The 56043-nt window shown below is 65.0% G+C and carries 53 protein-coding genes and 7 tRNA genes (1 of these 60 only partly in view); 50 read left to right on the top strand and 10 right to left on the bottom strand.

Annotation, left to right across the window (positions count from 1 at the left end):
• Nucleotides 1-69 precede the first annotated feature (69 nt).
• The 6 genes from fabF to AC25M7_RS07505 are packed head-to-tail and all read left to right on the top strand — an operon-like array spanning nt 70 to nt 5732.
• A complete protein-coding gene (gene fabF, locus AC25M7_RS07480; RefSeq protein WP_028690991.1) occupies nt 70-1314 on the top strand; it encodes a beta-ketoacyl-ACP synthase II in 1245 nt (414 codons plus the stop codon).
• Complete coding sequence (gene pabC, locus AC25M7_RS07485; protein WP_307944714.1) at nt 1314-2129, top strand: aminodeoxychorismate lyase; 816 nt, start codon at nt 1314-1316, stop codon at nt 2127-2129. Before fabF ends, pabC begins: the two co-directional genes overlap by 1 nt.
• Nucleotides 2130-2132: 3 nt before the next feature.
• A complete protein-coding gene (mltG, locus tag AC25M7_RS07490) occupies nt 2133-3308 on the top strand; it encodes an endolytic transglycosylase MltG (protein WP_486970905.1) in 1176 nt (391 codons plus the stop codon).
• Complete coding sequence (gene tmk, locus AC25M7_RS07495) at nt 3305-3937, top strand: dTMP kinase (protein WP_486970906.1); 633 nt, start codon at nt 3305-3307, stop codon at nt 3935-3937. Before mltG ends, tmk begins: the two co-directional genes overlap by 4 nt.
• A complete protein-coding gene (locus AC25M7_RS07500; RefSeq protein ID WP_197866724.1) occupies nt 3930-4916 on the top strand; it encodes a DNA polymerase III subunit delta' in 987 nt (328 codons plus the stop codon). The genes tmk and AC25M7_RS07500 overlap by 8 nt, the downstream gene beginning before the upstream one ends.
• Nucleotides 4917-4949: 33 nt before the next feature.
• Nucleotides 4950-5732 carry a TatD family hydrolase gene (locus AC25M7_RS07505; protein WP_186597294.1) on the top strand — a complete coding sequence of 261 codons (783 nt, stop codon included), beginning with the start codon at nt 4950-4952 and terminating at the stop codon, nt 5730-5732.
• Between the two features lie 241 nt (nt 5733-5973).
• On the opposite strand, the gene AC25M7_RS07510 is transcribed toward AC25M7_RS07505, so the two are convergent.
• Nucleotides 5974-7107 carry an aminotransferase class V-fold PLP-dependent enzyme gene (locus AC25M7_RS07510; RefSeq protein WP_486970907.1) on the bottom strand — a complete coding sequence of 378 codons (1134 nt, stop codon included), beginning with the start codon at nt 7105-7107 and terminating at the stop codon, nt 5974-5976.
• 74 nt (nt 7108-7181) lie between these two features.
• Here AC25M7_RS07510 and AC25M7_RS07515 point away from each other — a divergent pair, with 74 nt between their 5' ends.
• The 18 genes from AC25M7_RS07515 to AC25M7_RS07600 all read left to right on the top strand — a co-directional run bounded on the left by AC25M7_RS07515 (nt 7182) and on the right by AC25M7_RS07600 (nt 24705).
• Entirely contained in the window at nt 7182-7817 is a 636-nt protein-coding gene (locus AC25M7_RS07515) for a TetR/AcrR family transcriptional regulator (RefSeq protein WP_028690998.1), read from the top strand.
• Nucleotides 7818-7946: 129 nt separating this feature from the next.
• Nucleotides 7947-8915 carry a GTP 3',8-cyclase MoaA gene (locus AC25M7_RS07520; RefSeq protein WP_069017528.1) on the top strand — a complete coding sequence of 323 codons (969 nt, stop codon included), beginning with the start codon at nt 7947-7949 and terminating at the stop codon, nt 8913-8915.
• 66 nt (nt 8916-8981) lie between these two features.
• Complete coding sequence (locus AC25M7_RS07525; RefSeq protein ID WP_028691000.1) at nt 8982-9587, top strand: DUF4823 domain-containing protein; 606 nt, start codon at nt 8982-8984, stop codon at nt 9585-9587.
• Nucleotides 9588-9598: 11 nt separating this feature from the next.
• Nucleotides 9599-10159 (top strand): DUF1285 domain-containing protein, encoded by a 561-nt coding sequence (locus AC25M7_RS07530; RefSeq protein WP_069017529.1) that lies wholly within the window; start codon nt 9599-9601, stop codon nt 10157-10159.
• 389 nt (nt 10160-10548) lie between these two features.
• The gene (gene flhA / locus AC25M7_RS07535) at nt 10549-12678 is read left to right on the top strand and encodes a flagellar biosynthesis protein FlhA (protein WP_028691002.1); all 2130 of its coding nucleotides are present in this window, start codon (nt 10549-10551) and stop codon (nt 12676-12678) included.
• Between the two features lie 11 nt (nt 12679-12689).
• Nucleotides 12690-14003, top strand: coding sequence for a flagellar biosynthesis GTPase FlhF (gene flhF, locus AC25M7_RS07540; RefSeq protein WP_028691003.1), 1314 nt, complete (start codon nt 12690-12692; stop codon nt 14001-14003).
• 114 nt (nt 14004-14117) lie between these two features.
• The gene (gene fleN / locus AC25M7_RS07545; protein ID WP_016393812.1) at nt 14118-14951 is read left to right on the top strand and encodes a flagellar synthesis regulator FleN; all 834 of its coding nucleotides are present in this window, start codon (nt 14118-14120) and stop codon (nt 14949-14951) included.
• Nucleotides 14948-15688, top strand: a complete 741-nt coding sequence (gene fliA / locus AC25M7_RS07550) for an RNA polymerase sigma factor FliA (protein WP_028691004.1) — start codon at nt 14948-14950, stop codon at nt 15686-15688. The genes fleN and fliA overlap by 4 nt, the downstream gene beginning before the upstream one ends.
• Nucleotides 15689-15791: 103 nt before the next feature.
• Nucleotides 15792-16166: a chemotaxis response regulator CheY gene (locus AC25M7_RS07555; RefSeq protein WP_172402424.1), complete on the top strand. Its 375-nt coding sequence runs from the start codon at nt 15792-15794 to the stop codon at nt 16164-16166.
• A gap of 19 nt (nt 16167-16185) precedes the next feature.
• Nucleotides 16186-16974, top strand: a complete 789-nt coding sequence (locus tag AC25M7_RS07560; RefSeq protein ID WP_280093486.1) for a protein phosphatase CheZ — start codon at nt 16186-16188, stop codon at nt 16972-16974.
• A 12-nt stretch (nt 16975-16986) separates the two neighbouring features.
• A complete protein-coding gene (locus AC25M7_RS07565; protein ID WP_028691007.1) occupies nt 16987-19203 on the top strand; it encodes a chemotaxis protein CheA in 2217 nt (738 codons plus the stop codon).
• A gap of 45 nt (nt 19204-19248) precedes the next feature.
• The gene (locus AC25M7_RS07570) at nt 19249-20373 is read left to right on the top strand and encodes a protein-glutamate methylesterase/protein-glutamine glutaminase (RefSeq protein ID WP_069017532.1); all 1125 of its coding nucleotides are present in this window, start codon (nt 19249-19251) and stop codon (nt 20371-20373) included.
• Nucleotides 20373-21113, top strand: a complete 741-nt coding sequence (locus tag AC25M7_RS07575) for a flagellar motor protein (RefSeq protein WP_028691009.1) — start codon at nt 20373-20375, stop codon at nt 21111-21113. The genes AC25M7_RS07570 and AC25M7_RS07575 overlap by 1 nt, the downstream gene beginning before the upstream one ends.
• 3 nt (nt 21114-21116) lie before the next feature.
• Entirely contained in the window at nt 21117-21974 is an 858-nt protein-coding gene (motD, locus tag AC25M7_RS07580; RefSeq protein WP_028691010.1) for a flagellar motor protein MotD, read from the top strand.
• Between the two features lie 78 nt (nt 21975-22052).
• Nucleotides 22053-22841, top strand: coding sequence for a ParA family protein (locus tag AC25M7_RS07585; protein WP_028691011.1), 789 nt, complete (start codon nt 22053-22055; stop codon nt 22839-22841).
• Nucleotides 22841-23761 (top strand): CheW domain-containing protein, encoded by a 921-nt coding sequence (locus AC25M7_RS07590; protein ID WP_062361704.1) that lies wholly within the window; start codon nt 22841-22843, stop codon nt 23759-23761. Before AC25M7_RS07585 ends, AC25M7_RS07590 begins: the two co-directional genes overlap by 1 nt.
• A 67-nt stretch (nt 23762-23828) precedes the next feature.
• Nucleotides 23829-24308 carry a chemotaxis protein CheW gene (locus tag AC25M7_RS07595; protein ID WP_003254393.1) on the top strand — a complete coding sequence of 160 codons (480 nt, stop codon included), beginning with the start codon at nt 23829-23831 and terminating at the stop codon, nt 24306-24308.
• A gap of 1 nt (nt 24309) precedes the next feature.
• A complete protein-coding gene (locus tag AC25M7_RS07600; protein ID WP_028691013.1) occupies nt 24310-24705 on the top strand; it encodes a DUF2802 domain-containing protein in 396 nt (131 codons plus the stop codon).
• A gap of 63 nt (nt 24706-24768) precedes the next feature.
• Here the strand turns inward: AC25M7_RS07600 and AC25M7_RS07605 are convergent, their stop codons facing one another.
• The 3 genes from AC25M7_RS07605 to fliK all read right to left on the bottom strand — a co-directional run bounded on the left by AC25M7_RS07605 (nt 24769) and on the right by fliK (nt 29504).
• Nucleotides 24769-27528, bottom strand: coding sequence for a dermonecrotic toxin domain-containing protein (locus tag AC25M7_RS07605; RefSeq protein ID WP_486970908.1), 2760 nt, complete (start codon nt 27526-27528; stop codon nt 24769-24771).
• A gap of 81 nt (nt 27529-27609) precedes the next feature.
• Nucleotides 27610-27945 (bottom strand): EscU/YscU/HrcU family type III secretion system export apparatus switch protein, encoded by a 336-nt coding sequence (locus AC25M7_RS07610; RefSeq protein ID WP_028691015.1) that lies wholly within the window; start codon nt 27943-27945, stop codon nt 27610-27612.
• Nucleotides 27942-29504 (bottom strand): flagellar hook-length control protein FliK, encoded by a 1563-nt coding sequence (gene fliK / locus AC25M7_RS07615; protein WP_486970909.1) that lies wholly within the window; start codon nt 29502-29504, stop codon nt 27942-27944. The genes AC25M7_RS07610 and fliK overlap by 4 nt, the downstream gene beginning before the upstream one ends.
• A 169-nt stretch (nt 29505-29673) precedes the next feature.
• Here fliK and ccmA point away from each other — a divergent pair, with 169 nt between their 5' ends.
• The 13 genes from ccmA (at nt 29674) to AC25M7_RS07680 (ending at nt 39435) form a co-directional block, all read left to right on the top strand.
• Nucleotides 29674-30306, top strand: a complete 633-nt coding sequence (gene ccmA, locus AC25M7_RS07620) for a cytochrome c biogenesis heme-transporting ATPase CcmA (RefSeq protein ID WP_028691017.1) — start codon at nt 29674-29676, stop codon at nt 30304-30306.
• Complete coding sequence (gene ccmB / locus AC25M7_RS07625; RefSeq protein WP_028691018.1) at nt 30303-30971, top strand: heme exporter protein CcmB; 669 nt, start codon at nt 30303-30305, stop codon at nt 30969-30971. The genes ccmA and ccmB overlap by 4 nt, the downstream gene beginning before the upstream one ends.
• Nucleotides 30972-31017: 46 nt before the next feature.
• On the top strand, nt 31018-31785 hold the full coding sequence (locus AC25M7_RS07630; RefSeq protein ID WP_062361715.1) for a heme ABC transporter permease: 768 nt from the start codon (nt 31018-31020) through the stop codon (nt 31783-31785).
• Nucleotides 31782-31958: a heme exporter protein CcmD gene (ccmD, locus tag AC25M7_RS07635; RefSeq protein WP_011534872.1), complete on the top strand. Its 177-nt coding sequence runs from the start codon at nt 31782-31784 to the stop codon at nt 31956-31958. The genes AC25M7_RS07630 and ccmD overlap by 4 nt, the downstream gene beginning before the upstream one ends.
• The gene (ccmE, locus tag AC25M7_RS07640; RefSeq protein ID WP_028691020.1) at nt 31955-32410 is read left to right on the top strand and encodes a cytochrome c maturation protein CcmE; all 456 of its coding nucleotides are present in this window, start codon (nt 31955-31957) and stop codon (nt 32408-32410) included. The genes ccmD and ccmE overlap by 4 nt, the downstream gene beginning before the upstream one ends.
• Before the next feature lie 11 nt (nt 32411-32421).
• Nucleotides 32422-34395 (top strand): heme lyase CcmF/NrfE family subunit, encoded by a 1974-nt coding sequence (locus AC25M7_RS07645; protein WP_280063606.1) that lies wholly within the window; start codon nt 32422-32424, stop codon nt 34393-34395.
• Nucleotides 34392-34928 carry a DsbE family thiol:disulfide interchange protein gene (locus AC25M7_RS07650; protein ID WP_028691022.1) on the top strand — a complete coding sequence of 179 codons (537 nt, stop codon included), beginning with the start codon at nt 34392-34394 and terminating at the stop codon, nt 34926-34928. The genes AC25M7_RS07645 and AC25M7_RS07650 overlap by 4 nt, the downstream gene beginning before the upstream one ends.
• A complete protein-coding gene (locus tag AC25M7_RS07655; protein WP_028691023.1) occupies nt 34925-35401 on the top strand; it encodes a cytochrome c-type biogenesis protein in 477 nt (158 codons plus the stop codon). The genes AC25M7_RS07650 and AC25M7_RS07655 overlap by 4 nt, the downstream gene beginning before the upstream one ends.
• Nucleotides 35394-36581, top strand: a complete 1188-nt coding sequence (ccmI, locus tag AC25M7_RS07660; protein ID WP_236248775.1) for a c-type cytochrome biogenesis protein CcmI — start codon at nt 35394-35396, stop codon at nt 36579-36581. The genes AC25M7_RS07655 and ccmI overlap by 8 nt, the downstream gene beginning before the upstream one ends.
• Before the next feature lie 12 nt (nt 36582-36593).
• Entirely contained in the window at nt 36594-37016 is a 423-nt protein-coding gene (locus AC25M7_RS07665; protein ID WP_028691025.1) for a hypothetical protein, read from the top strand.
• Between the two features lie 68 nt (nt 37017-37084).
• Nucleotides 37085-38023: a 2-hydroxyacid dehydrogenase gene (locus AC25M7_RS07670; protein ID WP_486970910.1), complete on the top strand. Its 939-nt coding sequence runs from the start codon at nt 37085-37087 to the stop codon at nt 38021-38023.
• Between the two features lie 50 nt (nt 38024-38073).
• Nucleotides 38074-38862, top strand: coding sequence for a PhzF family phenazine biosynthesis protein (locus AC25M7_RS07675; RefSeq protein WP_028691027.1), 789 nt, complete (start codon nt 38074-38076; stop codon nt 38860-38862).
• Nucleotides 38863-39018: 156 nt separating this feature from the next.
• Nucleotides 39019-39435 (top strand): cupin domain-containing protein, encoded by a 417-nt coding sequence (locus AC25M7_RS07680; RefSeq protein ID WP_028690418.1) that lies wholly within the window; start codon nt 39019-39021, stop codon nt 39433-39435.
• A gap of 54 nt (nt 39436-39489) precedes the next feature.
• On the opposite strand, the gene AC25M7_RS07685 is transcribed toward AC25M7_RS07680, so the two are convergent.
• Nucleotides 39490-39565 (bottom strand) — tRNA-Asn (locus tag AC25M7_RS07685).
• 62 nt (nt 39566-39627) lie between these two features.
• A complete protein-coding gene (locus AC25M7_RS07690) occupies nt 39628-40824 on the bottom strand; it encodes an amino acid aminotransferase (RefSeq protein ID WP_028690419.1) in 1197 nt (398 codons plus the stop codon).
• A 289-nt stretch (nt 40825-41113) separates the two neighbouring features.
• Between AC25M7_RS07690 and uvrB the strand changes: the two genes are divergently transcribed.
• Entirely contained in the window at nt 41114-43129 is a 2016-nt protein-coding gene (gene uvrB, locus AC25M7_RS07695; RefSeq protein WP_486970911.1) for an excinuclease ABC subunit UvrB, read from the top strand.
• A gap of 119 nt (nt 43130-43248) precedes the next feature.
• Here uvrB and AC25M7_RS07700 read toward each other — a convergent pair whose 3' ends face one another.
• Nucleotides 43249-44799: an MDR family MFS transporter gene (locus AC25M7_RS07700; protein ID WP_069017539.1), complete on the bottom strand. Its 1551-nt coding sequence runs from the start codon at nt 44797-44799 to the stop codon at nt 43249-43251.
• Nucleotides 44789-45838, bottom strand: coding sequence for an HlyD family secretion protein (locus tag AC25M7_RS07705; protein WP_028690422.1), 1050 nt, complete (start codon nt 45836-45838; stop codon nt 44789-44791). Before AC25M7_RS07705 ends, AC25M7_RS07700 begins: the two co-directional genes overlap by 11 nt.
• A 142-nt stretch (nt 45839-45980) precedes the next feature.
• Between AC25M7_RS07705 and gltX the strand changes: the two genes are divergently transcribed.
• The 12 genes from gltX (at nt 45981) to AC25M7_RS07765 (ending at nt 52222) form a co-directional block, all read left to right on the top strand.
• On the top strand, nt 45981-47462 hold the full coding sequence (gene gltX / locus AC25M7_RS07710) for a glutamate--tRNA ligase (RefSeq protein WP_028690423.1): 1482 nt from the start codon (nt 45981-45983) through the stop codon (nt 47460-47462).
• A 346-nt stretch (nt 47463-47808) separates the two neighbouring features.
• Nucleotides 47809-47884: transfer RNA gene (locus tag AC25M7_RS07715), tRNA-Ala, on the top strand.
• A gap of 72 nt (nt 47885-47956) precedes the next feature.
• Nucleotides 47957-48032 (top strand) — tRNA-Glu (locus tag AC25M7_RS07720).
• Between the two features lie 52 nt (nt 48033-48084).
• Nucleotides 48085-48160: transfer RNA gene (locus AC25M7_RS07725), tRNA-Ala, on the top strand.
• Nucleotides 48161-48203: 43 nt separating this feature from the next.
• A tRNA-Glu gene (locus tag AC25M7_RS07730) sits at nt 48204-48279 on the top strand.
• Between the two features lie 66 nt (nt 48280-48345).
• Nucleotides 48346-48421, top strand: a tRNA-Ala gene (locus tag AC25M7_RS07735).
• A 42-nt stretch (nt 48422-48463) separates the two neighbouring features.
• Nucleotides 48464-48539, top strand: a tRNA-Glu gene (locus tag AC25M7_RS07740).
• Between the two features lie 171 nt (nt 48540-48710).
• Nucleotides 48711-49250 carry a TetR/AcrR family transcriptional regulator gene (locus AC25M7_RS07745; RefSeq protein WP_028690424.1) on the top strand — a complete coding sequence of 180 codons (540 nt, stop codon included), beginning with the start codon at nt 48711-48713 and terminating at the stop codon, nt 49248-49250.
• 24 nt (nt 49251-49274) lie between these two features.
• Nucleotides 49275-50108, top strand: coding sequence for an alpha/beta fold hydrolase (locus AC25M7_RS07750; protein WP_088852341.1), 834 nt, complete (start codon nt 49275-49277; stop codon nt 50106-50108).
• Between the two features lie 44 nt (nt 50109-50152).
• The gene (locus tag AC25M7_RS07755) at nt 50153-50587 is read left to right on the top strand and encodes an acyl-CoA thioesterase (protein WP_028690426.1); all 435 of its coding nucleotides are present in this window, start codon (nt 50153-50155) and stop codon (nt 50585-50587) included.
• A gap of 52 nt (nt 50588-50639) precedes the next feature.
• Nucleotides 50640-51611 carry a tRNA dihydrouridine synthase gene (locus AC25M7_RS07760; RefSeq protein ID WP_028690427.1) on the top strand — a complete coding sequence of 324 codons (972 nt, stop codon included), beginning with the start codon at nt 50640-50642 and terminating at the stop codon, nt 51609-51611.
• A gap of 167 nt (nt 51612-51778) precedes the next feature.
• Nucleotides 51779-52222 carry an Hsp20 family protein gene (locus AC25M7_RS07765; protein WP_028690428.1) on the top strand — a complete coding sequence of 148 codons (444 nt, stop codon included), beginning with the start codon at nt 51779-51781 and terminating at the stop codon, nt 52220-52222.
• A 177-nt stretch (nt 52223-52399) separates the two neighbouring features.
• Here AC25M7_RS07765 and AC25M7_RS07770 read toward each other — a convergent pair whose 3' ends face one another.
• Nucleotides 52400-55696: a PAS domain S-box protein gene (locus AC25M7_RS07770; RefSeq protein ID WP_028690429.1), complete on the bottom strand. Its 3297-nt coding sequence runs from the start codon at nt 55694-55696 to the stop codon at nt 52400-52402.
• Nucleotides 55697-55757: 61 nt separating this feature from the next.
• Nucleotides 55758-56043 carry the 3' portion of a LysR family transcriptional regulator gene (locus AC25M7_RS07775; RefSeq protein ID WP_028690430.1) on the bottom strand. 593 nt of this gene lie beyond the right edge of the window, so only the last 286 of its 879 coding nucleotides appear in the window; its start codon lies off the right edge, out of view; the stop codon is at nt 55758-55760.

A 56043-nucleotide genomic window follows, 5' to 3' on the forward strand; every position in this document is an offset into this window, starting at 1 on the left:
GTTGCCAGGCCATTGGCCGCGCCAGTGCACTGGCAAGAGACTCTGTAATTTGGAAATGAGGAGAGTACTGTGTCGCGTAGACGCGTCGTGGTCACTGGTATGGGTATGCTGTCGCCACTGGGTACCGATGTACCGAGCACCTGGCAGGGCATTCTGGCTGGCCGCAGTGGCATCGGTCCGATCGAACATACGGATCTGTCTGCCTACTCCACCCGTTTTGGCGGCTCGGTAAAGGGCTTCGAAGTCGAGCAGTACCTGTCGGCCAAGGAGGCCCGCAAGCTCGACCTGTTCATCCAGTACGGCCTGGCGGCCGGCTTCCAGGCGGTGCGCAACGCCGGCCTGGAAATCACCGATGCCAACCGCGAGCGCATCGGCGTGGCCATGGGCTCGGGCATCGGCGGCCTGACCAACATCGAAGAGACCAGCAAGACCCTGCACGAGCAGGGGCCGCGCCGGATCTCGCCGTTCTTCGTGCCGGGCTCGATCATCAACATGATCTCCGGCTTCCTGTCGATCCACCTGGGTCTGCAAGGGCCGAACTACGCGATCGCCACCGCCTGCACCACCGGCACCCACTGCATCGGCATGGCCGCGCGCAACATCGCCTACGGCGAAGCCGACGTGATGATCGCCGGTGGCGCCGAAATGGCCGCCTGCGGGCTGGGCATGGGCGGCTTCGGCGCGTCCCGCGCGCTGTCGACCCGCAACGACGAGCCGGCCCGTGCCAGCCGTCCGTGGGACAAGGGCCGTGACGGCTTCGTGCTGTCCGACGGTGCTGGCGCCCTGGTGCTCGAAGAACTGGAGCACGCCAAGGCCCGTGGCGCCACCATCTACGCCGAGCTGGTCGGCTTCGGCATGAGCGGCGACGCCTATCACATGACCTCGCCGCCCGACTCCGGCGAAGGTGCTGCCCGCTGCATGGCCAATGCCCTGCGTGATGCCGGCATCCAGCCTGAGGACGTCAGCTACATCAACGCCCACGGCACCTCGACGCCGGCCGGCGACGTGGCCGAAGTGGCCGCGATCAAGCGCGTGTTCGGTGAGCATGCCTACAAGCTGGCGGTCAGCTCGACCAAGTCGATGACCGGCCACCTGCTCGGCGCCGCCGGCGCGGTGGAGGCGATCTTCAGCGTCCTGGCGATCAACAGCCAGATGGCGCCGCCGACCATCAACCTGGACGAGCCCGATGAAGGCTGCGACCTGGACTTCGTGCCTCACCAGGCGCGCAGCATGCCGATCGACGTGGTGCTGTCCAACTCGTTCGGCTTCGGTGGCACCAACGGTTCGCTGGTATTCCGTCGGTTCGCCGACTGATGCACAGCTGGATCGATGGCCAGGACGCGGCTGCGGTCAATCTGCAGAACCGCGGCCTGGCCTACGGCGATGGCCTGTTCGAGACCATTGCCGTGCGCGGCGGCAGGCCCAGCCTGCTGGCCCTGCACATCGACCGCCTGGCGCTGGGTTGCCAGCGGCTGGCGATCGAGGCCGACCTGGCGCTGGTTCGCAATGAACTGTTGCAATTCGCCCAGCTGCTGGGCGAGGGCGTCGCCAAGCTGATCCTGACCCGCGGCGACAGTCAGCGTGGCTATGCCCCGGTGGCCGGCGCCCAGGCGCGGCGCATCCTTCAGGGCAGCCCCTTGCCGGCCTATCCTCGCGAACATGCCGAACAGGGCGTGCGCCTGTACGCCTGTCAGACGCGGTTGGCGGAACAACCGCTGCTGGCCGGGCTCAAACACCTCAACCGCCTCGAGCAGGTGCTGGCCCGTGCCGAATGGCAGGATCCGGCGTTTGCCGAGGGCTTGATGCGTGACGCTCAAGGGCGGGTGATCGAAGGGGTGTACAGCAACCTGTTCCTGGTGCGTGACGGCGTGCTGCTGACTGCCGAGCTGAGCCGTTGTGGCGTGGCCGGGGTGATGCGCGCGGCATTGCTGGAGCAGGCGCGGTTGCTGGCTATTCCCACCCAGGTACGGGACTTGCCGCTGGAGGCGTTGGAGCAGGCCGACGAAGTGTTCGTCTGCAACAGTGTCTACGGCATCTGGCCCGTGCGTGAATTCGCCGCGCTGAACTGGCCGGCCGGGCCGCTCACCCGTAAACTGCAGGCCGTTGCCCGTACGTTACTGGATACCTGATTCGTGAGACGCAAATTCCTGCTGCTGCTGGAAATGAGCTTGATCCTCGCCGGCCTGGCACTGGGCTGGGCCGCCTGGAAGGTCAACTCGGTCCTGGAGCAGCCCCTGCAAGTGGCGCAGGAGCGCCTGCTCGACGTGCCCGGCGGCACGACGCCCAACCGTATGTTCTATCGCATGCAAAGCGAAGGCCTGCTCGACGATCCGCTGTGGCTGCGTCTTTACTGGCGCTTCAACATGGCAGGCACGCCGCTGCATACCGGTGAGTACCGGGTGACCCCGGGCATGACCGTGGGGCAGTTGTTCGACGCTTGGAAGCGCGGTGACGTGGTGCAGTACAACCTCACCCTGGTCGAGGGCTGGACCTTCCGCCAGGTGCGTGCCGCGGTGGCCAAGCATGAAAAGCTCAAGCACACCCTCGAAGGCTTGTCCGATTCCGAAGTGATGGACAAGCTCGGCCACACCGGTGTGTTCCCTGAGGGCCGCTTCTTCCCCGACACCTATCGCTTCGTGCGCGGCATGAGCGACGTCGAGCTGCTGCAGCAGGCCTACATGCGTCTGGACGAAGTGCTGGCCAAGGAGTGGGCCGAACGCAGCGCCGACTTGCCGTATCGCGATCCGTACCAGGCGCTGATCATGGCCTCGCTGGTGGAAAAGGAAACCGGCATTCCCCAGGAGCGTGGGCAGATCGCCGGCGTGTTCGTGCGGCGCATGCGCTTGGGCATGATGCTGCAGACCGACCCGACCGTGATCTACGGCATGGGCGAGCGCTACAACGGCAAGATTACCCGCGCCGACCTGCGCGAGCCGACCCCTTACAACACCTACACCATGACCGGCTTGCCGCCGACGCCGATCGCCATGGTCGGACGCGAGGCGATTCACGCCGCGCTAAACCCCAGCGACGGTTCGAGCCTGTACTTCGTTGCCCGGGGTGATGGCAGCCATGTGTTCTCCGACGACCTGGATGATCACAACAGCGCGGTGCGCGAGTTCCAGCTCAAGCGTCGGGCAGACTATCGTTCCAGCCCTGCGCCGCAGGCCGAGCCGGCGACGTCAGCGCCGCAGGCGACCCCGGACGCGGCGCCTGTTCCCGCACCGCAAAGCGATGCGCCGGCCCCCACCGATGAATCCGCGCCGGCCGACACGTCGGTGCCAGCAGACACTAAGGAACACTTGTGAGCGGTTTGTTTATCACCCTGGAAGGCCCTGAAGGCGCCGGCAAGAGCACCAACCGCGATTACCTGGCGGCACGTTTGCGCGAGCAGGGCGTCGATGTGGTCATGACCCGCGAGCCTGGTGGCACGCCGTTGGCCGAGCGCATCCGCGAACTGCTGCTGGCGCCGAGTGAGGAGCGCATGGCGGTCGACACCGAGCTGCTGCTGATGTTCGCCGCCCGCGCCCAGCACCTGGCCGAAGTCATCCGCCCGGCGCTGGTCCGTGGCGCCGTGGTGCTGTGCGATCGCTTTACCGACGCCACCTACGCCTACCAGGGTGGCGGCCGCGGCCTGCCGGTGGAGCGCATCGCCATCCTCGAGGCCTTCGTCCAGGGCGAGCTGCGTCCTGACCTGACCTTGGTCTTCGATCTGCCCGTGGAGGTCGGCCTGTCCCGTGCCGCGGCCCGTGGCCGGCTGGACCGCTTCGAGCAGGAAGGCCAGGCCTTCTTCGAGGCGGTGCGCCAGGCCTACCTGCAGCGTGCCGGCCAGCAGCCGCAGCGCTACCGGCTGCTGGACGCCGCCCAGCCGCTGAGCGCGGTGCAGCAGGCCATCGACGCCCTGGTGCCGAGTATCCTGGAGCGTTGCCGTGGCTGATGCCTACCCCTGGCAGCAGGCGCTCTGGCAACAACTGGCCGGGCGTGCCCGGCATGCCCATGCCTACCTGCTGCACGGCCCCCAGGGCATCGGCAAGCGCGCCCTGGCCGAGCGCCTGATGGCACGGCTGCTGTGCCAGCAGCCGCAGGGGTTGGATGCCTGCGGCCAGTGCAAGTCGTGCCTGTTGCTCAAGGCAGGCAGCCACCCGGACAACTTCGTGCTGGAGCCGGAGGAGGCCGACAAGCCGATCAAGATCGACCAAGTGCGTGATCTGGTGTCGTTCGTGGTCCAAACCGCCCAGCAGGGCGGGCGCAAGGTGGTGCTGATCGAGCCGGTGGAGGCGATGAACATCAATGCCTCCAACGCCCTGCTCAAGAGCCTGGAAGAGCCCTCCGGCGATACCGTGCTGTTGCTGGTCAGCCACCAGCCCAGCCGCCTGCTGCCAACCATCAAGAGCCGCTGCCAGCAGGTCGCCTGCCCGCAGCCGAGCCAGGAGCAGAGCCGCGCCTGGCTGGCCGCCGCCCTTGCCGGCAGCGCCGAGGAAGAGCGCGAGGAGCTGCTGACCCTGGCCGCCGGTTCGCCGCTGATGGCCGTGAGCCTGCAGGCCCAGGGCGTGCGCGAGCAGCGTGCGTTGGTGACCGAGGGGGTGAAGAAGTTGCTCAAGCAGCAGCAGTCGCCCAGTCAGCTGGCCGAGGCCTGGAGCAACGTGCCGTTGCTGCTGCTGTTCGACTGGTTCTGCGACTGGTCGCACCTGATCCTGCGCTACCAGTTGACCCAGGATGAGGAAGGACTAGGCTTGGCCGACATGCGCAAGGTGCTGCAGTACCTGGCGCAGAAGAGCCGCCAGGGCAAGGTGCTGGAGGTCCAGGCGTGGATCCTCGAACAGCGCCAGAAGGTGCTGGGCAAGGCCAACCTCAACCGTGTACTGCTGCTCGAAGCCTTGCTCGCCCACTGGGTGCAGCTGCCGGGCATGCGCTGATTTCCACCGTTCATTCATGTGTGTCGTGTTCCCATGCTCGTAGATTCCCATTGCCACCTCGACCGTCTCGACCTGAGCGCCCACCAGGGCTCTCTCGACGCCGCCCTGCAGGCGGCCCGTGAGCGCGGGGTAGGGCACTTCCTGTGCATCGGCGTGAGCGCCGAGAATGCCGGCGCGGTCAAGGCGCTGAGCGAGCGCTATGCCGACGTGGACTGCTCGGTGGGCGTGCACCCGCTCGACCTGGCGCCCGGCGAGACGCCGGCCCTGGAGTGGCTGCTGCGCGAACTGGCCCACCCGCATGTGGTGGCCATTGGCGAGACCGGGCTGGACTACCACTACGAGCCGGAGGCCGCCGAGTTGCAGCAGGCCTCGTTCCGCCTGCATCTGGAGGCTTCGCGGCAGACCGGCAAGCCGGTCATCGTGCATACCCGGGCGGCCCGCGAGGACACCCTGGCGCTGCTGCGCGAGGCCAGCCTGCCCCAGGCCGGGGTGCTGCACTGCTTCACCGAGGACTGGCCGATGGCCAGGGCCGCGCTGGACCTGGGCTACTACATCTCGCTGTCCGGCATCGTCACCTTCCGCAATGCCGACGCCCTGCGCGAGGTGGCCCGGCAGGTGCCGGTGGATCGCCTGCTGGTGGAGACCGATTCGCCGTACCTGGCGCCGATCCCGCATCGCGGCAAGCCGAACCTGCCGCAGTATGTGCGAGAAGTGGCCGAGTATGTGGCGTCGCTGCGCGGGGTGAGCTACGAGCAGTTGGCTGGGCAGACGACCAGCAACTTCAAGCGACTGTTCCCGCTGGCAAGAGTGGCCTGAAGTCGCTGCGCCGAACCTTCCGAGCCGGGCAAAAAAAACCCGGGTTCTGGGGGGGGAATCCGGGTTAAGACCATTAGGAGTAAAACAAAGGCACACGGTCCCTGGGCACCTTTATCGACGCGCCACTTGGGGGGGATGCGCCGCGCCAACACTTCAAGTATTGGTCAGGATTGGCGCCTCGCCAGCGGCGATTGATCGTTTTTTAAACAGATTTGGAATACGATCGCAGCCCCTTGCGCGTTCAGTGCATGGCAATCTGTCCTACCTTCCGCAGTACTTCGTCGATCAGGCGGTGGTCGGTATAGAAATGTGGGGAAAACCGTACCCCAGGGCCGCGTACTGCACAAATTACTCCGTTATTGCTCAGGGCCCGATAAATGTCGGCGTTGGCATGGCCGTCCAGGCTGAAACTGACGATGCCGGCCCGCTGTGAAGGATCGCCCGGGCTGTGCAACTGCGCACCAGGGATGGCCGTGAGCCCTCGATACAGCTGCTCGATCCGCTGCGCCAACTGTTCGGCGACCACCGTCATGCCGACATCCTCCAGCAGCGACAGGCTGGCCTCCAGCGCGCAGGCGCCGAGCATGTTCGGGCTGCCGCACTCGAAGCGCCGCGCACTGCGCGCCGGTTGCCACTGGCGGCGTTCGAAGTCGCCAAGGTGTTCGAGCATGTGCCAACCATAGGCATGCAGCGTCAACTGCCGACGCAGCTCGCTACGGCAATAGAACACCCCCAGCCCCTCGGGGCCGAGCATCCACTTGTGGCCGTCGGCCATGGCGAAGTCGCATTGGTAGTGCTGCACATCGAAGGGCAGGGCGCCGACCTGCTGGATCGCATCGACGCAGAACAGCACGCCGCGCTGGCGGCAGGCGGCGCCCAGGCGTGCCAGGTCCAGGCGCAGGCCGCTGGCGAACTGCACGGCGCTGACCGACAGCAAGCGCGTTCGCGGGCCGCAGGCGGCGATCAGCGCCGCTTCCGGATCGGCGACGGCCAGGCTGGCCTCGACCACTTCGACCCCGCGATCAGCCAGGGCCTGCCAGACCACGCGGTTGGAGGGGAATTCCTCGTCGCTGATGACGACCTGGTCGCCGGGCCGCCAGTCCAGGCCAAAGGCCACCAGCGACAGCGCCTGGGAGGTGTTGCCCACCAGGGCGATGTCGCCGATGGTGGGCGCATTCAGCAGGCGTGCCAGGCGTTCGCGCAGGCGGCGCTCGGTGGCCAGCCAGGCGGGATATTCGTGGGCGCCCAGGCGGACGTTATCCTGGGCGAAGCGCGCCACGGCCTCGGCGGTCCGGCGCGGCCAGGGGGCGATCGCCGCGTGATTCAGGTAGCACAGGCCCGGCGCCTGCTCGAACTCATCAAGAAACACAGACATGGTTGGAAGATCCGTGCAATTTGCCGCCAGTTAGGCATAATAATCCGCTTCGATTGTCATCCCAGTCCTTCTTTATGCAGAAAGAACCTCGCAAGGTCCGTGAGTTTCGCCGTCGCGAACAAGAGATCCTCGACACGGCGCTCAAGCTGTTTCTCGAACAGGGTGAAGACAGCGTCACCGTCGAGATGATCGCCGACGCCGTCGGTATCGGCAAAGGCACGATCTACAAGCACTTCAAGTCCAAGGCGGAAATCTACCTGCGCCTGATGCTCGACTACGAGCGCGACCTGAATGAGCTGTTGCATTCGGCTGACGTCGACCGCGACAAGGAAGCCCTGTCGCGTGCCTACTTCGAGTTCCGCATGCGCGACCCGCAGCGCTACCGGTTGTTCGACCGCCTGGAAGAGAAGGTGGTCAAGGGCAATCAGGTGCCGGAAATGGTCGAGCAGCTACACAGCATCCGCGCCTCCAACTTCGATCGCCTCACCCAGCTGATCAAGGGGCGCATCAGCGAGGGCAAGCTCGAGGACGTGCCGCCGTACTTCCACTACTGCGCGGCCTGGGCGCTGGTCCATGGCGCGGTGGCGCTGTACCACTCGCCGTTCTGGAGCAATGTGCTCGAAGATCAGGAAGGTTTCTTCCAGTTCCTCATGGACATCGGCGTGCGCATGGGCAACAAGCGCAAGCGCGACCCGGAAGCCTCGAACTAAAGCCGTCCAAGGCGCGCCCGTCGAGTCTTCGGCGGGCGCGTTGCATCCAGGCTTCGACGGGAAGGCTTGCAAAAACCTGATTTTTGAGTCAGGTTTTGCCCGCCAGAATCTTCCACGCCGGAGTCATCCATGATCGTCGATCGTCAAGGCAGGCGCTTTCGCAACCTGCGCGTCAGCCTGACTGCTGCCTGCAACTATGCCTGCACCTACTGCGTGCCCGATGGCAAGCGCCTGGTGGCGGCGCAGGACGAGCTCACGGCGGATGCCCTGGCCCGGGGCGTGGCCTACCTGGTGGAGGCGGCCGGGGTCGAACGGCTGCGCATCACTGGCGGCGAGCCGCTGGTCAGCCCGCGACTGGAAGCCTTTCTCGGCGCGGTGGCGGGCCTGGGGCTGGACGACATCAGCCTGACCACTAACGGTCAGTTGCTCGCCCGCAAGCTGCCGCTGCTGCGTGATGCCGGTATCCGCCGGCTCAATGTTTCCCTCGATACCCTCGACGCCAGTGCCTTTCGCCGGATCGCCCGGGGCGGCGACCTGGCCAGCGTCCTGGCGGGCATGGCGCAGGCCAGTGCTGCGGGCATGGCGATCAAGGTCAACATGGTGCCCATGCGCGGACAGAACCTCGATCAGGTGCTGCCGCTGCTCGACTACTGCCTCGAACGGGGCTACGAGCTGCGCTTCATCGAGCTGATGCGCATGGGCCACCTGGCGCGCGACGTAAATGCCTTCCTGCAGCAGTTCGTTGGCCTGGAGCAACTGCTGGCGCTGATCGGCGAGTCGTACAGCTATGAGCAGGCGCCGCGCCCGCTGGATGCCACGGCCCTGCGCTACCGCATTCCCGGCAGGGGGCATTTCGGCGTGATCGCCAACGAGAGCGTGCCGTTCTGTCGCAGCTGTTCGCGCCTGCGCTTGTCGTCCACCGGCTGGCTGCATGGCTGCCTGTCGTCGAGCAATCGTCACTTTGTCGGCGACCTGCTGGACAAGCCCCGACATCAGGCGCTCCCGGCATTGCAGAGGCTGCTGGTGAGGGCCCTGGCGGACAAGCAGGACGTGGCGTTCTCTGGCGATGTGATGGTGATGAAGGTAATCGGCGGCTGACTCTGGCGCAAAAGCTGCATCCTGCGGCTATTCGCCGGTTTTTCGTCACCGGTTTCTGGAGGAAAGATGCGTAGCCTGGTCTTGCTGCTGGCGCTGATGGCGTTGGGCGGCTGCATGAATGTCAGCGATATGGGGGAGGGTGTCCGTTACCACATGAGTGATGCGGGCTTGCTGGACCACAGCGACACCACCCGTACCCTGTCGATCCGCCTGCAGCCGGACTCGTTCATCTTCATCGGCCAGGGCGCATTCGTGCCGCCGGGCAAGGGGCCGGTGCCACGGCAGAACGCAGTCGCCGAGGAGGCCTTCAAAAGCTTCGTCGAGTACTTCCCGCTGGTGCGTCGCGCCCAGGGGCCGCTGGGTCTGGAAGACGCGATCGCCGAGGCCCGCGCGGTGGGTGCCGACTATGTGCTCTACACCCGTTTCGCCCGCACCGACGATCGCATTGGCAACGGTGACGAGTGGTATGACGAGCAGGCTGTCGATCGCCTGGGTTGGGACCGTGGCGTGGTGCAGATGATGCTGATCGAAACCAGCACGCGCTACCTGATCGACACCGCGCGTATCAAGAGTCGCGGCGGTTTGTTGACGTTCCACGACAACACGCCACAGGATTTGCTTGCCGCGCCGATGCGCGAGTACGCTCGTAGCCTTCTGGGCATGAGCAACTGAGCGAGCGTGTCATGAGCGATTCCGGCAAGGCCAACGATCTGCTGGCGCAGATCCCCGCGCACAAGGGGCTGCCCCCGGTACACCTGTGGAACCCGGACTTCTGCGGTGACATCGACATGCGGATCGCCCGGGACGGGACCTGGTACTACCTGGGGACGCCGATCGGTCGCAAGCCGATGGTGCGGTTGTTCTCTACCATCATTCGGCGTGACGGGGACGACTACTTCCTGGTTACGCCGGTGGAGAAGGTCGGGATCCGGGTCGATGACGCACCATTTGTCGCCGTGCTACTGGATGTCGAGGGCAGCGGGGAGCAGCAGGTGCTGCGGTTTACCAGCAATGTCGACGATCAGGTCGAGGCTGGGCCGGGCCATCCGCTGCGGGTGGAGCTCGATCCGGTTACCGATGAACCCTCTCCTTACCTGTTGATGCGTGGAAACCTTGAAGCGCTGGTGCATCGCAATGTGTTCTATCAGTTGGTGGAACTGGCGGTTTCCCGGGAGATCGACGGGGAGGAGTGGCTTGGGGTTTGGAGTCGGGGTGAGTTTTATCTTATTGGGCGCAATGGGTAGTGGTTTTTCTGGGCTTCCATAGCCCCTTTCAAAGGCAGCTTTAATGGGTTGGCCGATTACCGATTGTGCGGTGGTTTTGTAAGTTGTATGCGCATTCATTGGCAATGTCGACGCTTGTTCGCCCGTACTGAAAGGTGAGTGAGCGGCGACAGCGCCAAAGAGTGCGCATGCGGAAATCAAAGCCCACACTCTTTGCCCGAACCCGAACCCGAACCCGAACCCGAACCCGAACCCGAACCCGAACCCGAACCCGAACCCGAACCCGAACCCGAACCCGAACCCGAACCCGAACCCCCGAAAAGCCCCCCCCAGAAAAGTTGGAAAGCTTCTTGCAAAGGCAGCGCCAGCCGCCACACAGGCGTCAAAGTTTTGCTTGAAGAGGAATCGCGGTGGATCGCACTCAGTTAATCAGCAGCGCCCGTAACAACCTGGCCGGTCTCGGTCGGGGCAACCTCGGCGTGCCGCTGCTCCTGCTGGTGATGCTGGCAATGATGATGTTGCCGATCCCGCCGTTCCTGCTCGACGTGTTCTTCACCTTCAACATCGCCCTGTCGATCGTGGTCTTGCTGGTCTGCGTCTACGCCCTGCGTCCTCTGGATTTCGCCGCGTTCCCTACCATCCTGCTGGTGGCCACGCTGCTGCGCCTGGCGCTGAACGTTGCTTCCACCCGAGTGGTCATGCTCCACGGCCAGGAAGGTCACGGCGCCGCGGGCAAGGTGATCCAGGCCTTCGGTGAAGTGGTGATTGGCGGCAATTACGTCGTCGGTGCGGTGGTGTTCGCCATCCTCATGATCATCAACTTCGTCGTGGTGACCAAGGGCGCCGGGCGCATCTCCGAGGTGAGCGCGCGCTTCACCCTCGACGCCATGCCGGGCAAGCAGATGGCCATCGACGCCGACCTCAACGCTGGCCTGATCGACCAGGCCCAGGCCAAGTCCCGTCGCGCCGAGGTCGCCCAGGAGGCCGAGTTCTACGGCTCCATGGACGGTGCCAGCAAGTTCGTCCGCGGTGACGCCATTGCCGGCCTGCTGATCCTCTTCATCAACCTCATCGGCGGCATGCTCATCGGTATGCTGCAGCACAACATGACCTTTGCCGATGCCGGCAAGGTCTATGCCCTGCTGACCATCGGTGACGGTTTGGTGGCGCAATTGCCATCGCTGCTGCTGTCCACCGCGGCCGCGATCATGGTCACCCGTGCCTCGGGCTCCGAGGACATGGGCAAGCTGATCAACCGGCAAATGTTCGACTCGCCGAAGGCCTTGGGTGTGTCGGCCGCGCTGATGATCATCATGGGCCTGGTCCCAGGCATGCCGCATGTCGCCTTCCTCAGCCTCGGCGCACTGGCCGGTGGCGGCGCTTACCTGGTATGGAAGAAACAACAGAAGGCCAAAGCCGTCGCCCAACAGGAGGCCCAGCGCCAGCAGGACCTGCTGCCATCGCCGCAGCGCGCCATGGAAACCAAGGAGCTGGGTTGGGACGACGTCACCCCCATCGACATGATCGGCCTGGAGGTCGGCTATCGCTTGATCCCGCTGGTGGACCGCAACCAGGGCGGCCAACTGCTGGCGCGGATCAAGGGCGTGCGCAAGAAACTGTCCCAGGACCTGGGTTTCCTCATGCCCACCGTGCACATTCGCGACAACCTTGACCTGCAACCCAGCGCCTATCGTCTGACCCTGATGGGCGTGATCCTGGCCGAAGCCGAGATCTACCCGGACCGGGAGCTGGCAATCAACCCCGGCCAAGTATTCGGTACCCTCAACGGCATCGCCTCGCGCGATCCGGCGTTCGGCCTGGAGGCGGTGTGGATCGATGTCGGCCAGCGCGCCCAGGCGCAGTCGCTGGGCTATACCGTGGTCGACGCCAGCACCGTGGTCGCCACCCACCTCAACCAGATCCTGCAGAAGCACTGCCACGAGCTGATCGGGCACGAGGAGGTGGTGCAGCTGCTGCAGGTGCTGGCCAAGGTCTCGCCGAAACTGGCCGAGGAGGTGGTGCCGGGTGTCATTTCCTTGTCGGGCCTGCTCAAGGTCTTGCAGGCGTTGCTCGCCGAACAGGTGCCGGTGCGTGACATCCGCAGCATTGCCGAAGCCATCGCCAACAATCCGACAAAGAGTCAAGATACCGCCGCGCTGGTGGCGTTGGTGCGGGTCGGATTGTCCCGCGCCATCGTGCAAAGCATTGTTGGCGTTGAGTCCGAGCTGCCTGTGATCACTTTGGAGCCAAGGTTGGAACAGATCTTGCTCAATAGTCTGCAAAGGGCCGGGCAGGGTCAGGAAGATGGTGTTCTTCTTGAGCCGAGCATGGCCGAAAAGCTTCAGCGCTCGTTGATCGAGGCGGCCCAGCGTCAGGAAATGCAGGGTCAGCCGGCTATCCTCCTGGTTGCCGGCCCGATCCGCGCCATGCTGTCGCGCTTCGGTCGCCTGGCAGTACCGAATTTGCATGTTTTGGCGTATCAGGAAATACCTGACAACAAGCAAGTCACCATCGTTGCCACCGTGGGCCCGAACGGCTGAGGTAGTGGGTTATGCAAGTTAAGCGTTTTTTCGCCGCCGATATGCGTCAGGCCATGAAGCTGGTCCGGGATGAGCTCGGCTCCGACGCCGCCATCATCGGCAACCGGCGCATCGCTGGCGGTGTCGAACTGACGGCTGCGCTGGACTACAAACTGTCCGCCCTGGCCCCACGCGTGCCCAATGCGGAGCTCGAGGACGAGCTACGCAAGACCCAGTCGCGCATCGTCACCGCCCAGGCCGAACTGACCGGGCGCGGCGATGCCGTCGAGGGCGGCAACCGTCAGCTGTTCGCCGGCCAGTCGCTGACCGCGTCCGAGCCGTTGATCGAAGCGCATGTGGATGAGCCTGCACCGATCGCCGCCGCAGCGCCGGCCCCGGTTGATCCGCGCCTGTTCGACGCCATGCGCTTCGAACTGACCGGTCTGCGCGAGCTGCTGGAAGTCCAGCTCGGTTCGCTCGCCTGGAGTCAGTTGCAGGGCAGCAAGCCACAGCAGGCCAACCTCTGGCGCCGCCTGCAGCGCTTGGGTCTGTCAGGCGGCTTGGCGCGCGAGCTGCTCGACCTCACTGCCGAGATCGAAGAGCCGCGTCATGCCTGGCGCATGGTCCTGGCGCACCTGGCGCGGATGATCGACATACCTGAGATCGAACCGATCGAGGAGGGCGGTGTCATCGCCATGGTCGGCCCGGCCGGCATGGGCAAGACCACCACCCTGGCCAAGCTGGCCGCGCGCTATGTACTCAAGTACGGCGCGAACAACCTGGCGCTGGTGAGCATGGACAGCTTCCGCATCGGTGCCCAGGAGCAGCTCAAGACCCTCGGGCGTATCCTCAATGTGCCGGTCACTTATGTCGATCCGGGCGAGTCGCTGGCCCAGGCGCTGGAGCCGCTGCTGCGCAAGCGCGTGGTGCTGATCGACACCGCCGGCCTGCAGGCCAGCGACCCGGCGCTGCGCATGCAGCTCGAGACCCTGGCCGGGCGCGGTATCGCCGCCAAGAATTACCTGGTGCTGGCGACCACCAGCCAGAAGCAGGTGCTCACCGCCGCCTACCACAGCTACAAACGCTGCGGTCTGGCCGGTTGCATCCTGACCAAACTCGATGAAACGGCATGCCTCGGCGAAGTGCTGAGCCTAGCCATCAGTCATGAACTACCGGTGGCCTATCTGACCGATGGGCCGCGCATTCCTGACGACCTGCAACTGCCGCGCAAGCACCAGCTGGTGAGTCGCGCGGTCAGTGTGCAGTTGCAGGACGAGCCCAGCGACGAGGCCATGGCCGACATGTTCGCTGATCTCTACCACAACCCTGGCAAGCGTGCGGGTTGAGGGTGAATACTGTGCAAAGTACCTACATCATGGGGTTGCCCGGCCGTACCGTGGCCTTGAACGTTCAGCCCCTCATGTGGCCTGGGTCCAAGCGAGACAAGGTAAAGAACAGACATGGGTAGCATGCATCCCGTACAGGTGATCGCCGTGACCGGTGGCAAAGGTGGCGTCGGCAAGACTAACGTTTCAGTGAACCTGTCTCTGGCGTTAGCCGAGCTCGGCCGCCGGGTCATGTTGCTGGACGCCGACCTGGGCCTGGCCAATGTCGACGTTCTGCTGGGGCTCACGCCCAAGCGTACCCTGGCCGATGTCATCGAGGGTCGCTGCGAGCTGCGCGATGTGCTGCTGCAGGGGCCTGGCGGTGTGCGCATCGTCCCGGCGGCTTCCGGCACCCAGAGCATGGTGCACCTGGCGCCAGCCCAACATGCCGGCCTGATCCAGGCCTTCAGCGAGATCGGCGACAACCTCGACGTGCTGGTGATCGACACCGCTGCGGGTATTGGTGACTCGGTAGTCAGCTTCGTCCGCGCCGCCCAGGAGGTGCTGCTGGTGGTGTGCGACGAGCCTACCTCGATCACCGACGCCTACGCCCTGATCAAGCTGCTCAACCGCGACTACGGGATGAATCGCTTCCGCGTGCTGGCCAACATGGCCCAGAGCCCGCAGGAGGGGCGCAACCTGTTCGCCAAGTTGACCAAGGTCACGGATCGTTTCCTTGACGTCGCCCTACAATACGTCGGTGCCGTGCCGTACGACGAATGTGTGCGCAAGGCCGTGCAGAAGCAGCGGGCTGTATACGAGGCCTTCCCGCGGTCCAAGTGCGCGCTGGCTTTCAAGGCCATTGCGCAGAAGGTCGACAGCTGGCCGCTGCCTGCCAACCCGCGCGGACACCTGGAATTCTTCGTCGAGCGCCTGGTGCAGCCCACCAGTGCAGGGCCGGTGCTATGAACGCGAGCGGTTTCAAGATGTACAGCAAGGCCGCCAAGGACGCTCAGTACGAGCTGATCGAGCGCTACGCGCCGCTGGTCAAGCGCATCGCCTACCACCTGCTGGCGCGTTTGCCGGCCAACGTCCAGGTCGAGGACCTGATCCAGGCTGGGATGATCGGCCTGCTGGAAGTGGCCAACAAGTATGACGCCAGCAAGGGCGCCAGCTTCGAAACCTACGCCGGCATCCGCATCCGCGGCGCCATGCTCGACGAAGTGCGCAAGGGCGACTGGGCACCGCGCTCGGTGCACCGCAACACGCGTATGGTCAGCGACGCGATTCGCTGTGTTGAAGCAAAGACAGGGCGCGACGCTAAAGATCACGAGGTTGCTGCCGAACTCCAATTGAGTCTCGATGATTACTACGGGATTCTGAACGACACCTTGGGCAGTCGCCTGTTCAGTTTCGACGACCTGCTGCAGGACGGCGAACACGAGGGGCTGCACGAGGACGGGGCCAGCGGCCAGCTGGAGCCATCGCGGGACCTGGAGGACGAGCGCTTCCAGGCCGCCCTGGCCGATGCGATTGCCAACCTGCCGGAGCGCGAGCGCCTGGTCCTGGCGCTGTACTACGACGAAGAGCTGAACCTCAAGGAAATCGGTGAGGTCCTGGGGGTCAGCGAATCGCGTGTCAGCCAGTTGCACAGCCAGTGCGCGGCGCGTCTGCGCAGCCGCCTGGGGGAATGGCGGGCGCGTTGAACCAGGTTTGATGCAGTCGTTTTTTTGTGGTGCCGAATTGATTGAGTGCGCGCTCGGCGCCGAGCGCGTTTAAGACTGCTTGGAGGTCTAATTGAACAAAGACATGAAAATCCTCATCGTTGACGACTTTTCGACGATGCGGCGGATCATCAAGAACCTGTTGCGTGACCTGGGTTTCACCAACGTCAAGGAGGCTGATGACGGCAACACGGCACTGCCGATGCTCACCAGCGAACACTTCGACTTCCTGGTAACCGACTGGAACATGCCGGGCATGACCGGTATCGACCTGCTGCGTGCTGTTCGCGCGGACGAGCGCCTCAAGCACCTGCCGGTACTGATGGTCACCGCAGAAGCCAAGCGCGAGCAGATCATCGAAGCTGCCCAGGCCGGCGTCAACGGCTACGTGGTCAAGCCTTTCACCGCCGTGGCGCTGAAAGAAAAGATCGAAAAGATCTTCGAACGCGTCAACGGCTGAGTCACGTCTGGGGGGCGCAATGGAGTCAACCAACAACTCTTTGGGTGAGTTCGAATCAACCCTTAAGAAGCATGCCCAGGAACTGGTCGAGAGCCTCGAGCGCGGCCGGTTCGGTGATGCGGTACAGCTGATCCACCAACTGAACCAGACCCGCGATCGCGGGCTGTATCAGGAAGTCGGCAAGCTTACTCGCGAACTGCACAGTGCAATCGTCAACTTCCACATCGACCCGTCCATGCCGCAGGCCGAGGAAGTGTCGCAGATTACCGACGCCACTGAACGCCTCTCCTACGTGGTTCGCCTCACCGAAGGTGCGGCCAACCGCACCATGGACCTGGCAGAGGCCTGCACCCCGGTGCTCAATGACCTCGCCGCCGAGGCCCAGAGCCTGTCCGCCGATTGGCAGCGGTTCATGCGCCGGGAGGTGGCAGCGCCGGAATTCCGTGAGTTGGTCAAGCGTGTGGACAGTTTTCTGACGCACAGCGCCGAAGGTAATCAGAAGGTCGCCGGCCATCTCAACGATATCGTCCTGGCCCAGGATTATCAGGATCTCACCGGCCAGGTGATCAAACGGGTGACCGCGCTGGTCACCGAAGTCGAAAGCAATCTGCTCAAGCTCGTGCTGATGGCAAGCCAGGTCGACCGCTTTGCCGGGATCGAACATGACCACCAGCAGCTGCGCGCTGAAAAAGATCAAGAAAAACATCCGACTCGGGGTGAAGGTCCGCAGATTCATGCCGATAAGCGTGAAGACGTCGTGTCCAGCCAGGACGATGTCGACGATCTGTTGTCCAGCCTGGGTTTTTAAGGAGCACGTTTAATGAGCTTCGGCGCCGATGAAGAAATCCTCCAGGATTTCCTGGTAGAAGCCGGCGAAATCCTCGAGCAACTGTCCGAGCAATTGGTCGAGCTGGAAAGCCGGCCCGATGACGCGGATCTGCTCAATGCGATTTTCCGCGGTTTCCACACTGTAAAAGGGGGCGCCGGCTTCCTTCAGCTCAATGAGTTGGTGGAGTGCTGCCACATTGCCGAGAACGTGTTCGACATCCTGCGCAAAGGTGAGCGCCGGGTTGACGCGGAACTGATGGACGTGGTGCTCGAGGCCCTCGACACGGTCAACAGCATGTTCGGCCAGGTGCGCGAACGTACCGATGTCACGCCGGCCACGCCGGAGCTGCTGGCGGCGCTGTCGCGCTTGGCCGAGCCCGGTGGCGCCGAAGCCCCGGCCCCGGTGGTCGAGGCGGCGCCCGTGGTCGAAGCCCCGGCTGCCGAGCCCGACATCACCGATACCGAGTTCGAGCAACTGCTCGACTCGCTCGATGCGGTCAAGGCTGAAGCTCAGGTTCATGAGCAACTGCAGGGTGAAGAAATCAGCGGCGGCGGTGACGAGATCACCGATGCCGAGTTCGAGTCGCTGCTCGACCAGCTGCACGGCAAGGGCCAGTTCTCGGCCGATGCCGCCGTCAGCGCGCCTGCGCCAGCCACTCCGGCCAGCGACGAGATCACCGACGATGAGTTCGAGTCGCTGCTCGACCAGTTGCACGGCAAAGGTACTTTTGCCGTCGACGCACTGCCAGGCGCCGCCGCGCCAGTGGCCAGCGCGGCACCCGCCGCGGGCGACGAGAGCATCAGCGAACACGAATTCGAGGCCCTGCTCGACCAGTTGCACGGCAAGGGCAAGTTCTCCAGTGACGCGGTCACCGCCGAGGCGCCTGCCGCCGTCGCCGCGCCTGTCGCGGCCAAGGCCGAGGTCAAGCCCGTTGCTAAGCCGGCTCCTGCGCCCGCCGCGGCACCGGCTGCGGCCGCCAAGCCTGCCGCCCCGGCTCGCGCTCCTGCGCCGGCCGCCGAGAAGCATGGCGCCAGCGAAGCGGAAACCACCGTGCGGGTTGATACCGCGCGTCTGGACGAGATCATGAACATGGTCGGCGAACTGGTGCTGGTGCGTAACCGCCTGGTGCGCCTGGGGCTCAACAGCGGCGACGAGGCCATGTCCAAGGCCGTGTCCAATCTCGACGTGGTCACCGCCGACCTGCAGACCGCGGTCATGAAGACCCGGATGCAGCCGATCAAGAAAGTCTTCGGCCGCTTCCCGCGCCTGGTTCGCGACCTGGCCCGCCAGCTCAAGAAAGAGATCAACCTGGAGCTGGTCGGTGAAGAGACCGACCTCGACAAGAACCTGGTGGAAGCCCTGGCCGACCCGTTGGTGCACTTGGTGCGCAACGCCGTTGACCACGGCGTCGAGATGCCTGACGAGCGCGAGGCCTCCGGCAAGTCGCGCATGGGCCGGGTGGTGCTGTCCGCCGAGCAGGAGGGTGACCACATCCTGCTGTCGATCTCCGACGACGGCAAGGGCATGGACCCGAGCATCCTGCGCGCCAAGGCCGTGGAAAAGGGCCTGATGGACAAGGACGCGGCCGATCGCCTGAGCGAGTCGGACTGCTACAACCTGATCTTCGCCCCGGGCTTCTCGACCAAGACCGAGATCTCCGACGTGTCCGGCCGCGGCGTCGGCATGGACGTGGTGAAGACCAAGATTTCCCAGCTCAACGGCTCGATCAACATCTTCTCGGCCAAAGGCCAGGGCTCGAAGATCGTCATCAAGGTGCCGCTGACCCTGGCGATCATGCCGACCCTGATGGTAATGCTCGGCAACCAGGCGTTCGCCTTCCCGCTGGTCAACGTCAACGAGATCTTCCACCTCGACCTGTCGCGCACCAACGTGGTCGACGGCCAGGAAGTGGTGATCGTGCGCGACAAGGCGCTGCCGCTGTTCTACCTCAAGCGCTGGCTGGTCCAGGACCACGAGCACGAGGAGCAGCACGAAGGTCATGTGGTGATCCTGTCGGTCGGTACCCAGCGCATCGGCTTCGTGGTCGACCAGTTGGTTGGCCAGGAAGAGGTGGTGATCAAGCCGCTGGGCAAGATGCTGCAGGGCACCCCGGGCATGTCCGGCGCGACCATCACCGGTGACGGCCGGATCGCGCTGATCCTCGACGTTCCGAGCATGCTCAAGCGTTACGCCGCCCGGCGTATTTGATTTCGGTGGCGCGCCCTGGCGGGTGCGCCGCCTAATGGAGTGTTTATGGCAGTCAAGGTCCTGGTGGTGGATGATTCCGGTTTCTTCCGCCGCCGTGTCTCGGAAATTCTCTCGGCGGACCCGACGATCCAGGTCGTGGGCACCGCGACCAACGGCAAGGAAGCGATCGACCAGGCGCTGGCGCTCAAGCCCGATGTCATCACCATGGACTATGAAATGCCCATGATGGACGGTATCACTGCGGTGCGGCACATCATGCAGCGCTGCCCGACGCCGGTGTTGATGTTCTCCTCGCTGACCCACGAAGGCGCCCGCGTCACCCTCGACGCCCTGGACGCCGGTGCGGTCGACTACCTGCCGAAGAACTTCGAGGACATCTCGCGCAACCCGGAAAAGGTCAAGCAGCTGCTGTGCGAGAAGGTCCATACCATCTCGCGCAGCAACCGCCGTTTCAGCGCCTATTCCAGCCCGGCGCCCGCCGCCGCGCCGGTTCCGGCCAATAGTCATGCGCCGGCCAGCAGCTTCGCCAGTACCACGCCCGCGCGCACGGCGGCTCCGGCCCGCGCCGCGGCACCGGCCGCCGCGCATTCGCCGGCGCCCAAGCGCAAGCCCTACAAGCTGGTCGCCATCGGCACCTCCACCGGTGGCCCGGTGGCGCTGCAGCGGGTATTGACCCAACTGCCCGCCGGATTCCCGGCGCCGATCGTTCTGATCCAGCACATGCCGGCGGCCTTCACCAAGGCCTTCGCCGAGCGCCTGGACAAGCTGTGCAAGATCAGCGTCAAGGAAGCCGAGGACGGTGACGTGTTACGTCCGGGCCTGGCGTTGCTGGCTCCGGGTGGCAAGCAGATGATGGTCGACGGCCGTGGCACGGTGAAGATCCTGCCGGGCGACGAGCGCCTGAACTACAAGCCTTGTGTCGACATCACCTTCGGCTCCGCCGCCAAGTCCTATGGCGACAAGGTGCTCTCTGTGGTGCTCACCGGCATGGGCGCCGACGGTCGCGAAGGCGCACGCCTGCTCAAGCAGGGTGGCAGCACCGTGTGGGCGCAGGATGAGGCCAGTTGCGTGATCTACGGCATGCCCATGGCCATCGTCAAGGCCAACCTGGCCGATGCCGTGTACAGCCTGGACGAGATCGGCAAGCACCTGGTCGAGGCGTGCATCTGATGGATGTGTTGAGCCTAATCGGCCTGATCCTCGCTTTTGTCGCTATCGTTGGCGGCAATTTCCTCGAGGGCGGCCACGTCGGTGCGCTGATCAACGGCCCGGCGGCATTGATCGTGCTGGGCGGTACCCTGGCGGCGGCGTTGTTGCAGTCGCCGCTGTCGGCGTTCAAGCGCGCTCTGCAGATCGTGGGCTGGATCTTCTTCCCGCCGCGGGTGGACCTGCCCGGTGGCATTGACCGGGTGGTGAACTGGAGTCTGACGGCACGCAAGGAAGGCCTGCTGGGCCTGGAGGGCGTGGCCGACGCCGAGCCCGATCCCTATGCGCGCAAAGGCCTGCAGCTGCTGGTCGACGGCGCCGAGCCCGAGGCCATCCGCAGCATACTTGAAGTCGATTTCCTGACTCAGGAAGCCCGCGACATCCAGGCCGCCAAGGTGTTCGAGAGCATGGGCGGCTATGCGCCGACCATCGGCATCATCGGTGCGGTGATGGGTCTGATCCACGTGATGGGTAATCTGGCCGACCCGTCGCAGCTGGGTAACGGCATTGCCGTGGCCTTCGTCGCCACCATCTACGGCGTGGCCAGCGCCAACCTGATCCTGCTGCCGATCGCCAACAAGCTCAAGGCCATCACCCTGCGCCAGTCTCGCTATCGCGAGATGCTGCTCGAGGGCTTGTTGTCGATCGCCGAAGGCGAGAACCCGCGCTCGATCGAGCTGAAGCTGCAAGGCTTCATGGAGTAAGCCATGGCCCGTCGTCGCAAGATCGAAGAGCACGAGAACCACGAGCGCTGGCTGGTCTCGTACGCCGACTTCATCACCCTGCTGTTCGCCTTCTTCGTGGTCATGTATTCGATCTCGTCGATCAACGAGGGCAAGTACAAGCAGATTTCCCAGGCGCTGATCGGGGTCTTCAATGACCCCGAGCGCAGCATGAAGCCGATCCCTATCGGTGACGAGCGGCCGCTGAGCGTCAAGCCCGCCGAGCCGCTGATCAAGGACAGCGAGCAGACCGACGCGGGCCTGGCGCAGACCAGTACCGACCCGCTCAAGACCATCACCGACGATGTCCGCGACGCCTTCGGCGACCTGATCAAGTCCAACCAGATGACCGTGCGCGGCAACGAACTGTGGGTGGAGATCGAGCTCAACTCCTCGCTGCTGTTCGCCAGTGCCGACGCCATGCCCAGCGATGTCGCCTTCGAGATCATCGAGAAGGTGGCGAAGATTCTCAGGCCGTTCGCCAACCCGGTGCACGTCGAAGGCTTCACTGACAACCTGCCGATTCGCACCGCTCAGTACCCGACCAACTGGGAGCTGTCGTCGGCGCGAGCGGCGAGCATCGTCCGGTTGCTGGCGATGGAAGGGGTCAACCCGGCGCGCATGGCCTCGGTGGGTTACGGGGAGTACCAGCCGGTGGCCAGCAACGACACTGCCGACGGGCGTGCGCGCAACCGCCGGGTGGTGTTGGTGATCTCGCGTAACCTGGAGGTACGCCGCAGCCTGACCGGCAGTGGCAGTGCCAATGCCACCCCGGATGCGGCGATGCGCCGGGCTGGCACACAAAGTGCACCAGCCTCGCCAGCACCGTCGACCGGGGGCTGATTTCGTCAAATCCCCGTCACTGAATTTCACACCGTTCCCGGCAGGGCAGGCGGCCATACCGGGAGGAAGCAACGCACGATGAGAGTCTGGGCAGTAGCCAATCAAAAAGGTGGCGTCGGCAAGACCACCACCACCATCGCCCTGGCCGGCTTGCTGGCCGAGGCGGGCAAGCGCGTGGTCGTGGTCGACCTCGACCCGCACGGCTCGATGACCAGCTACTTCGGGCACAACCCCGATGCGCTCGAGCACAGCTGCTACGACCTGTTCCTGCACAAGGGCACGGTACCCGAAGGTTTGCCGGGCCAACTGCTGCTGCCGACCAGCGACGAGCGCATCTCGCTGCTGCCGTCGAGCACCGCGCTGGCGGTGCTCGAGCGCCAGTCGCCGGGGCAGAGTGGCCTGGGCCTGGTGATCGCCAAGAGTCTGGCGCAACTGTGGCAGGATTTCGACTTTGCCCTGATCGACAGCCCGCCCTTGCTAGGCGTGCTAATGGTCAACGCCCTGGCCGCCAGCCAGCAGCTGGTGATCCCGGTGCAGACCGAGTTCCTCGCGGTCAAGGGCCTGGAGCGCATGGTCAGCACCCTGGGCATGATCAATCGCTCGCGCAAGCAGGCATTGCCCTACCAGATCGTGCCGACCCTGTTCGACCGCCGAACCCAGGCATCGCTGGGCACCTTGAAGGTGCTGCGTGACACCTATGGCGACCAGGTCTGGCAGGGCTACATTCCGGTGGACACGCGTCTGCGAGACGCCAGCCGCAACGGCGTCACGCCTTCGCAGTTCGACGGCAAGAGCCGTGGCGTGGTCGCCTACCGGGCGCTGCTCAAGCATCTGCTCACCTACCGTTCCGCATTGCAGGTGGCGTGATGAACCAGGCTCGGCAGATCACCACCAAGCCACAGATGGCCTTGCAGTCCTACCTCGACGGGCTGCTGCAGGAGGCCACCGAGTCGTTCGAGCTGCCGGCGGAGTTGGAGACGCCTGTCGTGGAGCCTGTCGAGCAGGCCCCCGGCGATGACTTCGAAGCAGCGGTTCGCGAGGAACAGGCCCGAGACGCCCAGCGCCAGATAATTCCGACCCCACCTGCTGCGCGGCCCTTTGCCGAGCCGCAGGCCAAGGTCCTGCCGACCGTGCTGCCGCCTGCCGCGCCGGTGGTGGAGCCGGTGGTCGCCATGGTCGAGACCGAGGTGGTGGCCGATGCCAGCATCCCGGTCCTGAGCCAGACCCAGGCCATCGAACCCGTGGCGCCGTTGGTGGAGCTGAATGTGACGGCGGCACCCGCCGCGCCAACACCGCCGGCCAGCGTCGATGGCCGTCCGGACTGGGCCGCCGAACCGTTCGAATGCCTGCTGTTCGATGTTGCCGGGCTGACCCTGGCGGTACCGCTGGTGTGTCTGGGCTCGATCTACACCCTGGCCGGCCAGGAGCTGACGCCACTGTTCGGCCAGCCGGACTGGTTCCTCGGCATCCTCACCTGCCAGGCGGGCAACCTCAAGGTGCTCGACACGGCGCGCTGGGTGATGCCGGACCGCTACCGCGACGATTTCCGCCAGGGCCTGCAGTATGTGATTTCAGTCCAGGGCTACGAATGGGGATTGGCCGTGCACCAGGTCAGCCGTTCGTTGCGCCTGGACCCGAACGAGATCAAGTGGCGCAGCCAGCGTGGCCAACGGCCATGGCTGGCCGGCACGGTGATCGAACACATGTGCGCGCTGCTCGATGTCGCCGAACTGGCCGAGCTGATCGCCAGTGGCGCGGTCAAGCAGATGAACACCAAACACAACTGAATCAACGCCGCTACTGCCGCGGCAATACAGAGCACACCGCCAATGGCGGATTTTGAGGGCTAGGGGAATGAAAAAGTCGTCTGCACAAGGTTCCGAAGATCCGATCCTGCAGTGGGTAACCTTCCGTCTGGACAACGAGTCCTACGGCATCAATGTCATGCAGGTGCAGGAAGTCCTGCGCTACACCGAGATCGCCCCGGTTCCGGGCGCTCCCAGCTACGTGCTGGGCATCATCAACCTGCGCGGCAACGTGGTGACGGTCATCGACACCCGCCAGCGCTTTGGCCTGATGCCGACTGAAGTCACCGACAACACCCGCATCGTCATCATCGAGGCGGACAAGCAAGTGGTCGGTATCCTGGTCGACAGCGTCGCCGAAGTGGTCTACCTGCGTCAGTCGGAGATCGAGACCGCGCCGAACGTCGGCAACGAAGAGTCGGCCAAGTTCATCCAGGGTGTCTGCAACAAGAACGGCGAGCTGCTGATTCTGGTCGAGCTGGACAAGATGATGACCGAGGAAGAGTGGTCCGAGTTGGAGAACATCTGAGTTGATCTTCGAGGTTGCTGTCATCTTCCTGGCGCTGCTCTGGGCACTGAGCCTGTGGTTCTTCCTCAACTACAGCAAGCGCCAGCGCGAGCTGGCCGCCCAGCAGGCCCAGGGCGATGCGCTGCGTGACCAGCGCATCAAGGACCTGGCCAAGCGCCTGGACGATTACCAGAATGGCACCGTGCGCATGGGCGAGGCGATCCATGAGCTGCGCGCGGTGGTGGCGCCGTTGCCCGAGAAGCTGCAGCAACTCGAGCAACGCGACCCCAACAGCGTCACCTTTGCCCAGGCCGCCAAACTGGTGGGGATGGGGGCTAGCGTCGAGGAGTTGACCCAGACCTGCGGTTTGACCCAGGCCGAGGCGCAGCTGATGAGCAAGTTGCATCGCGTCGAATGAGCGTGCACAAGGCGACCTTCGGGTCGCCTTGTCGTTTCAGGGGTGACCATCAACGTCAGACCTTCAAGGCTTGGCCCAGGCATGGTTGTTGCCGATCCTGGCGACGCCATTGAGCGGCAGGTAGCGGTCTAGCGCGGTCTTGTAGGCGAGGCGGTCGACGAACGTGAAGGAATTGACGGTGGACAGCGAGTCGAGGTTGGTGATTTGCCTGAGCTGTTTCAGGTCGGGCAGCAAGCGGTCGGTCACGTCGGTCAGCAGGGTGGGCCCGGTCAGCCGGCTCAGGGTATTGGCGTAGTGGGCGAAACCCTCCGGGTCGCGCGCGGCGTCCGGTTTGCTGTCGTAGAACCTCGGTTCGGCCTGAAAGCGAGCGTGCATTTCTTCGCTGATGGCCCTCAGGGTCGGGTTGTTGGCATGACTGCCGATCAGGCTGGTGTTGTAGATGCAGTGGATGTTCATCTTTTCGTTGGCGATCGGCGGGTAGAGCAGCACGCCATCAGGGGTGGTCTGCAAGAAGGTATCGTCGATCGGTTTGGCCCGCGGGCCGTAGCCGCGTCCGTTGATCGTCACCGGGTACTCGCCCTCGGCCAGTAGCCTGTCGTCGATGTCCATGTACAAGCCCCCCTCGTGGTCCAGCAGTGGGAAACGCAAAACATCCGCCGCCGACGAGAAATGGCGTGCGATGCCGCCATTGCCGTCGATCGCGGCGCGGTATTGCGGGTAGTTGGCGCTGTCCTTGAACGAGGAATAGAAGGGTTGCTCCTCCAGGGGCAGCACGATGACGTCGGGGGCGTATTCGGCCAGGCGCTCGAGGTTTCGCACATAGGCCTGGGGCGACTCGTTGGACAGGTACAGGCGCAGGCTGAAGCGTGAGGGCTTTAGCGTTCTGCTGTTCTTGGCGAGGTTGGCCAGCAGGTTGTCGGGTATCGTTCGGTCGCCGACCCAGATGCTGAGGATCTGCTCGGGGATTCTTCGGCTCGCCTCCAAGGGGAATTCCGGCACCTTCACCGGGAGTGGCAGGTCGATGCCCATGGCCCGCAGGCTCGCGGTGCGCATTTCATCGGTGACCAGCCTGCCTTGCGGCGCACGGACCAGGTTCTTGCTGGCCACGCGAGGGATGTAGCGTTTCGGTTCCACCGCATTGAGGTCGTCGCGCTGGACGAAGGCGTTGGCCTCCAGGTCGTAGACAACATCGGCGCTGTAGCCACCGATGGTTGCGCGCAGGATATCGGGCTCGCCGTTGAACTGGGTCAGGCGGATGACGGCGCCACGGGTTGCCTCGTCACCACCCTCGAGCGGCGCGACGGGGTCTGGGAGGTGGAAATACTCGAGCGCTTCTTCGGCGGGCAGCAGAGGCGGGTCTATCGGGCTCAAGGGGTAGCCCAGCTTGCCGTTCACCTCGCTGGGCAAGACGAAACCGTCGTACTTGAAGCGGAACAGCGCGGGCGCCTTGGTCACCTCGGCATGCAGCAGCGGCAAGGCGTTGAACAGGCCGAACGTGGCATCACTTACGCCCGAGGCTTGCTGATCCACGCCATGGCCGTTGATCGCCGCGTCCAGCCCCAAGCCGAACTGGGCGATGCCGCCCAGGGCGAACAGGGGCGCCAGCTCCGGCAGCACGAAAGCCAGGGGGCCGAGCAGGTTGATCGCCGAGCTCAGGTAGCCGCGCCAGCGGGCTTTGGTGATCTCGCTGTCACTGGTGATCGCCGCGTCGGCATCCTGGTAGCTGCGTGCGCGTTGGCGCTCGGCGAGCGCCTGGAACAGGTCCCCGGTTATGGCGGGGTTGTACGTGTCGGGTCGATAGTTGACATAGGTGCGGGGCGGCCAGGCGCCATCGGTGGTGAAGCCTGAGCGGTTGGGTGACAGGCGGTACACCGCTGGGTAGACGGCGAGGCCTTCCAGGGCGGTGCGCAGGCCGCTGAAATCCAGGCCGTCTGGCAGATCGGCCTGGCCGAAATGCCCGGCCAGGGCTTCGCGTTTGACGGGGTCCTTGCACTGTTGGGCTACCCAGTCCTTCAGGGCATTGGGGCCGGCGAAGGTATGCAGTGCCGAGGCGTTGCCGGGTACGTACAGCAGTGCGGTGTGCGCGTTCTTGTCGTACAGGTAGATCAGGTCGGTGGCGCTGTAGCCATAGATGTTCAGCGCGCGCATGCGAAAGGTGGCGGTGCGCGGCATGAGTTCGGCGGCTTGCCAGGCCAGCTGGCGACCGGCCTCGTCAAGGCTGCCTTCGGCCACCTGTTTGTTGCAGGTGGCGATGAAGGCCATCTTGGCCAGGATGCGGTGGCTGTTCCCGGCGTTGGCCCAGTAGCGATCAAGCATGCCTTTGTAGGTGGCGTGGAAATCCATTTTCCAGATGAACTGTTGCAGGTCTTCTGCTGGCAGCCCAAGCAGTGTCTCGGGGCCGTATACCTGCGGCGTGGTGCGCCGGAAAACGCCGTTGAACACTTGGTAGTTGACGCCGGAGGGTGCGTTCCAGGCCTTGGGGCGCAAAGTCTCGACCAGGCTGATGCGCCCGGGTAGGTGCCCGGCCCAAGGTTCGCCGAACAGTCCGCCGATGAGGTTGTTGTCCGATTCACCTTGCCAGTTGGACAGCATGGCTTGGGTCAGCTTGCTCTTCGCCACGAGCACGCCATCCCAATTCGCCAGGTCGCCATGGGGTTGGTAGTGAAGCGTGACCACATCGGTTTGATCGGGGTCGAGCGTCACGCCGCGGGCGCTTGCCCATCGCTTGATGGCGTCGCCGGCGGCACGGTCCGGGCGGGGAAAATGGCTCAGGTGCTGGCGGGCGAACTGGGTGCCAGCGTCGTTGACATAAGCGGTGGTCATGGCAGGGGCCTTTGCGTGAGTGAGTAACGGCAAAGGTCGCACCCCTGTGCGGCCACCGGGGACTACATATGTACCGCTGCGTCAGCCCGGATGCGGCAAGCGCGGCAGTACAGGAGTGATTTCGCGCTCGCTGGGCGTGGCGTCGACGAAGTCCTCCGGCACCTTGCCCCGCAGTTGCCAGGCGAAGGCGATGATCTCGGCGATGGTCAGGTACAGCGCTTCGGGAATCTGTTCACCCAGCTCCAGGCGCGCCAGCAGGCGCACCAGCTCGGGATTCTCGTAGATGGGCACCTCATGCTCGCGAGCGATGGCGAGAATGGCCTCGGCCAGCTCATCGTCGCCCTTGGCGCTCAGGGTCGGGGCCTGCTGGCCGTCGTAGCTCAGGGCGATCGCCTGGCGGGGTGGCTTGTGTTTCATGCGGTCTCGTCTACCCAGCGTTGTTCCAGGCGCGTGCGTGGCCCCTGCGGGGGGAGGCCGGGGTGGCATTCCAGGTCCCCGACGTCCAGGCCTCGGGCCAGCAGGCGATCGCGCAGTGTGCCCAGCTGGCTGTCGATCAGGCGCGCGGTGGCTTCCTGCTGCGCCCAGAGCTGGCCGGAAAGCTTGCCTTGCAGCAACTGCGCCTGTACCTGCAGAGGGCCAAGTGGTGAGAGATCGAAGGCCAGTTCGATGCGCCACAGCGCTTCCAGTGGATCGTGCTGCTCGCGCTCGGCCTGCTGCTTCGGTGTTTCCTCGCGCTGCAACTTGACCTGCAGCGGCACGAACTCCTGACCATGGCGCACAGGAATCTCTGTCTGCCAGGTGGTCTGCTGGTTGCCGTTCTCCAAGGTGCCGCTCTGTTGCAGGCTGGACAGCGAGTGGCTCTGCAGACGGGAGATGGCGGCGGCGGCCAGGCGTAGCAATTGCTGGAGGTCGCCTTCACTTTCCAGCTTCTGCAGAAGACGCGAGGGCAGGGGGAAGACGCTGGGCAGTGGCCGTGGGCTGACTTGGCCGAGCATCCCTAGTGCGCTGCGGGCCAGGCCAGGCAAGGCCTGGGCGAGGGTGCTGGTGGCCAGCGCGCTGGTCAGTGGCGGATGGCCCGGCACGCTGGGCAGGGCCTGGGCCACCAGCCTGACAAGCTGTGCCTTCAGGTCGGGGGCGATGCCGCCGGCCAACCCGCCTAGCAGCTTGGCTTCGAAGAAGGTGCCGCTGTTGTTCAGGGCCTGGGCCAGGCCCTTCGCATCCCCCAGTTGCCGCGCGTCCGGCAGGCTGGCGAGCAGGCGCTCGGCGCTGGTGCGCAGTTCGGGGTCTGCATCGGGGCTGCTGGCGATCCGTTGCAGGCTGTCGAGCACACCCGGCAGCGAGGCCTGGAGGTTCTGCTGGGTCGACAGGTGCTGAGTGACCGCCAGTTGGTCCTGGCGGCCGCTCAGGGGCACGAAGCGTAGCCCCTGTTCACTCTGCACCAGCGCGCTGAGCAGGCTGCCCACGGGGAGCCGGCGCGGGCTGTCGATGACCAGCGTGGCACCGGCCTGGCTGCCGCTGAGCAGGCTCACCAGCGAGCGGAAGGAGGTGGGCGCGCCGGAGCTCTGCGGCAGGGCCTGGCTGGTCAGGACCTTGGCCTGCAGCAGGGTGCCGACCGGCATTTCCCGGGTGTCCAGCCGGGTCAGAGTGGCGATGTTGCCGGCAGTTGCCTGTTGCACCATCACCGCCAAACGGCTGCTATCCGTCTGGCTGACCAGGACCTGGCTGCCGGGTGGCAGGGGTTGACTGGCGGTGGTCAGCACTTGCGTCTGGTTGCCATTGGCCTGGGTCAGCCGAAGCAGCATCTGGAACTCCTGGCCGATCTGGCGCAGGGTCACAACCTCGGCTTCGGCGGTTTCTCCAGGCGGCAGCAGGCCAGGCTGGGCCTGCAGCAGGCGCAACAGCTCGCCGGTCATGGCGGCCCGGGTCGCCTGGGGGCTTACCGCAGTTTGTGTGCTGAGACTATTGATTTCAGTCATGATTGTATACAACCTGTCGAACCCGCCCTCTTGGCAGCGCGCTGGCGCGTGCAATAATGCTGCTCGCTCGCCATTGCCAGTATAACGGCAGGGGTTGGAGCGACTTGAGACGCAGGCTGCAATCGGTGTCGGTACCGGTGACAGACCTCATACTGTATAAGGCGATACCGTGATCCTTCACCTTCAAGCCGCGGGCCTGGCCTGCGAGCGCGACTGGCGGCTGCTGTTCGAGCACCTGCACTTCGAGCTGCACCCTGGCGACATGCTGCAGATCGCCGGCCCCAATGGCAGCGGCAAGACCAGCCTGCTGCGCCTGCTGGCCGGGCTCATGCAACCCACCGCCGGGCAGATCCTGCTTGGCGGCCAGCCATTGGCCGAACAGCGTCATGCCCTGGCCAGCATCCTGTTGTGGATTGGCCACGCCGCCGGGATCAAGGATTTGCTCACCGCTGAAGAGAATCTCGCCTGGCTCTGCGCCCTGCATCGGCCGGCCGGTCGCGAGGCAATCTGGCAGGCGCTGGAGGCTGTCGGCTTGCGCGGGTTCGAGGACGTGCCCTGTCACACCCTGTCAGCCGGCCAGCAGCGTCGGGTCGCCCTGGCTCGGCTGTACCTGGACAGCCCGCCGCTGTGGATCCTCGACGAGCCGTTCACCGCCCTGGACAAGCAGGGCGTGGCACAGCTGGAAGCCCACCTTGCGGCCCACTGTGAGCAGGGCGGCACCGTGGTGCTGACCACCCACCACACGCTCGAACGCAAGCCATCGGGCTACCGCGAGCTGAACCTGGGGCAATGGGCGGCATGAGCGTATTTCTTCTGCTGTTGCGCCGCGAGGCTCGCCTGTTGTTCCGCCGTCCGGCGGAGCTGGCCAATCCGCTGGTGTTCTTCGCCATCGTCGTCGCTTTGTTCCCGCTGGCGGTCGGTCCGGAGACGCAATTGTTGCAAACCTTGTCGCCTGGACTGGTCTGGGTAGCGGCCCTGCTGGCGGTGCTGCTGTCGCTGGACGGGTTGTTCCGCAGCGATTTCGAGGACGGTTCGCTCGAGCAGTGGGTGCTTTCGCCGCATCCGCTGGCCCTGCTGGTGCTGGCCAAGGTGCTGGCGCACTGGATCTTTTCCGGGCTGGCGCTGGTATTGTTGGCGCCACTGCTGGCACTGATGCTGGGCCTGCCGAGCGCCTGCCTGCCGGTGCTGCTCGCCTCCCTGTTGTTGGGCACGCCGGTGTTGAGCCTGCTGGGCGCGGTGGGCGCGGCGCTGACGGTCGGTCTCAAACGCGGTGGGCTGCTGCTGGCGTTGCTGATTCTGCCGTTGTATATCCCTGTGTTGATCCTGGGCAGTGGTGCGTTGCAGGCGGCGTTGCAGAATATGCCTGCCACCGGTCACCTGCTCTGGCTCGCCAGCCTGACGGCCCTGGCGGTGACACTGGCACCCTTTGCGATCGCGGCCGGCCTGAAGATCAGCGTCGGCGAATAACGAGTCCCGGGCACCGCAGCCCGGCCAATACCCTGGATGTACCCTGATGAAAATGAGTTGGACGTGGTTCCACAAGTTGGGCTCCCCCAAATGGTTCTATGCCATCAGCGGCCGCATGCTGCCGTGGCTGAGCGTTTGCGCCGTCGTGCTGCTGCTGGTCGGCATCACCTGGGGCCTGGCCTTCGCCCCCCAGGACTACCAGCAGGGCAACAGTTTCCGCATCATCTATATCCATGTGCCGACGGCCATGCTGGCGCAGTCGTGCTACGTCATGCTTGCGGTGGCGGGCGTGGTGGGGCTGGTGTGGAAGATGAAACTGGCCGATGTCGCGCTGCAGTGCGCGGCGCCCATCGGCGCCTGGATGACCGCGGTAGCTTTGGTTACCGGGGCGATCTGGGGCAAGCCCACCTGGGGCAGTTGGTGGGTCTGGGACGCGCGCCTGACCTCAATGCTCATCTTGCTGTTCCTTTACTTCGGCATCATCGCCCTGGGCCAGGCCATCAGCAATCGCGACAGCGCGGCCAAGGCCTGCGCGGTGCTGGCCATCGTCGGCGTGGTCAATATCCCGATCATCAAGTACTCGGTGGAGTGGTGGAACACCCTGCACCAGGGCGCTACCTTCACCCTCACCGAAAAGCCGGCCATGCCGGTGGAGATGTGGCTGCCGCTGCTGCTCACCGCGCTGGGCTTCTACTGCTTCTTCGGCGCCGTGCTGCTGCTGCGCATGCGCCTGGAAGTGCTCAAGCGCGAGGCCCGAGCCAGTTGGGTCAAGGATGAGGTGCTGGGGCAGCTCGGACGGGAGGCGGCACGATGAGCTTCGCGTCCTTCAGTGATTTTCTCGCCATGGGCCACCATGGTCTGTACGTATGGTCGGCCTACGGCATCTGCCTGGCGGTGCTGGCGCTGAATGTCGCCGCGCCCCTGCTGGCCCGTCGCCGCTACCTGCAAGAAGAGGCGCGTCGTCTGCGCCGGGAGAGCAAACCGTGAATCCGCAGCGCAAGAAACGCCTGTTCATCATCCTCGGCCTGCTGGCCGGTGTCGGCGTCGCCGTGGGCTTCGCCCTGAGCGCGCTGCAGCAGAACATCAACCTGTTCTACACCCCGACGCAGATCGCCAACGGCGAGGCGCCGCTGGACACCCGCATCCGCGCCGGCGGCATGGTCGAGAAAGGCTCGGTGCAGCGCTCGGCCGATTCGCTCGATGTGCGCTTCGTGGTCACCGACTACACCAAGTCGGTGCCGATCACCTACCGCGGCATCCTCCCTGACCTGTTCCGCGAAGGGCAGGGCATCGTCGCCCTTGGCAAGCTCAACGCCGATGGCGTGGTGGTGGCCGACGAGGTGCTGGCCAAGCACGATGAGAAGTACATGCCGCCGGAGGTCACCAAGGCCCTGAAGGAAAGCGGCCAGGCCGCCAGCGACGCGGGGGCCAAGCCATGAATGCGGCCCTGGTGATCCCCGAACTCGGCCAGCTGGCGATGATCCTGGCGATCTGCTTTGCCGCCGTGCAGGCCACTGTGCCGCTGCTCGGCGCCTGGCGCGGCGACAGCCTGTGGATGGGCCTGGCGCGGCCGGCGGCCTGGGGGCAGTTCGCCTTCCTGGCGTTTGCCTTCGCCTGCCTCACCCACGCCTTCATGACCGACAACTTCTCGGTCGCCTACGTCGCCAGCAACTCCAACAGCGCCTTGCCCTGGTACTACAAGTTCAGCGCCGTGTGGGGCGCCCATGAAGGCTCGCTGCTGCTGTGGGCACTGATCCTTGGCGGCTGGACCTTCGCCGTGTCGATCTTCTCGCGCCAGTTGCCGCAGGTGATGCTGGCGCGGGTGCTGGCGGTGATGGGCATGATCAGCGTGGGTTTCCTGAGCTTCCTGATCATCACCTCCAACCCGTTCTCGCGCCTGCTGCCGCAGGTGCCGGGCGACGGCCGCGACCTGAACCCGCTGTTGCAGGACTTCGGCCTGATTGTCCACCCGCCGATGCTGTACATGGGCTATGTGGGCTTCTCGGTGGCCTTCGCCTTCGCCATCGCCGCTTTGTTGGGCGGTCGTCTCGATGCCGCCTGGGCGCGCTGGTCGCGGCCCTGGACCATCGTCGCCTGGGCCTTCCTCGGCGTGGGCATCACCCTCGGCTCGTGGTGGGCCTACTACGAGCTGGGCTGGGGGGGCTGGTGGTTCTGGGATCCGGTCGAGAACGCCTCGTTCATGCCTTGGCTGGTGGGCACGGCGCTGATCCACTCGTTGGCGGTCACCGAAAAACGCGGGGTGTTCAAGAGCTGGACCGTGCTGCTGGCCATTGCCGCATTCTCCCTGAGCCTGCTGGGGACCTTCCTGGTGCGTTCCGGCGTGCTGACATCGGTGCATGCGTTCGCCGCCGACCCGTCCCGTGGCGTCTTCATCCTGATCTTCCTGCTGTTCGTGGTTGGTGGCTCGTTGACCCTGTTCGCCCTGCGCGCGCCGGTGGTCAAGAGCCAGGTGGGCTTTGCCCTGTGGTCCCGTGAAACCTTGCTGCTGGCCAACAATCTGGTGCTGGTGGTGGCGGCCTCGATGATCCTGCTGGGCACCCTGTACCCGCTGGTGCTCGACGCCCTGACCGGGGCCAAGCTGTCGGTCGGCCCGCCTTACTTCGACGCCCTGTTCCTGCCGCTGATGGCGCTGCTGATGGTGGTGCTCGGCGTGGGCGTGGTGGTGCGCTGGAAGGACACCCCGGGCAAATGGCTGGCCGGCATGCTGACCCCGGTGCTGGTCGGTAGCGCGGTCCTGGCGCCGGTCGCCGGGCTGATCGTCGATGACTTCGACTGGCCGGCCCTGAGCGTGTTCGCCCTGGCCGCCTGGGTGGTCCTGAGCGGCGTGCGCGACATCCTCGACAAGACCCGTCACAAGGGTTTGGCCAAGGGGTTGGCGGGCCTGAGTCGCAGCTACTGGGGCATGCACCTGGCGCACCTGGGCCTGGTGGTGTGCGCGCTAGGCGTGGTGCTGTCGAGCAACAACAGCGCAGAACGCGACCTGCGCATGGCGCCGGGCGAGACCGTCGAGCTGGGTGGCTATCTCTTCCTGTTCGAGGGCGCCAAGCACTTCGAAGGCCCGAACTTCATTTCCGACAAGGGCACCGTGCGCGTCTCGCGCGATGGCCGCGAAGTGTCCGTGCTGCACCCTGAAAAACGCCTGTACACCGTGCAGCAGTCGATGATGACCGAGGCTGGCATCGACGCTGGCTTCACTCGCGATCTGTATGTCGCCCTGGGCGAGCCGCTGGAAAACGGCGCGTGGGCGGTGCGGGTGCATATCAAACCCTATGTCCGCTGGATCTGGCTGGGCGGTCTGCTGACCGGCCTGGGCGGCTTGCTGGCGGCCCTCGACCGACGCTACCGCGTCAAGGTCAAGACCCGGGTGCGTGAGGCCCTGGGCGTGTCTGGAGCGACTGCATGAAGCGTTGGATCATGGTGGTGCCGCTGGCGGTGTTCCTGCTGGTGGCGGTCTTTCTCTACAAGGGGTTGTTCCTCAAGCCTGACGAACTGCCTTCGGCGATGATCGGCAAGCCGTTCCCGGCGTTCTCGCTGGCGAGCGTGCAGGGCGATCGTAGCCTCACCCAAGACGACCTGATCGGTCGCCCGGCGTTGGTCAACGTGTGGGGTACCTGGTGCCCGTCGTGCAAGGTCGAGCACCCGTACCTGAACCAGTTGGCCGAGCAGGGCGTGGTAATCCACGGCGTCAACTACAAGGACGACAACGTCGCCGCGCTGAAATGGCTGGCTGAGTTCCACAACCCGTACCAGCTGAACATCGCCGACCAGCAAGGCTCGCTGGGCCTGGACCTGGGCGTGTACGGCGCGCCGGAAACCTTCCTGATCGACGCCAAGGGCATCATCCGCTACAAGCACGTGGGCGTGGTCGATGCCACGGTGTGGCGCGAGCAGCTGGCGCCGCTGTACCAGGGGCTGGTCGATGAGGCCCGGCCATGAGGCGCTGGCTGGCGGCCGCCGTGCTCGGCCTGAGCCTGGTCGGGGTGGCCAAGGCGGCCATCGACACCTACCAGTTCCGCGATGACGCCGAGCGCGAGCGCTATCAGCAACTGACCAAGGAACTGCGCTGCCCCAAGTGCCAGAACCAGGACATCGCCGACTCCAACGCGCCCATCGCCGCCGACCTGCGCCGCGAGATCTTCCGCATGCTGGGCGAGGGTAAGGACAACCAGCAGATCGTCGATTTCATGGTCGATCGCTATGGCGACTTCGTGCGTTACAAGCCGGCGCTCAGCGGGCGCACCTGGCTGCTCTGGTTCGGCCCGGGGATCCTCCTGGTTGGAGGCTTCGTGGTGTTGGCGCTGATCGTGCGCCGTCGCCGTGGCCAGGCCGTGGCCGGCAACACCGAACTGTCCGCCGACGAACGCGAGCGTCTGGCCAAACTGCTGGATAAAGAACGTACCCATGACTGAATTCTGGCTTAGCGCGGGCCTGCTGCTGCTCGCCGCCCTGGCTTTCCTGCTGCTGCCGATCCTGCGCGGTCGCCGCCGTCAGCAGGCCGAGCAGGACCGTACCGCCCTCAACGTGGCGCTCTATGAGGAGCGCGTCGCCGAACTGGCTGCCCAACAGGCGGCCGGCGTTCTTGACGAACAACAACTGGCCAATGGCCGTGACGAGGCCGCCCGTGAGCTGCTGGCCGATACCGAGCGTGGCGACGTGATCCGCCAGGGCCACCTGGGCAAGGCCGTGCCGTTGCTGGCGGCGGTGCTGGTGCCGGCCATGGCCCTGGGGCTGTACCTGCACTTCGGCGCCGCGGACAAGGTCGCACTGACCCAGGAGTTCGCCCGCGCGCCGCAGTCGATGGCGGAAATGACCACGCGCCTGGAGCGTGCGGTACAGGCCCAGCCCGACTCGGCCGAAGGTCTGTACTTCCTTGGTCGTGCCTATATGGCCGAGCAGCGGCCAGCCGACGCGGCCAAGGCCTTCGAGCGCGCCGTGGCCCTGGCCGGGCGTCAGCCCGAGTTGCTCGGACAATGGGCGCAGTCGCTGTACTTCGCCGCCGATAAACAGTGGTCGGCGCAACTGCAGGCGCTCACCGATGAGGCGCTGAAGGCTGACCCGCAGGAGGTCACCAGCCTAGGCCTGCGTGGTATCGCCGCCTTCGAGGGCGAGCGCTACCAGGAGGCCATCGACTTCTGGCAACGCCTACTGGCGCAGTTGCCGCAGGGCGACGCGTCCCGTGACGCGCTGCAGGGCGGCATTGACCGCGCCGCCGACAAGCTCAAGGCCGGGGGCGGCAAGGTGGCCGAGACGGCGCGCCTGAAGGTACGGGTGGAGCTGGCAGCGGCGCTCAAGGACAAGGTGCGCCCCGACGACACCGTGTTCATCTTCGCCCGCGCCAGCAATGGCCCGCCCATGCCGCTGGCGGCCAAGCGGGTGACCGTGGCGCAGCTGCCGATCGAGGTGGAGTTGTCCGATGCCGACGCGATGATGCCGCAGATGAAACTGTCGGACTTCGCCGAAGTCCAACTGGTTGCCCGCGTCTCGCGCGCCGGGCAGCCCACCCACGGTGAATGGAAGGGCCAGAGCGCCCCGCTGGCCACCGGCACCCAGGGCACCCAGCATGTGACCATCGACAGTCCCGACTCATAAGAGAGCAGCCCCATGAACAGCACCGTCCGCCTGACCCTGATTTCCCTGGCCCTGGGTCTTTCCGCGTGTACGGTGCATCAGCCCGGGGAGCGTGAACCGCTGCCGCCGATCGAGACCACGCCGCCGCACAAGGGGCCGGTGGTCAAGCCCTTGCCGGGTGGCCAGCCCGGGACGCAACCGAGCAAGCCGGCGGCGATACCCAAGCCGATGCCACGCACTTCCGCCAGCTTCGCGCCGCCGCCGGGGGGCGCCAGCCACTGGGACCCGAAGCTGGGGGTCTATGTGCTGGAGAAGCAGCCCAACACCTTCTACCGCCAGCGCACCTATTACCGCTGGAACAATGGCTGGAGCTGGTCGCTGAGTCCCAACGGACCGTGGCAGGACACTGACAGCAGCGGCGTGCCGGGCGGGTTGGGCAGGGCGTTCGGGCAGTAATCAACGTTGACCTGATCGCAGGGCAAGCAACTGGCATAATCCCCCTTCGCATTCAACCGGAGGGTGGCATGAGCAAGACAGTCCTGGTGCTGGTGGAAACCGTCGATGACTACCTGCCGCTATTGGAACGGGCCGGCTACCGCCTGATCCGCGCACCCTCGCCGCAAATGCGCACCGACGCCATCGCCCGCCATGCCGGCGAGATTGATGCCGTGCTCACGCGTGGCCCGCTGGGCCTCACGGCTGACGAAATTGCCACGCTGACCCAACTTCAAATCATCTGTGTGATCGGTGCCGGCTATGAGCAGGTCGATCTCGAGGCCGCTGCGGCCCGCGGCGTAACCGTCACCAATGGTGCGGGCGCCAACGCCGGGCCCGTCGCCGACCATGCCATGGCGCTGCTGCTGGCGCTGTTGCGCGATATTCCCCGTGCCGATGCCAGTACCCGCCGTGGCGAATGGAACCGGGTGATCAGCCCCTCGGTCAGCGGCAAGCGGCTGGGCATCATCGGCCTGGGCGCGGTCGGCCAGGCCATCGCCCGCCGTGCGAGCCAGGGCTTTGACATGCACGTCAGCTACCATAGCCGCACGCTTCGTCGGGGCCAGCCCTACACCTGGTACGACAGCCCGTTGCACCTGGCCGAAGCCGTGGACATCCTGGTGGTCGCGACGCCCGGTGGCAGTGGCACCCGGCATCTGGTCGATGGCTCGGTACTGGAGGCCCTGGGCGCCGAGGGGTACCTGGTCAACATTGCCCGGGCCAGCGTGGTGGATACCACGGCGTTGGTCACTGCGCTGGAGCGGGGCGTGATCGCGGGGGCTGCGCTGGATGTGTTCGATGACGAGCCTGCGGTGCCCGATGCGCTCAAGGCGCTGGGCAACACGGTGCTGACCCCGCATGTGGCGGGGCAGTCGCCGGAAGCGGCGCGCGATACCGTGGCCCTGGTACTGCGTAACCTGCAGGCATTCTTTGCCGGCGAGCCGGTGTTGACGCCGGTTCGCGGTTGAATCCTTTCTGAAGTCCGCCCGGCGCGGTGCCGGGCCTGAGGAGTTTGTACATGCAACTTGAGATTTTCCAGGTCGACGCGTTTTCATCCGAGCCGTTCGGCGGCAATCCCGCAGCGGTGATTCCATTGCAGCAGTGGCTGCCCGACGAGGTGCTGCAACGCATTGCTGAAGAGAACAATCTGTCCGAGACGGCGTTCTTCGTGCGTAACGGTGAAACGTTCGACCTGCGCTGGTTCACGCCGGCGGTGGAGGTTGACCTGTGTGGGCATGCGACGTTGGCGGCGGCATGGGTGTTGTTCGAGCAGTTGGGCGAGCAGGCCGAGGTGTTGCGGTTCAATACCCGTAGCGGGGAGTTGCGGGTTCGGCGTGATGCCGATGGCCTGCTGGCGATGGATTTCCCGGCCAAGCAGCCGGAGGCCGTGGAAATTCCGGCGGGGTTGTTGGAGGCGCTTGGGTTAAGTGAGGCTCGGGCGTTGTACCGGACCGACGATTATGTACTGGTGATTGACGATGTCTCGCTGATCGAGGGGCTCAAGCCGGATTTCGTGGCGTTGTCGGCGTTTGATGTACGGGGGATTGCGGTGACGGCGGCGGGGCGGGGGTTTGATTTCGTCACGCGGTGGTTTGGGCCTCGGGTGGGGGTCAATGAAGATCCGGTGACCGGGTCGGCGCATACGTCCTTGGCGCCCTACTGGGCGCAGCGGTTGGGCAAGAGCAGCTTGCGCTGTGAGCAGGGTGGGGGGCGCAAGGGGCAGTTGCAGTGTGATTTGCCGGGGAATGGGCGGGTGATTATCAGTGGGCGGGGGGCGCTTTATTTGCGGGGTGTGGTTTTTGTTTGAGTTGCTGGAATGATTGTGGTTTCAAGCGTTGTGCGCGCATTCATTTACTGAGGGTGTGATTCCCCAATCGGCCTCCCGTTTTTCCCGCGAATTGGCCATTTGCCGCTCACAAACCTGGGCTTAACCTGCAGGTAGATATCCCTCAGGAGAAGCCCCATGCGATTCATCCATCTAGCCGTTGTGCTGTTGACGTCAAGCCTGCTCGCACTACTGTCACCTGCCTGGGCCCACGGCGAGAAACCCGATCAGGTCAGGATTCTGCAGGAGCAGCTCCCGACCAATGCCCCAGGCAAGAGAGCTGTAATGCTCATGGTCAGCTATGGCCCCGGCCAGGCGTCGCCCGCCCACCAGCATCCGGGAGCGGTCATGGCCTATGTATTGGAAGGAGCGGTGACCTCCAAACTCAACGACGAGCCGGAGAAAACCTACCAGGCCGGCGAGTTCTGGTACGAGGCGCCGGGCACCGTGCACAGCGTGTCGCGCAATGCCAGCAAGCGCGCGCCGGCCAAGCTGCTGGTCTGGAGCCTGGTGGAGGAGGGCAAGCCGGTGACCGAGCCTTTGCCCAAGCCCTGAATCGCAGGCAATAAAAAACCTCCAGTGCTTGCGCATCTGGAGGTTTTCAGTATTTGGCTCCGCGACCTGGACTCGAACCAGGGACCCAATGATTAACAGTCATTTGCTCTACCGACTGAGCTATCGCGGAATCTGTGCGTATCTTACCGATTGCCCGGGGGAAGTCAAGCTTCCCCCAAGACAATCAAGCAGTTACAGCACTTCGACGATGGCCTTGGTGACCACGTGAATGTTGCTCTGGTTCAGGGCGGCGACCGCGATGCGGCCGGTGTCCAGGGCGTAGATGCCGAACTCGTTCTTCAGGCGCGCCACTTGCTCCACGGTCAGGCCCGAGTAGGAGAACATGCCGCACTGGCGACCGACAAAGCTGAAGTCGCGTTTGGCGCCGTATTCGGCCAGCAGCTCGACCATCTGCTTGCGCATGCCGTGGATGCGCTCGCGCATCTCGGCCAGCTCGGTTTCCCACATCTGGCGCAGCTCGGGGCTGTTGAGCACGGCGGCGACGATGCTGGCGCCGTGGGTCGGCGGGTTGGAGTAGGTGGTGCGGATCACGCGCTTGACCTGCGACAGCACGCGGGTGCTTTCGTCTTTCGAGGCGGTGACGATCGACAGCGCGCCGACGCGCTCGCCATACAGCGAGAACGACTTGGAGAACGAGCTGGATACGAAGAACTCCAGGCCCGATTCGGCGAACAGGCGCACGGCGAAGGCGTCTTCGTCGATGCCGGCACCGAAGCCCTGGTAGGCCATGTCCAGGAACGGGATGTGGCCCTTGGCCTTGACCACTTCCAGGACATTCTTCCAGTCGTCCAGCGACAGGTCGACACCGGTTGGATTGTGGCAGCAGGCGTGCAGGACGATGACCGAGCCGGCTGGCAGTTTGTTCAGGTCCTCGAGCATGCCGGCGCGGTTGACGTCGTGGCTGGCGGCATCGTAGTAACGGTAGGTCTGTACCGGGAAGCCGGCGCTCTCGAACAGGGCACGGTGGTTTTCCCAGCTCGGATCGCTGATGGCCACAACGGCGCCCGGCTGCAGACGCTTGAGGAAGTCGGCGCCGATCTTCAGCGCGCCGGTGCCGCCCACGGCCTGCACGGTGACCACGCGGCCGGCGGCCAGCAGCGGCGACTCGGCGCCGAAGATCAGCTTCTGCACGGCCTGGTCGTACTGGGCGATGCCGTCGATCGGCAGGTAGCCGCGGGAGGCGTGCTGGGCGGCACGGGCGGTCTCGGCCTCGATCACCGCGCGCAGCAGCGGGATGCGGCCTTCCTCATTGCAGTAGACGCCCACGCCCAGGTTCACCTTGTCGGTGCGTGGGTCGGCGTTGAATGCTTCGTTGAGGCCCAGGATAGGGTCGCGGGGTGCCAGCTCGACAGCGGAAAACAGGCTCATTGTTACCTTGGCTCTGATAGGAGAGTGATAGGGGTCGCCACGCTCCAGCCGAAGGCACTGAAGCGGTGCGCAAACGGGGAGTCAGTATAGTGATACCGACCGGTCACTGCGACAGTCTGGCGCAGCTTTTCCGGCTGTTTGCGCAAATATTTTTCGACCATTGGTCGAATTGCCCGGTCCATTGACATGAACGTTCACACGTCGGCCTTGAATGCCGCGCCCAGGGCGCGCATTTGGGTATAGACTACTGGCTAAATTTACAGTTGCCGCGACATCCACGAGGTCCGTCATGTCCGAGTTCCAGCTCGTCACCCGATTCCAGCCGGCCGGCGACCAGCCCGAGGCCATTCGCCAGATGGTCGAGGGCATCGACGCGGGCCTGTCGCACCAGACCCTGCTCGGGGTCACCGGCTCGGGCAAGACCTTCAGCATCGCCAACGTCATCCAGCAGGTGCAGCGCCCGACCATGGTGCTGGCGCCGAACAAGACCCTGGCTGCGCAGTTGTACGGCGAGTTCAAGGCGTTCTTCCCGAACAACGCGGTGGAGTACTTCGTCTCCTACTACGACTACTACCAGCCCGAAGCCTATGTGCCGTCGTCGGACACCTTCATCGAGAAGGACGCGTCGATCAACGATCACATCGAGCAGATGCGCCTGTCGGCGACCAAGGCGCTGCTGGAGCGGCGCGACGCGATTATCGTCACCACCGTCTCGTGCATCTACGGCCTGGGCAGTCCTGAGACCTACCTGAAAATGGTCCTGCACGTCGACCGCGGCGACAAACTCGATCAGCGCGCCCTGCTGCGGCGCCTGGCCGACCTGCAGTACACCCGCAACGAGATGGACTTCGCCCGCGCCACCTTCCGCGTGCGTGGCGACGTGATCGACATCTTCCCGGCCGAATCGGACCTGGAGGCGATCCGCATCGAGCTGTTCGACGACGAGGTGGAGAACATCGCCGCCTTCGACCCGCTGACCGGCGAGGTGATTCGCAAGCTGCCGCGGTTCACCTTCTACCCCAAGAGCCACTACGTGACCCCGCGGGAAACCCTGGTCGAGGCCGTGGACGGGATCAAGGAGGAGCTCAAGGAGCGCCTGGAGTACCTGAATTCGCACAACAAGCTGGTGGAGGCCCAGCGCCTGGAGCAGCGCACCCGCTTCGACCTGGAGATGATCCTCGAGCTGGGCTACTGCAATGGCATCGAGAACTACTCGCGCTACCTCTCCGGACGCCCGGCCGGCGCGCCGCCGCCCACGCTCTACGACTACCTGCCCGATGACGCGCTGCTGGTGATCGACGAATCCCACGTCAGCGTTCCCCAGGTCGACGCCATGTACAAGGGCGATCGCTCGCGCAAGGAAACCCTGGTGGAGTATGGCTTCCGCCTGCCGTCGGCACTGGACAACCGGCCGATGCGCTTCGACGAATGGGAGGCGGTCAGCCCACAGACCATCTTCGTCTCCGCCACGCCCGGCCCCTACGAGGCCGAGCACGCCGGGCGGGTGGTGGAGCAGGTGGTGCGGCCGACCGGCCTGGTCGATCCGCAGGTCGAGGTGCGCCCGGCGTTGACCCAGGTGGACGACCTGTTGTCGGAGATCGGCAAGCGCGTGGCCGTGGGCGAGCGGGTGCTGGCCACCACGCTGACCAAGCGCATGGCCGAGGACCTCACCGATTACCTGGCCGACCACGATGTGCGGGTGCGCTACCTGCACTCGGATATCGACACCGTCGAGCGGGTCGAGATCATCCGCGACCTGCGCCTGGGCACCTTCGACGTGCTGGTGGGGATCAACCTGCTGCGCGAGGGCCTGGACATGCCCGAGGTGTCGCTGGTGGCGATCCTCGATGCCGACAAGGAGGGCTTCCTGCGTTCCGAGCGCTCGCTGATCCAGACCATCGGTCGTGCCGCGCGCAACCTCAACGGCAAGGCGATCCTCTACGCCGACAACATCACCGGCTCCATGCAGCGGGCCATTGACGAGACCGAGCGGCGTCGGGCCAAGCAGGTGGCGTTCAACGAAGCCAATGGCATCGTGCCCAAGGGCGTGGTCAAGGACATCACCGACATCATGGAAGGCGCCACGGTGCCGGGAGCGCGGAGCAAGAAGCGCAAGGGCATGGCCAAGGCGGCGGAGGAGGCCGAGCGCTACGAGGCCGAGCTGCAGACCCCGGCGCAGATCACCAAGCGCATCAAGCAGCTGGAAGAAAAGATGTTCCAGTTCGCCCGCGATCTGGAGTTCGAGGCCGCCGCGCAGTTGCGCGACGAAATCGGCAAGCTGCGCGAGCGCCTGTTGGCCAGCTAAAGCCCTACGCAATCACTGTAGGAGATTGCCCAGCCCTTCGGGCTACGCTCCCACAGGGATCGCGCTAGCTTTAGCAGTTGAGCAAGACAGTTGCTCCTACAGGTCAAGGCGTGACTCGATCAATGCGCCTCACCCGCCTTCAACCCCTGCGGCAATGTGCGCGTCAGCAGCACCGCCAACATGCTCACCGCCAGCCCGATCCCGACAAAATGAAAGGCATCGTTGTAGGCCATGATCAAGGCCTGCTGGTGGGTAATCTCCGACAGCTTGCCCAGCGCCGCGTTTTCGCTGCCCAGCCGCTCCGCCAACTGCGCCAGACGCTCCGCCACCTGCGGATTGTTCGGCACCACCGCCTCGCGCAGGTAGTCGAAGTATTCCTTGGTCCGCGCATCCAGCAGCGTCGCCAGCAAGGCGATGCCGATGGCGCCGCCCAAGTTGCGCAGGATGTTGAACAGGCTCGACGCCGAGCCCGCGTCCTGGGGCTGGATATAGGCCGTGGCAATCAGTGAGATGGTCACCATGATCATCGGTTGGCCAAGGGCGCGAATCACCTGGATCTGGTTGAACTGCGGCCCGGCGAAGTCCGGGTTGAGCACCCCGGAGCCAAAACTGGCCGCGCCGAACAGGCAAAAACCCAGGGCGCACAGCACCTTGGGCGGGATCACCTTCATCAGCTGCGGCACCAGCGGGATCAGGAACAGCTGTGGCACGCCCATCCACATGATCACCTCGCCGATCTGCAGGGCGTTGTAGCCCTGGATCTGCGCCAGGTACAGCGGCAGCAAGTAGATCGACCCGTACAGGCCGACGCCCATGCCCAGGCTGGCGATGCTCGACAGGCCGAAGTTGCGGTTGCCGAGGATTCGCAGGTTGATCAGCGGGTGCGGGCGGGAGAACTGCAGGATCACGAACAGGATCAGGCTGAGCAGGGCGACGCTGCCCAGGCTGACAATCAGGTTCGACTCCAGCCAGTCCTTGCGATGCCCCTCCTCGAGAAACACCTGCAGACAGCCCAGGCCCAGGCCAAGAGTGACGATGCCGGCGTAGTCGGTGCTCTTGAGCAGTTCCCAGTGCGCTTCCTTCTTCTCCAGCCCGTAGAGCAGGCCGGCGATCATCACCAGCCCCGGCGGGATGTTGATGTAGAAGATGTACTCCCAGCCCCAGTTCTCGGTCAGCCAGCCGCCCAGGGTCGGGCCGATGGAGGGGGCGAAGGTGGCGGTCATGGCGAACATGGCCATGCCCTTGGCGCGGTGGTGTTCGGGCAGCTTGATCAGGGTCAGGGTGAACGCCAGCGGGATCAGCGCGCCACCGGTGAAACCCTGCAGGGCGCGAAACACGATCATGCTCTCGAGGTTCCAGGCCATCGAGCACAGCAGCGACGACACCAGGAAGCCCAGCGACACCCACACCGCCAGGCGCCGGGCCGAGAGCAGTTGCACCAGCCAGGCGGTCAGCGGGATCATGATGATCTCGGCCACCAGGTAGGAGGTGGAGATCCACGAGCCTTCTTCCAGGGTCGCCGACAGCGCGCCCTGGATGTCCTTGAGCGAAGAGTTGGTGATCTGGATGTCCAGCACCGCCATGAAGGCGCCGAGCATCACGCTCATCACCGCGATCCAGTCGCGCCGGGTCGGCTCCGCGGTGGGGCGCAGCGGCGCGTCACCGGCCATCGGTATCCCCATCGCGCAGGTCGACCGTGGCGGTGACCGACATGCCCGGGCGGATGCGCCCATGCAGCGGGTTGTCGGCGGCGAAGGTCAGCTTGACCGGAATGCGCTGCACCACCTTGGTGAAGTTGCCGGTGGCGTTGTCTGGCGGCAACAGGCTGAACTGCGCGCCGGAAGCGGCAAACAGGCTGTTCACGCGGCCTTCGATCGGGGTATCGGGGTAGCTGTCGAACCGCAGTTCGGCGTGCTGCCCGGGGTGCATCCTTCCGATCTGGGTTTCCTTGAAATTGGCCTGTACCCAGATGTCCTCGTCGGGGACGATCGACAACAGGTAGGCGCCGGCCTGCACCACCTGGCCGTTGCGGGCGTTGCGCTGGCCAATGGTGCCGCTGATCGGCGCGTGAATCGCGCAGCGGGTCAGGTTCAGCTCGGCCTGGGCCAGGTCGGCGCGGGCATTGGCGATTTGCGCATCGAGGCGTTTGAGTTCGGCGTTCAGGGCATCGACCTGCTGGCGCTGGCCCTTGAGGTCAGCCTGGGCCTTGTCTACCTGCGAGCGGGCGACATGGCTTTCCGCCGACAAAGTGGTGACCCGCTCTTCGGAGACGAAGCCGGGCTTGCGCAGGGCCTGGGCACGGTTGAGGTCCAACTGCGAGCGGTCGAGGGTGGCCTGGCTGGCGGCCACCTGGGCCTGACCGGCCGCGATCAGGCTGCCTTGCTGGGTCAGGCGGCTACGCGCCTGGGCCAGTTCCGCCTCGCGGGTGGCCAGGGCTGCGCGGGCGCGCTCGACGGCCAGTTCGAAGTCGGCGGCTTCCAGGCGCACCAAAAGGTCGCCCTTGCGCACGTGCTGGTTGTCCTCGACCCGCACCTCTTCGATGCGCGCGCCCAGCTGGCTGGAGATGCGGGTGATCTCGCCTTGGACATAGGCGTTGTCGGTGCTCTCAAAGAAGCGCCCCTTGAAGTACCAGTGGGCCAGGAAGGCGAGGCCGACCAGCAGCACCAGGGAGATGAAGACCAGCAGGCGGCGTTTGAGTGGAGTGGGCATGGGAGGCTGTCGTTGCGAGAATGTAAGCAAATTTAACAGCGCTCGGCAGTCCCCTCACAAGTGACGATCGCGCCATTGCTGGAGCCCGGTACCTGCTCCCTGCTAACATCCCGCCTTTGTTTCTCTTTGTTCGAGACTCTCCATGACCACCGTTCGCACGCGTATCGCGCCATCGCCCACCGGCGACCCCCATGTCGGCACCGCCTACATCGCCCTGTTCAACTACTGCTTCGCCAAGCAGCACGGCGGTGAGTTCATCCTGCGGATCGAAGACACCGACCAGTTGCGCTCCACCCGCGAGTCCGAGCAGCAGATCTTCGACGCCCTGCGCTGGCTCGGCATCGAGTGGAACGAAGGCCCGGACGTCGGCGGCCCGCACGGTCCGTACCGGCAGAGCGAGCGTGGCGAGATCTACGCCAAGTACGCCAAGCAGTTGGTCGACGCCGGCCACGCCTTCTACTGCTTCTGCACCGCCGAAGAGCTGGAGCAGATGCGTGCCGAGCAGATGGCCCGCGGCGAAACCCCGCGCTACGATGGCCGTGCCCTGCTGCTGAGCGACGAGGAAGTGCAGCGCCGCCTGGCCGCTGGCGAGCCGCATGTGATCCGCATGAAGGTGCCGAGCGAAGGCGTCTGCGTCGTGCCGGACATGCTCCGTGGCGATGTCGAGATTCCGTGGGACCGCATGGACATGCAGGTGCTGATGAAGAACGACGGCCTGCCGACCTACTTCCTGGCCAACGTGGTCGACGATCACCTGATGGGCATCACCCACGTGCTGCGCGGCGAAGAGTGGCTGCCGTCGGCGCCCAAGCTGATCAAGCTGTACGAGTACTTCGGCTGGGAACAGCCCAAGCTGTGCTACATGCCGCTTTTGCGCAACCCCGACAAGAGCAAGCTGTCCAAGCGCAAGAACCCGACCTCGGTGACCTTCTACGAGCGCATGGGCTTCATGCCTGAAGCCATGCTCAACTACCTGGGCCGCATGGGCTGGTCGATGCCGGACGAGCGCGAGAAGTTCTCGCTGGCCGAGATGGTCGAGCACTTCGACCTGTCGCGCATCTCCCTGGGCGGTCCGATCTTCGACATCGAGAAGCTGTCTTGGCTGAACGGCCAGTGGCTGCGTGAGCTGCCGGTGGAAGAGTTCGCCGCGCGCGTGCAGAAGTGGGCGTTCAATAGCGACTACATGATGAAGATCGCCCCGCACGTGCAAGGCCGGGTCGAGACCTTCAGCCAGGTTGCCCCGTTGGGAGGCTTTTTCTTCGAGGGCGCGCTCAAGCTCGACGCCAAGCTGTTCGAGAGCAAGAAGCTGTCGGCCGATCAGGTACGCCAGGTGATGCAGCTGATCCTGTGGAAGCTGGAAAGCCTGCGTCAGTGGGAAAAGGACCGCATCACCGGCTGTATCCAGGCCGTGGTCGAGTCGCTGGAGTTCAAGTTGCGCGATGCCATGCCGCTGATGTTCGCCGCCATCACCGGCCAGGCCAGCTCGGTGTCGGTGCTCGACGCCATGGAAATCCTCGGTCCCGACCTGACCCGCTACCGCCTGCGCCAGGCCATCGACCTGCTCGGTGGCGTGTCGAAGAAGGAAAACAAGGAGTGGGAGAAGCTGCTGGCGAATATCGCCTGATGGCGTACTGAAGGCGGTCGCTGAACCTTGTGGGAGCGGCCTTGCGTCGCGAAAGGACCGCAACGCGGTCCCGCGAATTTAGCTTCCACGCAATAATCGCCGGGGCCGCTGTGCGGCCCTTTCGCGACGCAAGGCCGCTCCCACAGGCATTTCCCTCGCGGCCAAGTAATCGGTAGCAGCAGGGCAGGGCGGTAAGTGATTGTTATCTGTGAAAAAAATTTTGAATATTTTCAAAAATTCGTTTGACAGCCCTGCAATCCGATCTTAATATGCGCCCCGTCCACAGCGATGAACGAAAACGAAACGCCAGGCACCCAGCCAGCGCTTCGGTTCAAAGCGACATTGTGGGGCTATAGCTCAGCTGGGAGAGCGCCTGCATGGCATGCAGGAGGTCAGCGGTTCGATCCCGCTTAGCTCCACCAAATTCCGACTGATGGCCAAGGCCGTCAGGCAAGACCGGTTCCAGCAAACGGGTCTTGAAGGTAAGAAGGTTCGTCCCCTTCGTCTAGTGGCCTAGGACACCGCCCTTTCACGGCGGTAACAGGGGTTCGAGTCCCCTAGGGGACGCCAGTTTCACACAAGCGATGTTTAAAATGTCGCTGGGCCGCGAGGCTAGAAATCCGGGGCTATAGCTCAGCTGGGAGAGCGCCTGCATGGCATGCAGGAGGTCAGCGGTTCGATCCCGCTTAGCTCCACCAATTTTGCCGCGATTCGCGAAAGCGGGTCGGCACGAAGGTTAAAGTCCCCTTCGTCTAGTGGCCTAGGACACCGCCCTTTCACGGCGGTAACAGGGGTTCGAGTCCCCTAGGGGACGCCACTTTTACCCGCGTTTGCGGGCGTTGAATAGCTCATCATCCAGATCGGTGAGTTATTTGTTTTACTCGGGGCTATAGCTCAGCTGGGAGAGCGCCTGCATGGCATGCAGGAGGTCAGCGGTTCGATCCCGCTTAGCTCCACCAATTTGCCACGATTCGCAGCAGCGAGTCGGCACGAAGGTTAAAGTCCCCTTCGTCTAGTGGCCTAGGACACCGCCCTTTCACGGCGGTAACAGGGGTTCGAGTCCCCTAGGGGACGCCAATTTTTTACCTGCGTTTTGCAGGGCTTATAAGGCTCATTCGATTATTGAATGGGCCTTTTGTTTTTTCTGCCTCCCGAAAACTGTCGCTGCGCCGATCCATGGCCGTAGATTCCGCTTGCCAGAAAATATTGTGAGCATAATATGATGGCCATAATGTTTTGAGGTGAGCCATGAGCGACAAGAAGAGCAAGACCCGCGAACGCATCCTCGATGCCGCCCGCAGCGCGTTGGTGCAACAGGGGCCGGCCGAGCCGAGCGTCAGCCAGGTCATGGGCGCCGCGGGGCTGACGGTCGGCGGCTTCTATGCCCACTTCGACAGCAAGGACGAGCTCATGCTCGAGGCGTTCAGCCAGTTGCTCGGCGAGCGCCGCGCCTTGCTCGCCCAGCTCGATCCCGCCCTTGACGGCGCCGAGCGCCGGGCCCTGGTGGCGGCTTTCTACCTGTCGCGCAAGCACCGTGATTCCGAGGTGCAGGCGTGCCCGATTCCCAATGCACTGAGCGAGATGCAACGCCTGCCGGAGGCGTTTCGCAACGTGTTGGCCGAACACATCGAGTTGATGACCGCACAGATGGTCGATCGACCCGAAGACATCGACAAGGCGCTCGCCGATTTCGCCCTGATGGTGGGTGGCCTGGCCGTGGCCCGTGCCCTGGGCGATGGCGAACTGTCCGACCGTATCCTGCGCGCCGCCAAGTCGGCGGTGATCTGAGCAACCTGACCCTGGAGCAAGGCGATGACTACCCTGAGCTGGATTCGTGGCGTCAATGGCACTCTCGGCCACCTGGTCCCCGAGCATGTCGCCGGCAAGATGCGCCGTGCCTTCATGACGCCGCGCGCCTTGCCGCCCAAAACCTGGGAGCTGCCGCTGCTGGCCCGCGCCGAGCGCATCACCCTGCGTTTCGGGCTGTCGGCGCTGCGCTGGGGGCAGGGGCCGACGGTGTTGCTGATGCATGGCTGGGAAGGGCGCCCGACCCAGTTCGCGGCGTTGATCGAGCGGCTGGTCGACAGCGGCCACACCGTGGTGTCGCTGGAAGGGCCGGCCCATGGGCGCTCGCCCGGCGAGCAGGCGCATGTGGTGGCGTTCGCTCGCGCTTTGCTGGAGGCCGCCGCCGAGCTGCCGCCGTTGCGGGCGGTGATTGGCCACTCCATGGGCGGCGCCAGCCTGTTGCTGGCCCTGCAATGGGGGCTGCGCACCGATGCGGCAGTCAGCATCGCCGCGCCGGCACGCCTGCTTGGCGTGCTGCGTGGCTTCGCCCGGCGTCTTGGCCTGCCGGCCCGGGCCAGGGCCGCATTCATCCGTCAGGTGGAGCGGGATGTCGGCGTGCAGGTGGCGCGCCTGGATGTCAGTGGCTATCAGCTGGATGTGCCGGGCCTGGTGGTGCATGCCGAGGACGATCCGGTGGTGCCGGCCGGCGAGGCGCCGGTAATTCACCAAGCCTGGTTCGACAGCCGCTTGCTGCTGCTGGAAGAGGGCGGCCATCAGCGGGTGTTGGCCGACCCGCGCCTGGGCGAGGCGGTGATGGAGCTGCTGGCGCGCTCCAGCCAACGCGCGCGGCAAAGCGCCTGAGCATCCGTTACACTCTGCCCGGTCACTGAACACCGGGAGCGGGCATGAGCTGGGATCTGGCAGCACCATTCATCATCGACCTACGCGTCGGCAGCGAGGACATCGACGGCCTCGGTCACGCCAACAACGCCGTCTATGTCACCTGGCTTGAGCGCTGTGCCTGGCGCCATTCCCAGCGCCTGGGGCTGGACCTGGCCGAGTATCGCCGGCTGGACCGGGCGATGGCGGTGGTCCGCCATGAAATCGACTACCTCGCCGCCGCCTATGAGGACGACGAGCTGCAGCTGGCCACCTGGATCGTCGACTGGGACCAGCGCCTGCGCATGACCCGGCGCTTCCAGCTCAAGCGCCCGAGTGACGGCGTCACCTTGCTGCGGGCGCAGACCACCTTCGCCTGCATCGAGCTGTCCAGCGGCAAGCCCAAGCGCATGCCGGCGCAATTCCTCGATGGTTACGGTCCGGCGCTGACCGGCCGCTGAAGCGCGGCGTTTTTTTGCTAGACTGCCGCCTTTTGCGTGGCGAGACCCTGAAATGCAAATTGCCCTGGCCCCGATGGAGGGGCTGGTCGACAACATCCTGCGCGACGTCCTGACCCGGGTGGGCGGCATCGATTGGTGCGTCACCGAGTTCATCCGCGTCTGCGACCGCCTGCTGCCGGCGTCGTCGTTCGACAAGCTGGCGCCGGAGCTGCGCCAGGGCGCGCGCACCGCCGCCGGCGTGCCGATGCGCGTGCAATTGCTCGGCTCGGATCCGGTGTGCCTGGCTGAAAATGCGGCCCTGGCCTGCGAGCTGGGCGCGCCGGTCATCGACCTGAACTTCGGCTGCCCGGCCAAGACCGTCAACAAGTCTCGGGGCGGGGCGGTGCTGCTCAAGGAGCCCGAGCTGCTGCATGCCATTGTCCGCGAGGTGCGGCGCGCGGTGCCGGCGCATATCCCGGTGACCTCGAAGATGCGCCTGGGCTACGACAGCCCCGACGGCGCGCTGGACTGCGCCAGGGCGCTGGCCGAAGGCGGCTCGGCGCACCTGGTGGTGCATGCGCGGACCAAGGTCGAGGGCTACAAGCCGCCGGCCCATTGGGAGTGGGTGGCGCGGGTGCAGGATGTGGTCGCGGTGCCGGTGTTCGCCAATGGCGAGATCTGGACGGTCGACGACTGGCGGCGCTGCCGCGAAGTCAGCGGTGCCAAGGACATCATGCTGGGGCGCGGGCTGGTGTCGCGCCCGGACCTGGCGCTGCAGATCGCCGCGGCCCGCGATGGCGTCGAGTACCAGCCGATGAGCTGGGATGAGTTGCTGCCACTGCTGCGCGAGTTCTGGCGCCAGGCCCAGGACAAGCTGTCGCCGCGCTACGCGCCGGGGCGAATGAAGCAGTGGCTGGCGATGTTGACCCGTGGCTATCCCGAGGCGGTGGCGCTGTTCGCTGAGTTGCGTCGAGAGGATGACTGCCAGCGGATCAGTGAGTTGCTGGGCGTGAAGATGCGCGCCGTTGAGGCTTGTGTCGCCTGAGTCGGCGCTTTCGCGGGGCAAGCCCGCTCCCACGAAACCATACCCAGTCGAAAATTTTTTCATGCCAGCCCTTGAAAGCCTTTTGCCAGGACCTATCTCTTGAGTACGCGATGCCGAAGTCGGGTCGCGTAGCGACTTTACTTGCTGAATCTCAGGAGTTAATGACCATGACTACCGCTTTCTCTCTTGCACCGCTTTTCCGCAACTCCGTCGGTTTCGACCGTTTCAACGACCTGTTCGAAGCCGCCGCCCGTAACGAGGCTGGTAGCAGCTACCCGCCCTACAACGTGGAAAAGCATGGCGATGACCACTATCGCATCGTGGTCGCCGCGGCCGGCTTCCAGGAACAGGACCTCGACCTGCAAGTCGAAAAAGGCGTCCTGACCGTGACCGGCGGCAAGCGCGACAACGCCAGCGAAGGCGTCACCTTCCTGCACCAGGGCATTGCCCAGCGCGCCTTCAAGCTGTCGTTCCGCCTGGCCGACCATATCGAGGTCAAGGGCGCGGGCCTGGCCAACGGCCTGCTCAGCATCGAACTGCTGCGCATTGTGCCGGAAGAAGCCAAGGCCAAGCGCATCCCGATCAACGGCGAAAAGCCGGCGCTGAACTGAGTTCGGCGGGATGAAAGAAAGGGCACCTTCGGGTGCCCTTTCTGCTTTGTGCCGGGGATGAATGCCCTTTGACTGGCGTGGGAGCGGGCTTGTCCCGCGATTGCAATGCTGGGTCTCATACCGCAATCGCGGGGCAAGCCCGCTCCCACGCCATGCGTGAACTGTTACCAGGCCAGTTCAGTAATCCGCCGGCGCCTCCAGCAGCATCTGACGGAACTCCGGCAACGGCAGCGGTCGGCTGTGCAGATAGCCCTGGTAAAGGTGGCAACCCAGCCGCTCAAGGAACTCCAGCTGCTCGGTCAGCTCCACGCCTTCGGCAATCACCGCCAGTTCCAGGCTGCGTGCCATGGCGACGATGGCGCGGACGATCTCGGCGTCGTTGGGGTCGACCGGCGCGTCGCGCACGAAGGTCTGGTCGATCTTCAGCGCGTCCACCGGCAGGCGCTTGAGGTAGGTGAGCGAGGAATACCCCGTGCCGAAGTCGTCCATGGCGAAGCTCACGCCGTAGCCCTTGAGTTCGCGCATCTTGCTGATGGTGTCCTCCAGGTTCTGGATGACGATGCCTTCGGTGATCTCCAGCGTCAGCATGCGCCGCGGCAGGCGGTAGTCGTCGAGGCTGCGCAGGACCCGCTCGACGAAGTCGTTCTGGCGGAACTGCCGCGGGCTGATGTTGACACACAGGCTGAAGTCGTCGGCGTCGATCAGGCCGTCCGCGAGCATGTGCGAGCAGGCATCGCAGGCCTCGTCGAGGATCCAGCTGCCGACTTCGAGGATCAGGCCGCTTTCCTCCAGCACCTGGATGAACTGCGCCGGCGGTTGCTGGCCCAACTGCGGATGGTGCCAGCGCAGCAGCACCTCGGCGCCGACGATGCGGTTGTCGCGGGCATCGACCTGGGGCTGGAAGTGCAGGGCCAGTTCACCCCGGGCCAGCGCCAGGCGTAGGTCGCTTTCCATGCGCAGGCGCTCGCTGGCGGCCTTCTGCATGGTGGTGTGGAACAGCTGGGTGGCGTTGCGTCCTGAGTCCTTGGCCCGATACAGGGCAATGTCGGCGCGTTTGAGCAGATCGGCGGGGGTGGTGCCATGGTCGGGGATCAGGGCCACGCCGATGCTCGGCGTCACCTGCAGGCGCTGCCCGTCCAGCGACATTGGCTCGGCCAGCAGCTCACGCAAGGTGTCGGCCAGTTCGCGAACCCGGCTTTCCACCACCTCGCGGCTGCCCTCCAGGCCGCTGAGCAGTACCACGAACTCGTCGCCGCCCAGGCGCGCCACGGTGTCCTCCAGGCGCACGCTGGCCTCGAGGCGGGCGGTGATGATCTTTAGCACCGTGTCGCCTACCGGATGGCCGAGGGAGTCGTTGATGTGCTTGAAGTGATCGAGGTCGAGGAACAGCAGCGCGCCGCGCAGGTTGTGGCGCTTGAGCAGCGCGATCTGCTGGCTCAGGCGGTCCATCAGCAGGGCGCGGTTGGGCAGGTTGGTCAGCGGGTCGTGGTAGGCCAGGTGGCGGATTTGCGCCTGGGCATTCTTCAGCAGGCTGACATCGCGGGCGGTGAGTAGCAGGCAGTCGGTTTCGTTGAGGCTGATCGGCTCCACCGAGACCTCCACCGTGAGGATGTCGCCACGTTTGTTGCGCCCGAGCATCTCGCGGTGATGCACCCGGCCGCGCTCGCGCAGCTCGTTGAGCAGGGCGGCACGCTGTTTTTCATCGGCCCAGATGCCGATTTCGTAGACCGTGCGACCCACCACTTCCTCGGGGCTGTAGCCGGTCAGCCGGCTGAAGCCGTCGTTGACCTCCACGTAGCGCCCGCTCTGGCGTTCGGTGATGGTGATGGCGTCGGGGCTGGAGTGGAATGCCTTGGCGAATTTTTCTTCGCTGGACTTGAGCGCCGCCTCGGCGCGTTGCTGCTGGGTGATGTCGCGCAGCGTGGTGACGCTGCAGGGCTGGCTGTCGACACTGATCAGGCGGCTCGAGATCACGCAGGTCAGCGGCGTGCCGTTGCGGTGGTTGACCACCACCGCCACATTGCTCAGGGCCTGGTCGCGGATCACCCGCTCGATGCGCTGGGCGCGTTCGGCCGATTCGGCCCACAGGCCGATCTCCTCGGCGGTCTGGCCGAGGATCTGCTCCGGGTTCCAGCCGAAGGTCTGGCTGAAGGCCGGGTTGATCTCGATGAACTGGCCGGTGTCCTGGCGGGTCACGCAGATCGGGTCGGGGCTGACCTGGAACAGGCTGGCGAATTTTTCTTCCGAGGCGCTCAGGCGCTGTTCGCGTTCGACCTGGTCGGTGATGTCGAGCAGGGTACCGGCCATGCGCAGGGGATTGCCGTGGTCGTCGCGGTACAGTCGGGCGCGGCTTTCGATATAGCGCGAGGCGCCGTTGTCCAGCTGCACGCGGTAGGTGATCTGGTAGTTGCCTGCCGGCCCCTCACGCAGGCTGCGATAGGCCTGGCGCATGGCGCTGCGCTCGTGCTCGGGCACGCCTTCGAAGAAGGCCTCGAACGATTCGTGGAAAGGTACCGGGTCCAGCCCGTGCAGCTGGGCGGCGCGGGCTGAGCCATAGAGCATGCCGCTGGGGATGTGCCAATCCCAGGTGCCGAGCTGGGCAGAGTCCAGGGCCAGGTCGAGGCGCTCCTGGCTGTCCTTGAGCGCCTGCTCGGCGCGTTTGCGCTCGGTGGTATCGACGAAGGTGCTGATCAGGTAGGTGACGCCTTCGAGTTCGATGCCCTGGGTGCAGAGGATGCCGTCGTGGATCTTGCCGCTGGTGGCGCGGAACTGCACCTCCAAGGTCAATGGGCCGCTGCCGGCGCGGGTGGCGTCCATCACCAGGTGGCGCTGCTCGGGATTGACCCACAAACCCAGCTCCAGGCTGGTCTTGCCGACCACCTGGGCGCCCGGCCAGCCGAACATGTGCTCGAAATGCTGGTTGACCTCGATGATCATGCCGTCGTGGCGGCGGGTCAGGAGGATGGCGTTGGGGCTGAGGTGGAACAGGGTGGCGAAGCGCTTTTCCGAATTGATCAGCGCGGATTCCCGCTCGCGCTGGCGGGTGATCTCGCGAATGACCCCGATCATCTGTGGCCGGCCGTGGGGATCGTGGGTCAGGCTGCCGTTGATCTCCAGCCAGTGCACGCTGCCATCGGGCCAGCGGATGCGGTGGCGCATGGCCTGTTCCACTGGCTCGCCGTTGACCACGGCCTGGAATGCCTGGCGGGTGCGGGCGCGGTCTTCCTCGGGAAGCAAGTCCAGGTAGTCGACGTCGTTGGGTAGCGGGCGCTGCGGATCGAAGCCGAACAGTGCCTGGGTGCCCCGTGACCAGCTCACCCGGCCACTTTCGATGTCCCACAGCCAGGCGCCCAGGCGCGCGCCGTTGAGCGCGGCCAGCAGCTGGGGAGCGTTCTGCCAGGCCAGCTCCGATTCCTGGGGATCGGCCGCAGGGATGCGTGGCAGGCGCGGAAAGCGGTTTGCTGATTTGGGCATCGGTACCAGACCTTTGGCGGAAAACGCGTCCTTGTGGATGTCATGCCGTACTGACGAGCGGTCAGGCGGACCCTGCATGGCTGTCGAGCAGGGCCATGAAAGCCCTGGCCGCGTTCGACAGCGTGCGTTCGGTATGCAGTATGTAGCCTAGCTGGCGTGACAGCTGTATGCCGGGCAGGGCGATGGGCGCCACCTGTTCATCGAGCATAGTACGTGGCAGCACGCTCCACGCCAGGCCGATCGACACCATCATCTTGATGGTTTCCAGGTAGTTGGTACTCATGGCGATGTTCGGGACCAGGCCCTGGCTTTCGAACAGGCGCTGGACGATATGGTGGGTGAAGGTG

This window comes from Pseudomonas sp. P106(2024) (genome assembly GCF_057480815.1).

Bases quoted from the DNA above. Each gene is read 5' to 3' on its own strand.
- pabC (WP_307944714.1), top strand. From the start codon at position 1,314: ATGCACAGCTGGATCGATGGCCAGGACGCGGCTGCGGTCAATCTGCAG.
- AC25M7_RS07505 (WP_186597294.1), top strand. From the start codon at position 4,950: ATGCTCGTAGATTCCCATTGCCACCTCGACCGTCTCGACCTGAGCGCC.
- AC25M7_RS07510 (WP_486970907.1), bottom strand. From the start codon at position 7,107: ATGTCTGTGTTTCTTGATGAGTTCGAGCAGGCGCCGGGCCTGTGCTAC.
- AC25M7_RS07515 (WP_028690998.1), top strand. From the start codon at position 7,182: ATGCAGAAAGAACCTCGCAAGGTCCGTGAGTTTCGCCGTCGCGAACAA.
- AC25M7_RS07520 (WP_069017528.1), top strand. From the start codon at position 7,947: ATGATCGTCGATCGTCAAGGCAGGCGCTTTCGCAACCTGCGCGTCAGC.
- AC25M7_RS07525 (WP_028691000.1), top strand. From the start codon at position 8,982: ATGCGTAGCCTGGTCTTGCTGCTGGCGCTGATGGCGTTGGGCGGCTGC.
- AC25M7_RS07530 (WP_069017529.1), top strand. From the start codon at position 9,599: ATGAGCGATTCCGGCAAGGCCAACGATCTGCTGGCGCAGATCCCCGCG.
- flhF (WP_028691003.1), top strand. From the start codon at position 12,690: ATGCAAGTTAAGCGTTTTTTCGCCGCCGATATGCGTCAGGCCATGAAG.
- fleN (WP_016393812.1), top strand. From the start codon at position 14,118: ATGGGTAGCATGCATCCCGTACAGGTGATCGCCGTGACCGGTGGCAAA.
- fliA (WP_028691004.1), top strand. From the start codon at position 14,948: ATGAACGCGAGCGGTTTCAAGATGTACAGCAAGGCCGCCAAGGACGCT.
- AC25M7_RS07555 (WP_172402424.1), top strand. From the start codon at position 15,792: ATGAAAATCCTCATCGTTGACGACTTTTCGACGATGCGGCGGATCATC.
- AC25M7_RS07560 (WP_280093486.1), top strand. From the start codon at position 16,186: ATGGAGTCAACCAACAACTCTTTGGGTGAGTTCGAATCAACCCTTAAG.
- AC25M7_RS07565 (WP_028691007.1), top strand. From the start codon at position 16,987: ATGAGCTTCGGCGCCGATGAAGAAATCCTCCAGGATTTCCTGGTAGAA.
- AC25M7_RS07570 (WP_069017532.1), top strand. From the start codon at position 19,249: ATGGCAGTCAAGGTCCTGGTGGTGGATGATTCCGGTTTCTTCCGCCGC.
- AC25M7_RS07575 (WP_028691009.1), top strand. From the start codon at position 20,373: ATGGATGTGTTGAGCCTAATCGGCCTGATCCTCGCTTTTGTCGCTATC.
- motD (WP_028691010.1), top strand. From the start codon at position 21,117: ATGGCCCGTCGTCGCAAGATCGAAGAGCACGAGAACCACGAGCGCTGG.
- AC25M7_RS07585 (WP_028691011.1), top strand. From the start codon at position 22,053: ATGAGAGTCTGGGCAGTAGCCAATCAAAAAGGTGGCGTCGGCAAGACC.
- AC25M7_RS07590 (WP_062361704.1), top strand. From the start codon at position 22,841: ATGAACCAGGCTCGGCAGATCACCACCAAGCCACAGATGGCCTTGCAG.
- AC25M7_RS07595 (WP_003254393.1), top strand. From the start codon at position 23,829: ATGAAAAAGTCGTCTGCACAAGGTTCCGAAGATCCGATCCTGCAGTGG.
- AC25M7_RS07605 (WP_486970908.1), bottom strand. From the start codon at position 27,528: ATGACCACCGCTTATGTCAACGACGCTGGCACCCAGTTCGCCCGCCAG.
- AC25M7_RS07610 (WP_028691015.1), bottom strand. From the start codon at position 27,945: ATGAAACACAAGCCACCCCGCCAGGCGATCGCCCTGAGCTACGACGGC.
- fliK (WP_486970909.1), bottom strand. From the start codon at position 29,504: ATGACTGAAATCAATAGTCTCAGCACACAAACTGCGGTAAGCCCCCAG.
- ccmB (WP_028691018.1), top strand. From the start codon at position 30,303: ATGAGCGTATTTCTTCTGCTGTTGCGCCGCGAGGCTCGCCTGTTGTTC.
- AC25M7_RS07630 (WP_062361715.1), top strand. From the start codon at position 31,018: ATGAAAATGAGTTGGACGTGGTTCCACAAGTTGGGCTCCCCCAAATGG.
- ccmD (WP_011534872.1), top strand. From the start codon at position 31,782: ATGAGCTTCGCGTCCTTCAGTGATTTTCTCGCCATGGGCCACCATGGT.
- AC25M7_RS07650 (WP_028691022.1), top strand. From the start codon at position 34,392: ATGAAGCGTTGGATCATGGTGGTGCCGCTGGCGGTGTTCCTGCTGGTG.
- AC25M7_RS07655 (WP_028691023.1), top strand. From the start codon at position 34,925: ATGAGGCGCTGGCTGGCGGCCGCCGTGCTCGGCCTGAGCCTGGTCGGG.
- ccmI (WP_236248775.1), top strand. From the start codon at position 35,394: ATGACTGAATTCTGGCTTAGCGCGGGCCTGCTGCTGCTCGCCGCCCTG.
- AC25M7_RS07665 (WP_028691025.1), top strand. From the start codon at position 36,594: ATGAACAGCACCGTCCGCCTGACCCTGATTTCCCTGGCCCTGGGTCTT.
- AC25M7_RS07670 (WP_486970910.1), top strand. From the start codon at position 37,085: ATGAGCAAGACAGTCCTGGTGCTGGTGGAAACCGTCGATGACTACCTG.
- AC25M7_RS07675 (WP_028691027.1), top strand. From the start codon at position 38,074: ATGCAACTTGAGATTTTCCAGGTCGACGCGTTTTCATCCGAGCCGTTC.
- AC25M7_RS07680 (WP_028690418.1), top strand. From the start codon at position 39,019: ATGCGATTCATCCATCTAGCCGTTGTGCTGTTGACGTCAAGCCTGCTC.
- AC25M7_RS07690 (WP_028690419.1), bottom strand. From the start codon at position 40,824: ATGAGCCTGTTTTCCGCTGTCGAGCTGGCACCCCGCGACCCTATCCTG.
- uvrB (WP_486970911.1), top strand. From the start codon at position 41,114: ATGTCCGAGTTCCAGCTCGTCACCCGATTCCAGCCGGCCGGCGACCAG.
- AC25M7_RS07700 (WP_069017539.1), bottom strand. From the start codon at position 44,799: ATGGCCGGTGACGCGCCGCTGCGCCCCACCGCGGAGCCGACCCGGCGC.
- AC25M7_RS07705 (WP_028690422.1), bottom strand. From the start codon at position 45,838: ATGCCCACTCCACTCAAACGCCGCCTGCTGGTCTTCATCTCCCTGGTG.
- gltX (WP_028690423.1), top strand. From the start codon at position 45,981: ATGACCACCGTTCGCACGCGTATCGCGCCATCGCCCACCGGCGACCCC.
- AC25M7_RS07745 (WP_028690424.1), top strand. From the start codon at position 48,711: ATGAGCGACAAGAAGAGCAAGACCCGCGAACGCATCCTCGATGCCGCC.
- AC25M7_RS07750 (WP_088852341.1), top strand. From the start codon at position 49,275: ATGACTACCCTGAGCTGGATTCGTGGCGTCAATGGCACTCTCGGCCAC.
- AC25M7_RS07755 (WP_028690426.1), top strand. From the start codon at position 50,153: ATGAGCTGGGATCTGGCAGCACCATTCATCATCGACCTACGCGTCGGC.
- AC25M7_RS07760 (WP_028690427.1), top strand. From the start codon at position 50,640: ATGCAAATTGCCCTGGCCCCGATGGAGGGGCTGGTCGACAACATCCTG.
- AC25M7_RS07765 (WP_028690428.1), top strand. From the start codon at position 51,779: ATGACTACCGCTTTCTCTCTTGCACCGCTTTTCCGCAACTCCGTCGGT.
- AC25M7_RS07770 (WP_028690429.1), bottom strand. From the start codon at position 55,696: ATGCCCAAATCAGCAAACCGCTTTCCGCGCCTGCCACGCATCCCTGCG.